Here is a 54461-nt window from a genome sequence, read left to right on the forward strand (position 1 = left end):
ATTCCCGCCTTTGTGAATGTCCGCGTCAATTCCCTCGGCCGCGGCCACCTCGATCACCTCGTCAACGGTCGCCATCATGGCCCGCTGCAACGCCAGCGTCGCCGCCCGCCCGTGACTCGCCGCATACCGACTCGCCGACCCGGCCAGGTTCGCCGTCAACCACCCGCCATTGCGTCCAGATGCGCCGAAACCCGCGAATTCCTTCTCCAGCACCACAATCCGCAGATCCGGCTGCGCCTTCTTCAGGTAGTACGCCGTCCACAACCCGGTATACCCAGCCCCCACAATCGCCACATCCACGGCCGTGTCGCCCGGCAAACCCGGCCGATAGTCCGGCTTTCCCAGCTGGGCGTACCAAAACGACACCCCACCATTAGGCACCGCACGGGTCACTGACCGCCTCCTCTACCGATCTTGGTGACGCTACCCCCGCGCGAGCTACCGGGTCGGGTCTTCGCCGCGGTCGAGGGCGTCCCACGTCTCGGCGTCGTTGGACCCGCCGGCGGCGACCCGGGCCTTGCCGTCCGAACCCAACTCGTACCGCTGCGAAGCCGTCCACCGGCGCGCGTACAACGCCACCCAGACACCGCTGACCAGCACCAGGAAACCGCCGAGCAGAGCCAAAAACACCCACCACACCGTCACTGTCACGGACATCGACGCGGTGGTCGGCCGCAGGTCAGGACCGGCCACCGCGGCGACCGCGTCGGCGAGGATCCCCAGCCCACAGAGCGCCAGGAAAGCGCCCACGATCGTACGGCCGATCCGTTTGAGGGCCAGCAACGCGAGGGTTCCGGCCAGCGCGACCAGGGCCAGCGCGGCGGAGATCGGGGCGACGGCGCCTCCCGCGATGGACTTGGTGACCGGCGGGAGGGGTGCAACCTGGTGGATGAGGGAGGTGCCCCACGGCTGGGTGGTGGCCCAAAGCGCGAGGCCGGCGCCGGCCGCGCAGAGCACGAAGCTAGCCGCCAGGCCCACGGTGCGCCGGGGCGGATTCTCGGTCTTGTGCTGCTGCGCCACACCCCCATCGTCACACGCCAGCCTCCGCGGCCGACCGGCGATGCCGGCCAGCATCAAGTCCAGGCCCAGCCCGACCTGCTCCTCAGGACTGGAGGCTTGTCGCCATCGACTTGGCCGGTCAGGCTCACGAGGTCGAGGTCAGCGACGGCCAGGTCCGGCTGAAGCTGACCGAGAGCCCAGTTTTTGTTCACCCTGGCCAAGACTGACCATCGACTGGCGGAGCTGGTCGGCGGTGAGCGGCGGCTCGTCGATGGGGGTAGCGGCCGCCGTACGCAACCCGTCCAGTAGAAAACCGAGGTGGCGCCGCCAACTGTGCGGCGCCACCGCGCGAGTGGCGTCGATGATCCGCGCGGCCGACCAGAGCACGTACGCGAAGTCCACCAGCGTGAAGTCCGCCCGCAGCGCACCAGCTCGCCGCGCTCTCTCGACGATCGCACCGACCTGCGCGAAGCCCTCCCCGCAGGCGGACTCGGCGAGCGACGCGTCCGGATAGCGGCGCGACAGGATGTCGTTCAGGCTCCGGTCCCCAGCCTGCCGCTCGCACGTACCCAGCACGTACGACTCAAAGCCCTGCCATGGGTCGGCGCAGGCCAGCGCCTGTTCGCCGAGCTCGATCAGCGGAGCCAGCCGGGCCGGCATGACCTCGTCGAGCAGCGCCGCACGCGTCGGGAAATGGTTGTAGAGCGTCCCGATGCTGACGCCTGCCCGCCGGGCGATCTCCTCCAGCGGCACGTCCAGTCCCCGGCCAGCGAACTCCACATGCGCAGCGTCGACCAGCTTGCGGCGGTTCGCGGCCGCGTCGCGGCGTAACACCTTCGCCGGCCGTGCGGTCGAACCGTCGGTGAGTGCCATGACTCCAGTGTACAAAACTTGAGACATCCCTCAACTTCGTGCTACCTTCGATTCAAGTTGAGGGTCACCTCAATTTAGTCACTGGACCCGGAAGGCAACACAGTCATGCCCAAAACCCTTGCCATCTTCGGAGTCGGCCCCGGCATGAGCCGGTCCGTCGCGAATCGCTTCGGGCGCGAAGGTTTCCGCCTCGCGCTGGTCGCCCGCAACCTGGACAAGCTGGAGAAATACGTTCAGGAGCTGGCCGCCAACGGGATCGAGGCAGCGGCCTTCACGGCCGACGTGACCGACCGCGGCGAGCTCGTACGGGTGATCGGCGAGATCAACGAACGGTTCGGGCACATCGACGTGGCCCAGTTCAGCCCGTCCAATCTCGACACGCCGGTGGTGAATGTCCTGGACGTCGACCCAGATGACCTGCCGGCCCAGTTCCAGATGCCGTTGTGGGCTCCCATCGCGCTGGTCAAAGCGCTGTTGCCGGGCATGATCGAACGCCGCGACGGCACCATCCTGCTCGGCTCCGGTGTGTCAGCCGTACGCCCGGTGCCAGCGCTCGGAAACGTCGGCATCGCGCTGGGCGGACTTCGTCAGTACGTACAAAATCTGAACGCAGCGGTCGCGGACAAAGGTGTCTACGTCGGGGTCATCCACGTCGGCGGCCTGATCGACCGCAGCGATGCCAGCAAGATCTTCGAAAAGCACGCACCAGCGGACATTGGCCCGGTCCCCCGCGTCAACCCGGACGAACTCGCCGAGACCGCCTGGGAAATGCACGCCAACCGCGACACCTTTGAGCGAATCGTCGGCTCGTACGCCCAATAAACCCACCGCGAGCTTGACCATTTCGTCGCCGACACACCGGTGTGGACAACGAAAACGTCAGGTTCGCGGAGGTTGATTGTCTAGCAGGACGATGGTCTCGAAGCAGCTGTGCAGGCCGGTGTGGCAGGCCGGGCCGACCTGCTCGACGGTGACCAGCAGCGCGTCGCCGTCGCAGTCCATCGCGACGGAGCGGACTTGCTGGGTGTGCCCCGAGGTCTCGCCTTTGACCCAGTATTCCTGCCGGCTGCGCGACCAGTAGGTGGCACGGCCGGTGGTGAGCGTCCGGTGCAGCGCCTCGTCGTCCATCCAGCCGACCATCAACACCACCCCGGTGCCCTGCTCCTGCACCACCGCGGCCACCAGGCCGGCGTCGTCCCGCTTGAGGCGCGCCGCCACCGCGGGATCCAGTGCGGTGGGGCGTACGGCCGTGTCCATGCCTCCATTGTGACCCCGCGGCCGTCCGAGGTGCGACGATGGGCGGCAGCGACCCGGTGGTCGCGGGCAGCACAAGCGAAGGGTGATCGGTGGCAGCGCGGAACGAACCGGAAGGCGGCGACCAGCCGGCACAGCGGCAGGCGGCCACGGCACCGGCCCGGCGGCGATCTGGGCGGCCGCGCGGCGAGACCCGTACTCGTGAGGACATCCTCGCGGCCGCTCGCGGTGAGTTCCATCAGTACGGGTTCGACCGGACCACCATCCGCGGCATCGCCGCCTCGGCCGGCGTGGACCCTGCGCTGGTGCATCACTACTACGGCTCCAAGCAGGACCTTTTTCTGGCCGCTCTGCAGTTCCCGGCGGAGATCCCGCAACTGGTGCACACCGTGATGGCCGGCGGCCCGGAAGGCGCCGGTGAGCGGCTGGTTCGGTTCTTCCTCAGCATCTGGGATCGCTCCGACACCATCAGCCCGTTCATGGCGCTGCTGCGAAGCGCGATCAGCAACCCGCAGGCCACCGCGATGCTGCGGGAGTTCGTCACCGACATGGTCATCGGCCCGGCGACCAGCCAGCTCGCCGTCGACCAGCGGGCCATCCGGGCGCCGCTGGTCGCCTCCCAGATGATCGGGCTGGCCTTCGCTCGGTACGTGCTGGAGCTTGAGCCCATCAGGTCCGCCTCGCTGGAGACGCTGGTGGGCACCGTCGGCCCGACCGTACAGCGCTATCTCACAGGTCCTCTCCCAGATAGCGCCGAGTGTCCCGATGAAACTGCAGGCAGCCCAACAGGATCACGTTGATCACCACGCCGCCGGCCGCCGCCGGAATGGTGACCCAGCCGGCGATCACGGCGGCCACCAGCGCCAACAACGTCAGCCAGCAGAGCGCCACCGACCAGAACCAGGCGCCGCTGCTGCGCCGCCGGGCGGCCCGGTCGACCAGCCACGCCTGAAGCCAGACCAGCACCAGGCTGCCCGCCACGATCGCGGCCAGCCCGCTGACGAACGAGGTGTGCAGGCCGGCAAGGCTCAGCAGCACGACCTCCGCGCCGGCCCCGCACCCGCCGATGGTGCCGGCGACCGCCAGCCCGAGCGCGATCCAGCGGGCCACCCGCAGCGGCGTCGGCGCGCCCGCCAGCCCGAGCGGCTCCTCGCCGACGACTCGGCCGCGGAACACCGAGACATTGCGCTGACCAGCCAGGTCGTCGTCGGACTCGGCCGCGTCCGGCTCCTCGTCCTTGATCAACGACAAACCGGGGGGCGCCGGCACCACGACGGCTTCGGCGGCCTCCTCCTGCTCCGGTTCGGTCGGCTCATCGTCACGTACGCTGCTCATGCCTCCATGGTGACAGGGTCCCTACCGGCACCCGCCACGCCACACGTTGTGACTCTTTTCGCTACTTAGGGCGACGAAAGTCGGAACTCCGCGCGATCACCAGGCTGGTGCCCAGGTCCCGGGCCTGCCCAGGGTGGGCCGGGTGGAGCGCAGGTAGTCGCGCAGCGTGGCGAGAGTCGGGTGCGGATTGCCCGCATGCCAGATCAATGAGTGCGGATAGACCGGCGTCGGGTCTCGTACGACCACCCGCCGCAGGTCGTAGTTCGCCGGCCAGACGAGCCGGGTCTGCTCGCCGACGAAGGTCGCGAGCGCCGCCGAGTCGGCGAGCATGTCCAGCAGGTGCTCGATGCCGAAGTTGGGCCCGATCACGTCAATCGTGACGCCGAACGCGGTCGCGAACTCCTGGTAGTACGCGGCCCACTCCGTGCCGGGCACGATCCCGGGCATCCAGATCCGCTGCCCGGCCAGCTCGTTCGACGCGATCGTACGAGCGATCGCGAACGCGTGCGCGGGACCGGTCAGCAGGTGAATCGGCTCGTCGAGGACCCGGACCGCTTGGACGCCGTCGGTGAGCTGGCGCGCGGGCAGCGGGACGGCACGGATGGATGCGTCGAGGGCACCGGACCGGATCGCCTCGATGGCCGCGTCCGTGTCCAGGACGTGGGTGACCACGTCGAGTTCGGTCTCGGGATGCGCCCGGTGGAAGTCGCGCAGCAAGCCGGCCGGGGCGATCCGCTGGCCGATCACGTCAACGCGCAGCGCTCGGCGGTCGGGGCGTACTGAGGCAATGGCCCGCTCCTCGACCCGCAGCAGCTCGCGGGCGTGCGGCAGGAACGCCTGCCCGTCGATGGTGACCCGAGCGCCCCGCGCGGTCCGGATGAACAGCCGTACACCGAGATCTTTCTCCAGAGCGGCGATGCGTTTCGAGACCGCCTGCTGGGTGATCGACAGGTCAGTCGCGGCCTCCTGAAACTGCCCCGCATCCACCGCCGCGACGAAGGTCCGTACGGCTTCGATGTCCATGACCTCACAGTAGATAAACAACGCGCGGTTGTGGCTCGCCGACCGAACGGTTGTTTGATCCGCTGGCCGGCCGCTCGCTTAGATCGTGAAGGCCAACGTGAGGTTGTGAGGCAAGGAGGGCGCGATGGTGAGACGGTCGCTTGGCCGACGGTTCGGATGGCTCTGGGGCGCGTACGCGGTCAGTACGTTCGGCACCTGGCTCGCGTTCGACGCGTTCACCCTGATCGCGATCCTGGTGCTGCATTCCAGTCCGGCCGCGGTGTCGGTGCTGGCCGCGGCCGGCCTCGCGGTAGGCGCGGCGGTGGCGGTGCCGCTCGGCCCGTGGGTGGAGTTCCGCCGCAAGCGGCCGGTGCTGGTCGCGACGGACCTGACCCGGTTCGCCGCGGTGCTCAGCATTCCGGCCGCGTTCGCGCTCGGGATGCTCACCTTCGGCCAGCTTCTGGTTGTGTCGGTCATCGTCGCGGCGGCCGACATCGCCTTCAAGTCGGCCAGCGGCGCGTACCTGAAAGGGCTCGTACGCCCGGAGCACCTGCTCGTCGCGAACGGCCGGTTCGAGTCCGTCACCTGGACCGCGAGCGCGGTCGGACCGCCGATCGGGATGGCCGCGGTCGGGATCTTCGGACCGGTCACGACCGTACTGGCGGACGCGGTGAGCTATCTGCTGTCGGCCGCGGCGCTGCGGGCGATCGGCGGGCCGGAACCACACCCCACTCGTACCAACGCGGCCCGGCTGCGGCCCGCCGACCTGCTCGACGGCTGGCGGCACATCCTCACCCACCCGTCGCTGCGTCCGTTGTTCTTCAACGCGATCCTGGTCAACGGCCTGATCATGGCCCCAGCCCCACTGCTCGCCGTCCTCATGCTCGGCCGCCTCGGATTCGCTCCCTGGCAGTACGGCCTGGCGTTCGGGGTCGCCTGCACCGGCGGCCTGCTGGGTTCCCGGCTGGCCCCGCCACTGGTCGCACGCTTCGGTCAGCACCGGATCCTGCGTACGTTCGGGACGCTGCGCGCCTGCTGGCCCCTCGGTCTGGCCTTCGTCAGTCCCGGTGTCCCCGGGCTCCTGGTCGTGATCGCCGTCGAGTTCATCCTGATCGCGTGTTGTGGCGTCTTCAATCCCGTCTACGCCACCTACCGCCTGGAACAAACTCCCACCGACCGCGTCACCCGTACCCTGTCCGCCTGGTCTATCGCCAGCAACGCCAGCATCGCCACCCTGACCGTCCTTTGGGGCTTCCTCGCCACCGTCACCACCCCCCGCCTCGCCATCGCAGCCGCCGGCCTCCTCCTACTGGCCACCCCCCTCCTGCTCCGCAAAGCCGTCAACCACCACCCCAACAACACCCCCGCCAACCCCGCGCAGCCCGCACCGTCCACCCCATAGCCGGCCACTCCAACGCGACCCACCCCACGGTCCCCACCCCGACCGGACCCGTCACTTTTAAACCAAGTCGGCCAACTTCAACGGACCCAACCTCACGGTCCCACCCCGCGCGGAACCGTCACCATTTCCATCAAGTTGGTCGACTTTGTACGGGACCCTCAGTCCCCACCCCGAGCGGAACCGCCACCATTCCCATCAAGTTGGTCAACTTCAACGGGACCCAGCCCCGTTCGGCGCCATCGGCCGCCAGGCCGATGTTGTCGCCCCTCCGGCAGGAGCGTCCGCCTTTGCAGGCCCGCGGTCTTTGCGGGCCTACAAAGGCGGACTCTCGTAGCCGTAGTCGACGGCGCCCGCGCCGAAGGCGCCAGAAACACAGGGCGCATCGGCAGTAACCATCAGAAAATCCCGCCCCGCCACCGGTCTTTGGTGGCGGGGCGGGATTTTCTGATGGCTGGTAGACGAGACGCCGCACCCTCACAAACACCGCTCTTAACCAGGGCGCCCATCTCCCCAGCACACCGCTTTTAACCAGGGCGCTCATCTCCCCAGCACACACCGCTTTTAACCAGGCTGTCGCGTCCCCAGCACACACCACCCCAACCAGGCCGCTCACCTCCCCAACACACCGCTCTCAACCAGGGCTGTCGCGTCCGCAGTGGACCCGAACCAGGCCCGCCATTCCCACCCAGTCCCGACCAAACCAAGGACGGCTCTGGGGAACCTAACTAATCCGAAACAGCCAGGAGGCGACCAGCGTTCGCCAGCAGGAACTCGCGAAACCGCCGGGCCGGCGGATGCAGGTCGTGAACCGCCGACGGGTCGTCCCGATCCGCTGGCCAGATCAAGCAAATCGTACGGGCGGCGACCGGGGAGCTGATCCGGACGGCGACCGCGCCGGGGGTCGTTTCGGCAGACGTGATGGGCAGGATGGAGACGCCGAGACCGGCGGCGACGAGGCCGCGGGCGGTTTCGACTTCCTGGCCGACGAAGGCGATCCGTGGAGTGAATCCGGCCGCGTGGCAGAGGTCGTCGCAGATCCGCCGCAGGCCGTATTGCGGCTCCAGGCAAATGAAAGCCTCGGTCGCGGCCTCGGCCAGCCGAACCTGGCGACGGCTGGCGAAGCGGTGGCCGGCGGGGACCATGAGGACAAGCGGCTGGGTGGCCAGCGGGCGTACGGCGATGCCGGGGCCAGCGGTGCCTGGGGAGACCAGGCCGAGGTCGATCTCGCCGCTGCGAACGCGTTCGCGGATGTCGTCGGTGCTGGCCTGGGTCAGGGTGAACGTGATCAGCGGGTGCTGGGCACGGAAAGTACGCAGCAGCTCCGGGACCGTACGCGGTGCCATGGTGTGCAGGAAAGCGAAGGACACCCGGCCAGCGTCCGGATCGGTTTCGGCGAGCACCGCCTGGCAGCCGGCGGCGAGTTCACGGGCGGCTCGCTCGGCCGCGGGAAGCAGCGCGCGACCGTGTCTGGTCAGTCGTACGCCCCGGCCGCTGCGCGCGAAGAGCGCGACGCCGAGCTCCTCCTCCAGCCGAGCGATCGCCCGGCTGACCGTCGGTTGTGGCACCCCCATCCCGATCGCGGCACGGGTGACGTGCTGTTCGGTGGCCACGGCCAGAAAGGGCAACAGTCGCTGGCTCAGCGCCCGCACCTGATCTGTCCACTCGCCGTTATACAGATCCGTATCAGTCACCCATTAATCATGTATTGGACGTATCGATCTGACCAGCCTTACGTTGCGAACATGACCGCCAACCGCCGCCGGGTCAGCCTCGGACTTTTCCTCTGCGGCCTGGTCACCTTCGGCGCTGTCTACAGTGGACAGTCGTTGCTTCCGGTGCTGGCCACGGCGTGGCGGATCACCCCGGGCGAGGCGAGCCTCACGGTGTCGGTCACCACCGGCGCGCTGGCGGTTTTCGTCATCCCGGCCAGTTTGCTGGCCGACCGGCTGGGCCGCAGCCGCGCGATGGCCGCCTCGGTGCTGGCCGGCAGCGTGCTGACGCTGGCGGGCGCGGCGAGCAAGAGCTATCCGATGCTGCTGGTCCTGCGAGGCCTCGCCGGGGTGGCCTTCGCGGGCGTGGTCGCAGTGGCCATGGGCTATCTGGCCGAGCAAGTGCCGGCGGGGCAGCTGGGGTCCGCGGCCGGCTTGTACGTGGCCGGCAACAGCGTCGGCGGGATGGTCGGTCGGGTGCTCAGTGCGACCTGCGGCGATCTGCTCGGCTGGCGCGCGGCGCTCGCCATCGCCGGCCTGCTGGCGCTGGTCGGCGCCTTCGCGGCAGTACGGATCCTGCCCGCGTCGGCACCGCACGCAGATCGTCCGCCCGCACCACTTTGGCCATTACTGAAGCAAAACCTGTCCGATCTGGTGCTGCTCCGGCTGTGCCTGATCGGCGGGCTCGCGATCAGCGCCTTCGTCACCGCGTACAACTTCCTCGGTTTTCGTTTGCTGGCCGCACCTTTCGCCCTGCCGGCGACCCTGGTCGGGCTGATTTTCCTGACTTACGTGGCTGGTACGGCCGGATCGGCGATCTGCGGACGGCTGACGGATCGCTTCCCGCACCGATACGTGCTGCTGATGACGGCAGCTGTCGCGGCGCTCGCGGCAGTGCTGACGCTGCCGGACTCGCTGCCGCTGATCCTGATCGGCCTGATCGCGCTGACGGCCGGGTTCTTCGCCAGCAACTCGGCCGCCACCGCGGCGGTCAGCCTCCGCTCCCCCGGCGGCGCGGCGCTTGCCGGCGGCCTTTACACCTTCGGTTACTACCTCGGCGCCAGCGTCGGCGGCACGGTCGGCGGGATGGTCTACGGCGCCGCCGGCTGGACCGCGACCGCCTGGTACATCGCCGCGCTCTTCCTGGCCGCCGGGCTGCTCGGCCTGACCATCCGGGTCGGCTCCGCCACATCGAGCCGTCAGCGGGAGCCGGCCGCGGTCACCGGTCGTACGATGCCGGAATGACTTCGCACGCACGGTTGGAACGAACGGCGCTGGTCGAGGCGATGCGCGAGGTCGGTCCGGACGCGCCGACGCTGTGCACCGGGTGGACCACCCGGGACCTCGCCGCGCACCTGGTGATCCGGGAGCGCCGGCCGGACAGCAGCCTCGGTATCCTGCTGCCCCAGCTCGCCGGCTACACCGAGCGGGTCCGCACCCAGGTGATGGAAGCCAAGTCGTACGAGCAGCTGCTCGACCTGATCGACTCCGGCGCCTGGTGGTCGCCGACCGGCAACCCGCTCGCCGACGGCGTGGTCAACCTGGCCGAGTTCTTCATCCACCATGAGGACGTCCGGCGCGCCCAGCCAGAATGGGGCCCGCGGGCCATCCCCGCCGACGTGGAACAGAAGTTCTGGTCGAACCTGCGGATCATGGCTCCGCTCGCGCTGCGCCGGGCGCCGGTCGGCGTGCTGCTGACCGCGAACGGCGGTCGCACCATCCGCCCGAACCGCGGCGAGCCGACCGTACGCCTGGACGGCCAACCCAGCGAGCTGCTCCTTTTCGTCTCCGGCCGGCAAAATTCCGCCCGTCTCCAGATGGACGGCGACGCCGACGCGATAGCCACCCTGATGTCCGCGAGTTTCGCGCTGTAGCTAACCGAGATCAACAAAAACGAGGAGGAGGTGTGCGGCTGATGCGTACGACTGCGGTGAGCGCCACCTCGGTGACGACTCTTTTGGCTTCCTCATCTTGGAGATCTCTTGTCTTTTCGGATAACCACCTGGACTGAGCACGACCACGGCCCGACCAACTACCGGCTGGCCATGCTGGCGACTGATGCCGACGGTATCTGCGCTGGCACCGCGTTTCTTCGCATCTATACCGCGCCTGACCGCGGCCACCTGGTTTTATTGGAAGGAGCAGTACATCCAGCCGCCCGCCGGACCGGTGTCGGCACGCAGTTACTGGAAACGGCCTTGGGGCACGCGCGTACGACTGGCGCCAAAATCGTGCTCAGCGATGTCGAGGCGGACACGTCTGGCGCGACTTTCCTTGTCAACAAGGGGTTCCGACCCGTACTCACGCTGGTGCATACCAGACTTTCCCTGACAGAAGTGGATATCGCCGCGCTCGTGGAGAAGCCGCATCCCGGATATCGGTTGGTCTCCTGGGAAGGTGTCGCGCCGGACGGACTCGCCGAGTCGCTGGCCGGCGCGCACAACGCGATGAACGACATGCCGGTGGGCGACTCAGGACGTAAGGCGATCAGGTGGGACGCCGAACGGGTGCGCACGGTCGCGAAAGCGGTGGCCGACCGCGGCTCGGTTCTGCACACCGTGACAGCGATCGCCGGCGACGGCACGGTCGCCGGATTCACCGATGTGGTGGTGCCAGCCGACGGGACCGGCGACGGCCATGGCTCGGGGACCGCGGTGCTGGCCACACATCGAGGTCACGGCCTCGCGCTCTGGATGAAGGCGGAGTCGATCCGGCTGGTACGAGCGAGGCATCCGGAACTGTCCGGGCTGCTGACCGACACGGTTGACACCAACTTGCCCATGCGGCGTACGAACGAGATTCTGGGCTATCTGCCGACCAGAACCACGGTCGAATACCGACTCGACTTCTAACGCACAATGCCCCGTGGCGCCGGCCACGGGGCATTGCAGCAAACCGGAAAACCTACTTAACGGCTCCGGCCGTCATGCCGGCCTGGACCTGACGCTGGAAAATGATGTAGACGATCAGGACCGGGAGCATCGCGATCATCAGGCCGGCGAACAGCTGTCCCCAGTCGCCCGCATAACCCTGGCTCACCACCAGATCGGCGAGTCCCTGCGTCAACACGAACTTGTCACGATCCGAGTTGAGCACCAGCGGCAGCAAATACTGGTTCCACTGGCCGAGGACGTTGAAGATGCCGATGCTGATCAGGCCAGGTCGGGCCAGCGGCAGCATGATCCGGAAGAAGGTGCCGGCGTGCCCGCAGCCGTCGATCAGCGCCGCCTCGGCGATCGAGGTCGGCAGCGTACGGAAAAACGAGGTCAGGAAGAACACCGTGAACGGCAGCGAGTATCCGATGTAGACCACGATCAGGCCCTGGTATGTGGAGAGCAGGCCCATGTTCTTGAGTACGAAGAAAAGTGGCACCAGGGCGAGAAACACCGGAAAGGTCATTCCCGAGATGAACAGGAAGTAGATGATCCGGTTGCCCTTGAAGTCGAACCTCGCCAGCACGTACGCGGCCATCGAGCCCAGGATCATGGTGCCGATCACGCCACCGCCGACCACGATGAGGCTGTTGAAGAAGAACGCGCCGAAGTTCGCGTTGATCCAGGCACCGGACCAGTTCTCGAAATGCAGTTTGGTCGGGAGCGCCCACGGCGCCTCAAAAATCTCCGCGTTCGTCTTGAACGAGGTCATGAATGCCCACAGCATCGGCAAAATGACCATCGCGGCCCACAAGATCAGAATTCCGTGCGAGAAGACGTTGAGAACGCCGCCCTCGCTGGGAATCTTCTCCGGCTTGGTCGGGGTTTTCGCCACCGAGACTGCGGTTGGTTCCGCTTTCTGGATCTGAGTCGTCATCAACTTCCCCTAGAACTCGATCCGCTCACGGCGTGAGAACCGCAGCGTCAGGACGGCGAACAGCAAGGTCACGATGAGCATGGCCACTCCCATGGAGATGCCGTAGCCGGCCTGCCCGTGGTTGAAAGCGGAATCCCACAGGTAGAACGGCACGACGGTGGTGGCGCCGTCGGGACCGCCCGGTCCGTTCGTCATGATCTGGACGATCGCGAAGCCGTCCATCGCGATGATGCCCAGATAGACCCACCCGGTCTGGATCGTGTCCCAGATCAGCGGGAAGGTGATCTTGAAGAAGGTGGTGAAACGGTTGGCGCCATCCAGCAGGACCGCCTCGTAGATCTCGTCCGGGATGGCGCTCATCCCGGCCGAGAACAGTACGACGTAGAAACCGACCTGCCACCAGACCATCACCGCGATGACGCAACCCAGAGCGAGCTTCGGGTCGGACAGCCAGGAGATGGTCGATGGGATCCCGATTGCCCGCAACCCCGAGTTCAAGGCGCCGTTGTTGGGATTGTAAATAGCGCCCCAGAGCACCGCGATCACGGTGATCGACAGCACCTGCGGGAAAAAATAGACCACCTGATAGAGCTTGCTGCCCCGGACGCCGGCGACCGTCTGGTTCTTTCGTTTGCGGCCGCCGACGTTGATCATGAACGCGAAGAACAGGCCCAGGGTGAGGGTGATCAGCGGCAGCACGATAAGCAGGATCACGTTGTGCCATAACGAGAGCCAGAAGACCGGGTCGTGCGCCAACCTGATGTAGTTCGCGAACCCAGTGAAATCCTGGGTCGGCGTCAGGCCCGACCAGTCCGTCATCGACAGGCCGATGGCTTGCACATATGGCCAGATCACGAAGATCAGATAAATTGCCACCGGTGCCGCCAAGAACGAGACGATGAACCGGTTCCTACCGTGCCGCATCGCTGATTGTTACTCCGTTTCAGGCTGGGTTACCGACTAGGAACTGTGCTTGAACTTCTTGATCGCCGAGTTCGATGCGACCGCGTCGGCCGCGGCCTGCGCCCGGGTGATCCAGTCGGCGGTGGAGAGCTCCTTGTGCATCAGCAGACCGGTGTTCTGACCCAGCGACTTCTTTTCCAGGTCCGGATACCAGTCCGGCAGCCGCGGGTTGCTGACGCCCTGGCCGGCCGCCTTCAGCAGCGCGTTCGCCGAGGTCAGGCCCGGCGGCAGCTGGATGCCGTCAGCGGCACCAGCCACACAGGTCAGCGAGCTGACCAGCTTCGCGAAGTTCTGCGACTGCGCCTTGGAGAGCATGATCCGCAGCAGTTCCTGGCCGCCGAGGGCGTTCTTGCCCTGCTTCGGCACGATGAACGGCTCGCCGGAGGCCGACCAGGTCGACCCGTACGGCAGCTTGTCCGCGGCGGACGCCGACGGGGGGCCGCCGACGGCCATGTTGAAGCCGGCCGGGGTGGTCGGCTTGGACTCGTTCTCCACCCACGAACCGTTCGGGATGAACGCGGCCTTGCCCTGGTTCCACGCGGTCTGCGACTCGATGTGCGTCAGGCCTTCGCTGCCCTGCAGGATGTAGCCCTTGGCGGCCAGTTCGGCGAACGCGTCCACCGCCGTCTTGACCGCCGGGTTCTTCCAGGCGTTCGGTTCCAGGTTGTCGATCGACTTCATCACGTCCAGACCGCCGATCTTGGCGATCATGCCGTACATCGCGAAGTGGACGTAGTAAGGGTATTTACCGGCGTACGTCCAACCGGCGATTCCCTTGCCCTTCAGCGTCTCGCAGGCCGTGATCATGTCGGCCCAGGTCTGCGGGTACTTGATCTGGTACTTGTCCAGCTGCGCCTGCGAATACCAAACGCCGAAGACGTTCTGCGCGTAGTTCATCGCATAGACTTCTTTGCCGCCGTACTGACCCTGCTCAACCGAACCGGGCAGCAGGGTGTCCCGCACCTTCTTGGTCGGGTCGTCGAACGAGGGCGCGTCCAGCAGTGGCGTCAGGTCGGTCAGCTGGCCCTTGCTGATGAGGCTGTTCATGTCCAGCTGCTGCGCACCGGAGTTGTCGATCAGGTCAGGCGGGTTGCCGCCGACGAACCGCGGCGCGAGCTGCTGGGTGATGGTCTGCGTACCGGTGTGCTTGATCGTCGCCTTCGGATACTTCTGCTTGAACGCGGCCTCGGCGTCGGTGGCGTACTTGTCACCGAAGCCGCCCTTGAAGATCACCACGTCCAGCGGCGCGTCGACCTTCACGCCGAGCGGATTGTCCTTGGTGACCGTGCCCTTGTCGGAACTTGCGTTGCCTGAACCGCCACCGGTGGCGCAGGCGTCCAGCAGTGCCGCGCCGGGAACAGCCAGGGCGCCCAGCGCCGCCGCCCGAGTGAGCAGCGTCCGCCGGGACACCTCAGATGGTCCGCCCATTGCCTCTCCTCTTTCTGTTTTTCAGGTGCCACCACCATGGTGGCTTTTGATGCCATTCACCGATCCTGCTGACTACCTCAGCCGAGCCGGAGGTGAAAGATATCCACTCCAAAGCCGTGGGTCGCTGCCCCACGCCGGGCGACGACCAGTTGTCCCCATCGCGGGTCGCCGGGTATGACGACCAACGCGGTGGAGGTGAGTACGTCCCGGCGCTGTTACACCGAGTGACGACGGCTGCGCCGCGGGCGCTGTCCGCCGCCGGCGGGCGCCAACCAGATCCGTGAGCTTGTCTCGCAACTTCCGTTCCCGTGCCGAGCTCCGGCGGTGAACGGTCCGCATCGCCGAAAGTGCCTGCGCAACGGCCGGGTTGGCCGTGGTGTGGCCACCGTACCGGGGATCTTGGAGCCAGCGGTGCCGATTCCCGGCTTTGCCGGCGAGTCCGGACGACCGGCTACGGCCGCCGTTTCGGCCCAGAGGGCCAGCCAGGAGTCCTTTACCCGGACCGAAAGTGGCATCCCGGGCGAATGCCCCGCGACTCCCCTTCGGCTCGGCCGCGAGCGGCCTCCAGAGCACCGCGTCCCAGCCTCCCGCCACACCGCTGGCCACCGCCGATCGCGGTTCGCACGCCACGCGGAGGCGGCGGGGGGCACAGCGGGCAGGCACCGATCGTCTCCCGGATGAGCATGATTCGTAAGTGTCGTTGGGTACGGTGCCCGTCCACTCGCGAACAGTCAACTAACGATTCGGCGGCACCCGTCGATTATCCACCCACAAATCATGGCATAGATGCACAAAGCAGTCAGAAAAATGTTTGCAGTTGATCGATAGCCAGCCACTTGCGACATCAACGCACTGGGTTTCCGACTTCCCGGAGGGCCTGCTTCACGGCCGGAATGGCCACCGTCCCGAAGTGGAAGACGCTCGCCGCGAGCACCGCGTCAGCGCCCGCCGCGACCGCCGGGGCGAAGTCCTGGACGCTGCCGGCACCGCCGCTCGCGATGAGTGGCACGTCCACCACCGCGCGGACGGCACGGATCATCTCCAGGTCGAAACCGGCGGTCGTACCGTCCGCGTCCATCGAGTTCAGCAGGATCTCGCCGACCCCCAGTTCCTGGCCGCGGGCGGCCCACTCGACCGCGTCCAGACCGGTCCCTCGGCGACCACCGTGCGTAGTCACCTCGAAACCGCTGGGCGTCGGTGGACCATCGACAACGCGGCGCGCGTCGACCGACAGCACCAGGACCTGCGCGCCGAACCGCCGGGAGATCTCGCCGAGCAGCTCCGGGCGGGCGATCGCCGCGGTGTTCACGCCGATCTTGTCGGCACCGGCGCGCAGCAACGCGTCGACGTCTTCCACGGCTCGGATCCCACCGCCCACGGTCAGCGGGATAAACACGCACTCCGCGGTCCGGCGTACCACCTCAAGCGTGGTCGCCCGGCCGGCCGAGGACGCGGTGATGTCCAGAAAGGTGAGCTCGTCCGCGCCGGCCGCGTCGTACGCCCGGGCCAGCTCGACCGGGTCACCGGCGTCTCGCAACGCGGTGAAATTGACACCCTTGACGACCCGGCCGCCGTCCACGTCCAGGCACGGAATGACCCTGACCGCGACGGTCATCGGACCGCCGCCAGCGCCTCGGGCAACGTGAAATTGCCTTCGTACAAGGCAGTCCCGACTATCGCGCCCTCGACGCCGTTCGGCACGAGCCGCGAGATCTGTTTCAGGTCCTCGATGGTCGTCACGCCGCCGCTGGCAATGACCGGCTTTTCGGTACGCGCGCAGACATCGATCAGCAGCTGCAGGTTCGGCCCGCGGAGCATGCCGTCCTTGAGCACGTCGGTCACCACGTACCGCTGACAGCCGTCGTTTTCCAGCCGCTGCAACACATCCCAGAGATCGCCACCCTCGCGCGTCCAGCCGCGAGCGGCGAGCCTGTCACCTCTCACGTCCAGGCCGATCGCCACCCGATCGCCGTACTCGGCGATGATTTTCCGGCACCAGTCCGGATTTTCCAGCGCCGCCGTGCCAATGTTCACCCGCCGGCAACCGGTCGCGAGCGCCGCCTTCAGCGAGTCATCGTCACGGATCCCACCGGACATCTCGACCTGCACGTCCAGCTTGCCGACCACCTCGGCGAGCAACTCCCGGTTGTGGCCCCGCCCGAACGCCGCGTCGAGATCGACCAGATGCACCCACTCGGCGCCGCCGCTCTGCCAGTTCACCGCGGCCGCGATCGGGTCCCCGTACACCTTCTCGGAGCCGGCTTCGCCCTGCACGAGCTGCACGGCCCGCCCCTGGGTCACGTCGACAGCCGGCAACAACGTCAAGCGGTTCGTCATGCCACCCATTCTCCCGATCCGGCGCTGCGGCCGCTCAGCTGGGCCGTTGGGCTTGCGAGAGCTGCTCAATGCACCACAGTGCCCAGTCGCGTACGGCCGGCAGGGTGCGTAGGCCGCGCTCGGCGACCAGTCGGCCGACCGCGAAGGGGTTGTCCCGCCACTGTGCCGGTGCCTGGTTGATTTGGGCCTGCATCGTCTCCAGGCGCTGGGTCGTACGGTCGGCGTAGTCCTGCAGGATTTTGATCGCCTCGGCCGGTTCGAGGTTGCCGAGCAGGAACATCCGCAGCGCGGCCTCGCTGCGGACGGCCTCCTCGGTCAGCGGATCCGCCAGCAGCCAGCGCCGCAGCTCCTGCCTGCCCGGGTCGGTGATCCCGTACGTCTTGCGCCCTCGCGACGCGGTCGCGACCACCTCGACCAGCTCGTCCTCGGTCATCCGTCGCAGTTCCGGATAGACGTGGCTGTGAGTCGTGTGCCAGGCCCACTGCATCAGCGAACCCTCGAACTGCTTGGTCAGGTCGTACCCGCTCGCGGGGCCTTCGGCCAGCAGGCCGAGCAGGGCATGGCGAAGTGACATGACGGCAGCATAGCAGCTTTAGTGTCCGTCCGGACATGTACATATTGACACTCGATCTCGTGGCTGTCAGAGTGAGAGCACGCCGCTGATCACGGCATCCCCCCTTCGCCATCTCCCAAAGGAGTGCCCTCATGACTGACCTGCGCGGTGCCCGGAGCTGGTCATGACGGACGTACTCGTGGTCGGCGCCGGCCCAACCGGGCTCACGCTTGCCTGCGTGCTCGCCCGGCAGGGAGTGTCTGTAAGGATCGTCGACCGGTCGCCGTCGGCTCAGCCGGGATCACGCGGTTTTACGGTCAAGCCGCGGACTTTGGAGGTCTTCGACGACCTCGGGATCGCCGACCGGTTCATGGCCGCCGGCTGGGTCGCGGCCCGCACCCGGGTGCATCTCGGCGGGTCACTGCTCGCGGATTTCTCGATCGGGCAGGACAAACCGAGCGCCACCCGGCCCTACCCGAACTCGCTGGCCCTCCCCCAGTTCAAGACCGAGGAGATCCTACGCGACCGGCTCGCCGATTTCGGCGTACGGGTGGAATTCGGCACCGGTGTACGAGACTTCCAGGCCAACGCCGGCGGGGTGGTGGTGGAGCTGGACACCGGCGAAAGCGCCCAGGTGTCCTATCTGGTCGGCTGCGACGGCGGCCGCAGCACCGTCCGCAAGCGGCTGGGGCTTCGGTTTTCCGGTCGTACGGAGGAAGACGTCCAGGTTCTGCTCGCCGACGCGTACGTCGAGGGGCTCGCACATTCCAATGCCACCCAGATCTGGCTCGGGGCCGACACGTTCGTGGCACGCCCGTCCGGCGAGGGCGGCCGGTGGCAGCTCGTCGCCTCGGTGCCCCCGGACCACCCCGAGCCTTCGGCGCGGCTGCTGGAAAAACTGGCCCGCGAACGTACTGGCCTGGACCTGCGTCTGGTCGACCCGAACTGGCTGTCGGTCTGGCGCTACCACCTCCGGATGGTCGACACCTACCGCGTCGGCCCGGTGTTCCTGGCCGGCGACGCCGCCCACGTGCACAGCCCGTTCGGCGCCTTCGGGATGAACACCGGGGTCCAGGATGCTGACAACCTGGGCTGGAAACTCGGGTGGGTGCTGCGCGGTCACGCCGACGACGGGTTGCTCGACACGTACGAGCAGGAGCGGCTGCCGGTCGCCCGGGCCGTGCTGGCCGAGAGCGACCGCACCTTCTCCACTGCCGCCCGACCGCCGGCCTTCCTGCGCCCGCTCCTCCCGCTGCTGGTCAGGCCGTACCTCACTCGCCTGAACAAACGCGGCCGCTACGACCACCCGAGCTATCCGGACAGCTCGTTGAGTGTCGGCCCGGGAGCCGGCGTGAGCGCACCGGACGGCCGCTATGGGACCGGCCGACTTTTCGACCTCTACCGCGGATCCCACCTGACCGTGCTGGCTTTCGGACAGCCGCTGGACCAGTTTGCGCTCTACGGCCCGGCTGTACGCGGCTATTCGGTCGACTCCGCCGACATCCGCCGCGCGTACGGCGTCCGACCCGGCACCTTCGTCGTGATCCGCCCCGACGGGTACATCGGTGCCGTCGTACGCGAGGTCGCCGACCTCACTGCCTACCTCGATCGGACACTGTCCCTGCACCTGGTTGACCGCTAGCGGAGCGAGCGGACCCAGGAGGAGAGGAGGTCGGCGCCGGCGTCGCCGGACTTCTCGGGGTGGAACTGGGTGACGGTCAAGGCTCGCCATTCGACGGCCGAGATGAAGTCGTCCTCGCCGTGGCGGGTGGTGGTGACGAGCGCGTCGGGAGGCAGCACCGAAACGTCGCAAGCCGCGTACGAGTGCACGAAGTAGAACCGCTGGTCCTCGACGCCGGCGAAAACCCGCGATCCGGCTGGTACGGAAACGGTGTTCCAACCCATGTGCGGCACTCGCTCGGCCCGCAGCCGGCGGATCTCGCCGGGCAGCGCGCCAATGCCGTCCGTGCGCACGCCGTGCTCGTCACCGCGCGCGAACATCACTTGCATTCCCACACAAATCCCGAGCACGGGCCGATCGTCAGCGAGCCGCTTGCGGACCATCACATCGGCGCCGCACGCGACGACGCCCTCCATGCAGGCCGCGAAAGCGCCGACCCCGGGCACCACACAGCCGTCGGCGGTCTCGGCAGCGGACACGTCCGGGCTGACGATCACGTCGGCGCCAACCCGGGCGAGCGCGCGCTCAGCGGAGCGCAGGTTGCCCGAGCCGTGGTCGACCACAACCACCCGAGGGGTCACAGCACGCCCTTGGTGCTCGGGATGCCTCGCACCCGCGGGTCGACCTCGACGGCCGCCCGCAGCGCCCGCGCGACGGCCTTGAACTGCGCCTCGGCGATGTGGTGCGGATCGCGGCCGCGGGTCACGTCGATGTGCAGCGCGATCTTGGCGTTGTGCGCGAAGGCCTCCCACACGTGGCGTACGAGCGTGCAGCTGAAGACACCGTTGATCACCGCGGTGTCCATCACGGCCGGCTCGTTGTGGACCAGGAACGGCCGCCCGGACAGGTCGACGACCACCTGGGCGAGTGCCTCGTCCAGCGGCACCGCGGCCTGCCCGAAGCGGCTGATGCCGGTCTTGTCCCCGAGCGCCTCGGCGAACGCCTGGCCGAGCGCGATCGCCGTGTCCTCGACCGTGTGATGCGGGTCGATGTGCAGGTCACCGACGGTGTGTACGGTCAAATCGAACAGCCCGTGCTTGCCCAGCTGGGCGAGCATATGGTCGTAGAAACCGACCCCGGTCTCCACGTCGGTGATGCCACGGCCGTCGAGTTCGATCTCGATCAGCACCTTGGACTCGGCCGTTTTCCGCTCAATCCGGGCGGTCCGGCTCATCGGCGCTCCCCCATCCCGTCTTCCGTGCGTACCCGTCATGCCATCCGGTCCGCGTCCGTCGCCACCTGGTCGAACGCGCCCAGGAACGCGCTGCATTCAGCCGGCGTGCCGGCGGTCACCCGGAGCCACCCGGGCATCCCCACGTCCCGGATGAGAACTCCCGCGCCGAGCAGACGTTGCCATAACGCGGGAGCGTCGGCGAACCGGCCGAACAGCACGAAGTTGGCGTCCGACGGGACCACCTCCCAACCCCGCGCGGTCAGCTCGCTGACCAATCTGTCCCGCTCACCGCGGATGCTGTCCACACCCGCCTGGAGCTCGGTCGCGTGCCGCAACGCGGCTCTCGCGGCGGCCTGGGTCAGCGCGGACAGGTGATATGGCAGGCGTACGAGCTGCAGCGCCTGCACCACCGCCGGCGACGCGGCCAGGTAACCGAGCCGGCCGCCAGCGAAGGCGAAGGCCTTGCTCATCGTCCTGGTGACCACCAGCCGCGGATATTCCGGCAGCAACGTCACCGCGCTTTTCGTCCCTGGCCTGGCGAATTCGCCGTACGCCTCATCGACGACGACCATCGCGGGGGTCGCGTCGGCGACCGCTCTGATCGTGTCGAGATCAATCGCTGTGCCGGTCGGATTGTTCGGCGAGCAAAGGAAAACCAGGTTCGGCCGCACGACTTTTACTTGCTCGACCGCGGAAATCGGGTCGAGCGTGAAGTCCGACGCCCGCCGGCCGTCGACCCACGGCGTACAGGTCGCCTCGGCGATCCGCTGATGCATCGAGTACGAGGGGGTGTAGCCCAGCGCTTTTAGTCCTGGGCCACCAAAAGCCTGTAAAAGCTGCTGCAGGATCTCATTCGAGCCGTTGGCCGCCCACAGCTGGTCGACGGTCAGCGGCTCGCCGGTCTGCTTGGCCAAATATGCCGTGAGCTCCTCGCGCAACGCGACCGCGTCCCGGTCCGGATAGCGGTTTACCTCGGCGACCTCGGTGGCCACCGCGGCCACGATCGCGGCCGCCACCGCCGCCGGCGGCGGGCTGGAGTTTTCGTTGGTGTTCAGCCGAACCGGCACGTCCAGCTGAGGCGCACCATACGGGTGCTGGCCGCGCAGGTCCGCCCGCAGCGGGAGATCCTCAAGGTCGGTCACCGGAACCTCACCTGGACGGCTTCGCCGTGCGCCGGCAGGTCCTCGGCGTTCGCCAGCGCCACCACGTGCCCGGCGACTTCGGCGAGCGCGGGTTTGTCGTACTCGATGATGTGGACGCCACGCAGGAACGTCTGCACGCTCAGCCCGGACGAATGCCGGGCGCAGCCGCCGGTCGGCAACACGTGGTTGGAGCCGGCGCAGTAGTCGCCGAGGCTGACCGGCGCGTACGGCCCGACAAAGATCGCGCCGGCGCTGCGTACCCGCAACGCCATCTCGCGGGCGTCAGCGGTCTGGATCTCCAGGTGCTCGGCCGCGTACGCGTTCACGACCCGCAGCCCGTGCTCGACATCGTCGACCAGGATCGCGCCGGACTGCGGACCGCTCAGCGCCTCGGTGACCCGCTCGGTGTGCTTGGTCGCGCCGACCAGTTTCGGCAGCGTCCGCTGCACCTCGGCGAGCAGCTCCTCGGAGTCCGTGACCAGCACGCTCGCCGCGGCCGGGTCGTGTTCGGCCTGGCTGATCAGGTCCGCGGCCACATGTAGGGGATCGGCCGTACGGTCCGCGAGGATGGCGATCTCGGTCGGACCGGCCTCGGAGTCGATGCCCACCAGGCCGCGCAGCTGCCGCTTGGCGGCCGTCACGTAGATGTTCCCGGGGCCGGTCACCATGTCGACCGCACGGACGTTTTCGATGCCGTACGCGAACATCGCGACCGCCTGGGCGCCGCCGACCGAGTAGACCTCGTCGACCCCGAGCAGCTCGCAGGCAGCCAGGATGGCGGGGTGCACGCGGCCACCGTGGTCCCGCTGCGGCGGCGAGGCGATCGCCAGCGAAGCGACGCCGGCCTCCTGCGCCGGCACCACGTTCATCACCACCGACGACGGATAGACGGCCAGGCCGCCCGGCACATAAAGGCCCACCCGCTCAACCGGCACCCACCGCTCGGTGACCGTGCCGCCGGGCGCCAGCCGGGTCGTCACATCCTGCCGGCGCTGGTCCGCGTGCACCGCGCGGGCCCGCTGGATAGTGGTCTCCAGAGCGGCTCTCACGGCCGGATCCAGGCCCTCCAGTGCCGTCCGCAGATGCTCACGCGGCACCCGTACGTCGGACAGCTCGACACCGTCGAAGCGCTGGGTGGCGGCCAGCACGGCCGGCAACCCACGGTCCCGCACGTCGTCGAGAATCGGCTGGATCCGCTGCGCGGCGGCACCGACGTCCACCGCGGCCCGGGGCAGCACGGTCCGCGGGTCGGTGTCACTTCCACGCAGGTCGGTCGTCGTCAGCACTCCTGCGAGTCTACGGCCCGGCGCGCCCGGTGATCCGGCCGGCGCATCGGGCGTGGCAGGGACCACTTTCGGCGCGCCGGTACGGGCGGATGCGTTGTCTAGACCTGAGATTCACCAGGCGAACCGGCCGGCACCGGCATACGCTCGCCCGAGTGGAGGCAATCCCGTTGTTCCCCTTGGGGACCGTACTGTTCCCGGGTGTCGTGTTGCCGCTACACGTTTTCGAACCCCGTTATCGCGCCCTGACCAGGCTTCTCATGGAAGCTCCGGAAGGCCCTGGCCGAGAGTTCGGCGTGGTCAGCATCAAGCAGGGCTGGGAGGTCGGCGTCGACGGCGTGAAAGCGCTCTACGACGTGGGCTGTACGGCGGAGTTGCGGCAGGTGGCGGCATATCCGGACGGCCGCTACGACATCGTGTCGGTGGGCCGCCGCCGATTTCGGCTGCACGACCTGGACACCACGTCCGCGCCGTACCCGTTCGGCGAGGTCGAGTGGCTGCCGGACGAGCCGTACGAGCTGGCCGAGGCGACCCTGCTGTCGGTGAGCGTCGCCGAGGTGTTCCAGCGCTATGTCGCGTTGATCGCGAGCGTCACCGAGACGCAACGGGACGAGGATCTGCCGCCGCAGCCCGAACACATCGAGCTGCGCTCGGCGGCCGGCGCCACGGCGCTGAAGCTGCCAGCCGAGCCGACCACGCTGTCCCATCTGGTCGCCGCGAGCGCACCGCTGCCGCAGCGGGACCGTCAGGACCTGCTGGCCGAGGTGTCCACCATCGCCCGGCTGCGCCGCGAGCTGCGGCTGCTCAAGCGGGAGGCGACGATGCTTCGGCGGCTTCGGGCTGTTCCGGTGCCGCTGGCCGAGCTGCGGGCGCCGCTAAGTCTGAACTAGTTTCCGCGGGCGCATGCTCGCCCCAAACCTCCGGCGGGATCTCGAAGTCGCCGCGGCGCAGGTCGCCGTACTTCGACCAGCCCGCGGTCACCACGTACACCAGCACCGCGACGAGCGGCTCGATCAGCAGGACGCCGGTCGCCCGTACGCTCACCGGCGCGGTGAACTGGGTGCCGACCGGGCCGCTGGCCACCAACCGGTCGAAGGTCGCGAGGCCGATCTGGTGGCCAACGACCATCGCCAACGCCGAGCCGGCGGCGCCACCGACAGCCAGCCCGATGGCCATCCACGGACCGCGCCGGCTAAGCCACAGGTATCCGCCGACGCCGGCCAGGATGCCCACCACCAGCCCGATCGCACCAAGGACGGCGTCCGCCGCGACGAAGACCTCGTTGTCGAAACCGGTGTAGATCGCACCGCCGGCGGTTTGCGCGGCCATCGCGTGCGGCGCGATCGCCGACCACAGCAGGCCAAGGGGGGCGCCGAGGACGAGCAGCACCGCGGCGGCGATGCCGGCTCGCACCAGGTCCGCGACGGCGAAGGCGCGGCCGATCGACAGAGCCGGCGGTTGCCAGTCGGCGTACGGGTCAGCCTGCTCTGGGTCCTCCTGGGCCTGTGTTGGCTGGCTCTGGTCGGGCTTTCTCAGGTGGACCCGGCTGTTGGGCTCCGGGGCGGCGGCCGGCTGACTGCCGTCCTCGGCCGCTTCGGTGGCGCTCTGCTCGCTCGTCATGACCGTTTGAGCTTGTCATACCCGTTTCTCGTATCACTCTCAAGGACCTCGCTTGCGTACTGAGTCATCGACTGATGAGGTCGAGTTGGCTAACCATCGGCTTCAGCGAGGAGACAGCGCAGTGGAGCAGGGCAACACGCGGCGGCGCAGCGCGACCTGGTTCGGCGGGTCGGACAAGAGCGGCATGATTCACCGTTCCTGGATGCGAAACCAGGGCTACACCGACGAGGTTTTCGACGGCCGGCCGGTGATTGGGATCGCGGTCACCGCCTCCGATCTGGCGCCCTGCAACGCGCACCTGACCCAGGTCGCGGACGCGGTGAAAACCGGGGTTTGGCAGGCCGGCGGATTCCCGCTCGCGTTTCCGGCGATGGCACTGGGCGAAACTTTGTTGCGTCCGACCGCGATGCTTTATCGCAACCTGCTCGCGATGGAAGCCGAAGAGCTGATGCGCGCCAACCCGATGGACGGCGTAGTGCTGCTTTCCGGCTGCGACAAGACAACTCCGGGTCTGTTGATGGCCGCGTCCAGTGTGGACATTCCGGCGCTGATGGTGACCGGCGGGCCGATGCTGAACGGCAAGTTCAAGGGCCAGGACATCGGATCCGGTACGCACGTGTGGAAGTTCGACGAGGAAGTACGCGCCGGTCGGATGACTCAGGAGGAATGTTTCTTCGCGGAAAGCTGCATGTCCCGGTCAAACGGTCACTGCATGACGATGGGCACCGCGTCCACGATGGCCAGCATGGCCGAGGCTTTGGGGATGCAGCTGCCTTATTCGGCCACCTGGCCAGCGGTCGACGCGCGCCGTTACAAGACCGCGACGCAGGCCGGCCAGCGGATCGTGAAAATGGTGGAGGAAGACCTGCGGCCGAGCCAGATCATGACGCGTACCGCTTTCGAGAACGCCATTCGTGTCAATGCCGCCATTGGCGGCTCGACAAACGCGGTGATTCACTTGACCGCGATCGCCGGCCGGCTCGGGGTGCCGCTGGAGCTGGACGATTTCGACCGGCTGGTAAGGGACATTCCGACCCTGGTTGACCTGATGCCGTCCGGACGTTTCCTGATGGAGGATTTCTGTTACGCCGGCGGGATTCCGGCGGTGATGGCCGAGCTCAGTTCACTGATCGACACGTCCGCGATCACAGTGACCGGCGCGACGCTCGCCCAGAACATCGCCGACGCCGAATGCTATAACCGGGAAGTCATTCGTACGCTGGAAAACCCGCTCCAGGAAGCCGGCACCGGCACCGCCGTACTGCGCGGCAACCTGGCACCGGACGGAGCGGTCATCAAACAGTCGGCGGCCTCGGTGAAGCTCATGACACACCGCGGCCCGGCGATGGTTTTCGAGTCTCCAGAGGAATATTACGCGGTCGCCGACGACCCGGAGATGCCGGTCGACGAGAACACCGTGCTGGTCATCAGAAACTGCGGCCCGCGCGGCTATCCGGGGATGCCGGAGGTCAGCAACGTGACCCTGCCGACGAAACTGCTCAAGCGCGGCATCACCGACATGGTACGGATCTGTGACGGCAGGATGTCCGGCACCGCGTACGGCACGGTGGTCCTGCACGTCTCGCCGGAAGCCGCGGTCGGCGGTCCGCTCGCACTCGTACGCACCGGGGACATCGTCTCGCTGGACGTGCCGGCACGGACGATCGCCATGGAGGTCGACGACGAGGAGTTGGCCCGCCGCCGGGCCGACTGGAAGGCGCCCGCACCACACGCCACCCGCGGTTGGGTACGGCTCTACGGCGAGCATGTTCTGCAAGCCGATCAAGGCGTCGACCTCGACTTCCTGGTCGGCGCGAGCGGACACGACGTGCCCCGCGAGTCGCACTAGTGTCCTGACTGTGTCCCACCTAACACGAGCTGACACTCGCCACCAACGGCTGAATGTCAGAGGCTTTAACTTAGTAGTCGACCGAGCAAAGGTGCACTGACATGGGCATTCAAGACATTCCATTGACCACCCTGGACGGCTCGCCGTCCACCCTCGGGGCGCTGGGCGACAAGGCGCTGCTGGTCGTCAACGTGGCGTCCAAATGTGGACTGACCCCGCAGTACGAGGGCCTGGAGCGGCTACAGAAGCGCTACGCCGACCGCGGATTCTCGGTCGTCGGCTTCCCCTGCAACCAGTTCGCCGGCCAGGAACCCGGCTCCGCCGAGGAAATCCAGGAGTTCTGCTCCACCACGTACGGCGTGAGCTTCCCGCTCTTCGAGAAGATCGACGTCAACGGCGAGAGCCGGCACCCGCTCTACGCCGAACTGACCAAGGTCGCCGACGCTGAGGGCGCAGCTGGCGACGTGCAGTGGAACTTCGAGAAATTCCTGGTCACCGCCGACGGCTCGGTCACTCGCTTCCGTCCGCGCACCGAGCCCGAGGACGAGATCGTCACCTCCGCCATCGACGCCGCCCTCGCTTAGGGCGCGCCGAGTCCGCGACACCCCACTGGTGTCGGCCGCCACGTCGACTGCGGGACAAAACCCCGCACTCGACGTCGAGTGCGGCACAATGTCCCGCACTCGACGAAAAACATACCCAAAGGTCGCTGTCATGATCGTCGAGATCGATCCGCGGTCGGCGACACCGCCGTACGAGCAGCTGCGCGTTCAGGTCACCGAGCAGGCCCGCTCGGGCGTGCTGCCGGCCGGCACCCGACTGCCGCCGGTCCGCCAACTCGCCACCGATCTGGGCATCGCCGCGAACACCGTCGCCCGTACGTACCGTGAGCTGGAGCAGGACGGCGTCGTCGTCACCCGCGGCCGACATGGCACTTTTGTGGCCGCCAGTCCAGACGCCGGTCTGCAAGCCGCTCACGAAGCGGCGCTCGCGTACGCGGCTCGTGTCCGGCAACTCGGCATCGACGCCGACAAGGCGCTCTCTCTCGTGAAGCAGGCACTGCGTTTGTAAGACTGAACCTATGAGTGTTTCGCCGATGCCGGGTGCGAGGGATGGCTGTGCGTACGGGAAATCGACGGCCCCGGCGAGGTGGCCGTCGGCGCCGATGATCTGGTGGTTTCCGCCTCGGTGGCCAAGACCCCAGTGGCGTTAGAGGTCTTTAGGCAGATCTCCGGCGGAAAACTCGACCCGACTGAGCGCGTCCGCCTCTCCCCCACCAGCAACACCGCCGGGCCAACCGGATTCTCGAACTTCGCCGACGACGTTGAGGTGTCCGTACGGGACCTGGCTCGGATGATGATGGTGATCAGTGACAACGCGGCCACCGACGTACTGATCGACAAGGTCGGTCTGGACAGCATCCACGCCACCCTGACCTCGCTCGGGCTCACGCGTACGATCATCCCGACGACATTGCGGGACATGCTCGACTCCGTCGGCACGGACGCTGGCTTCGCCGACTGGAAAGAGCTGGTCAACGCCTCCGCCGACCCGCATGTCGACGAACTGGTTTCCCGGTCTCGCGCTATGCGGCCGGCGACGGCGATGCGTACGACCGCAAGCGAAGCAGCCACTCTGGTGAGCCTGATCTGGCGCGACGAAGCCGGCCCGCCGCAAGCCTGCGCGCAGGTCAGACAGTTGATGGCGACCCAACTCACCCGGCACCGGCTGGCCATGGGTTTTCCGCGCCCGGTCAGGGTTTCCGCTAAGAGCGGCGGGCTGCTCGGCGTCGTACGCAACGAGGCCGGCGTGATCCAGTTTCCGGACGGCTCGCGTTACGCCGCCGCGGTTTTCACCCGAGCACTGACCCATCCCGCCAACGACAGCCACATCAACACCGCCATTGGCCTGGCCGCCGCCAACGCCGTCGCCACCCTCCGAACGTAGCCACAGCCCTTTAGGACACGAACCAGACGACGAGTCGTACGTTTTCGTCGCCGTGCACCGAAGCCAGCAACGCGCAGGCGTCCCACAAAGGCTGCCAATCGCCTCCCGAGTCAAGGGACAGGGCATCCCGGCGGCGAAGCCGCTCGGCCCGAAAGACAGTGGTGCCGTCCACCCATTCGGTACCGTCCGGCCAGTTCCGCTCGCCATAGCCGCCGACCGGACCGGTGATCCCGGCGACTTCAGTGAACTTTCGGCTCCAGACCGCCTTTTCCACCATCCGTAACTCACCGGCGGCGCCTCGCTCGTACTGATGGATCCGGCTGTCCGGCGCCTCCGCGAACTCGTCCCAGTCAACCGCTTTCAGCTCGTCCCAGCCGATCCAGGTGTCCCCGAAACCCATGTCCTCCAGCGACTCGGCGTGATCCTGTCTCACTACGTCGGACACATCCACGGGCAGGCCACGATCGGCAGCAATCGGACCGAACTTCGCGTAGTTCCGGACTCCGAAAAGACAGCCGAAGGCGTCGTAGTCCCGTGCTGTGGTCAAAAGCGACAGGTTGATCGCCGCCGACCATGAGGTCTCATCCAAATTGCCCGGCCACGCCCGACACTCCAGCCATCCGTAAATATCCGTTCCCATACCCACCATGCTCCTGGTACGGGCGCCCGCGCGTCGACCTTTTCTCAACCGGCTGCGCTATCGGACCTCAGGACAGCTGGCGCAGCCGCAGGGTGCCGTGGAAAGGCTCGGGCAGGTCCAACTCACCAGCCGGCGCGGTCGCCGAGTGACGTACGTATTTGTTCGACGTGGTTTCGAGCTCGTAAAGCTCGGCAAAATACCCAGCTGGGGTTTCCTGCACGATCAGATACCACGCGATGCCAGCCTCGGCATAGACGATCATCTTCTGGTCGTACTCGTCGCCTCCACCAGGCGACACGATTTCGGCCACGAGTTGGACGTTCTGCGGATCAGCCGGTCGACCGCGGTAACGGCTTCGCAGGACTACCAGATCGGGTGACCTGTAGCGATGACCGTCAGCCATCCGTACGTCTACCGGTCCTACCACGAGGTGCGGATCCCCGATCGCTTCGGATAGATCGTTGGCAAGAACTCTTGCCGCGTACTGATGTTCATACGTCGGCTCGGGCACCAGGATCAGCCTTCCGTCGTGCAGCTCGACATGGACGCCCTCTGGGAGTGCGTTGTAGTCGGCCTCTGTCCATTCCCCCCGGTGGAAGACAATCAGCTGCCCTAGAGTGACACGAGGATCCTCGCCGCCCGGCCCATCACCGTCAGACACGTGTGCTGAAATACTCATGACACCCTCCTCTCACCAACCGCTGACGACATCCTAGCCGAGGCATGCGCCGGCACATCTAGGCGACGATGCAGCCGGAGCCCAGGAGGGCTTTGAGGTCGCCCATCAGCGCCGGAGAAGGTGTCACACGCAGGCCGTCCTGGAGGCGGAGCATGGTGGCTTGACCGCCGTTGGTGACTTTCAGTCGGACCTCGGTGGTGCCGGGGTGGGTGACCAGCACCTCGCGGAGCTGGTTCACCAGCGGCGGGGTGCAGCGGTTGGCGGCCAGCGACAGGGTCACCGGGGCCTTGGAGATGTCGGTCAGGTTCGGGATCGACAGGTCCGAGACGATCAGTCGCGGCACGTCGTCACGTTTGTCGACGCGGGCCTTCAACACGACGATCGCGTCCTCGGCAATGTGCATGCTGACCAGCTCGTACGTGGCTGGGAAGAACAGCGCCTCGACCGAGCCCGACAAGTCCTCCAGCTGGGCCATCGCCCACGACTTGCCGGCCTTGGTGACCTTGCGGGTCACGCCGCCGAGGATGCCGGCGACGGTGACGAGTTTGCCGTCTGGCACAGCGTCTTCGTTCAACGCCACCAAAGAAGTGTCCGCGGCCGCCGAAAGGACGTGTTCCACCCCGGAAAGTGGGTGGTCCGAAACGTAGAGGCCGAGCATTTCCCGCTCGAACGCGAGCAGATCGGCCTTCTCCCACTCGCCTGCCGGGATCGCCGGCGTGACGACGACCGCTTCCTCGTCGGCGCCGACATCGCCGAACAGGTCGAACTGGCCGATCGCCTCATTTCGTTTGGTGGCGCTGAAAGCGTCGACCGCATCGGCGTGGATCGCCAGCAGGCCACGGCGCGGGTGGTTGAGCGAGTCGAAGGCCCCGGCCTTGACCAGGGCTTCCATCGTCTTCTTGTTGCAGGCCACCGCATCGACTTTGCGGAGGAAATCGTAAAAGTCTGTATAGGCGCCTTTTTCCTTGCGGCAGCGCTCGATCGCGGCAACCACGTTGGCGCCGACGTTGCGCACGGCCGCCAGGCCGAAGCGGATGTCGGTGCCGACCGGGGTGTAGTCGGCGCTGGAGGAGTTCACGTCCGGCGGCAGCACCTGGATGCCCATCCGGCGGCATTCGTTCAGGTAGACCGCCGACTTGTCCTTGTCATCCCGTACCGAAGTCAGCAGCGCGGCCATGTATTCGGCCGGATAGTTGGCTTTCAGAAATGCCGTCCAGTACGAGACGACACCGTACGCGGCGCTGTGCGCTTTGTTGAACGCGTAGTCGGAGAACGGCACCAGGATGTCCCACAGCGCCTTCACCGCGGCCATCGAGAAGCCGTTGGATTTCATGCCCTCACTGAATGGCACGAATTCCTTGTCCAGGACTTCTTTTTTCTTCTTGCCCATCGCACGCCTGAGCAGGTCCGCTTGACCGAGCGTGTAGTTGCCGACCTTCTGCGCGATTTCCATGACCTGCTCCTGATAAACGATCAGGCCGTAGGTCTTGGACAGGATGTCCTTGAGAGCGTCCTCGAGCTCGGGATGAATCGGCGTGATGTCCTGCTGCTTGTTCTTGCGCAGCGCGTAGTTGATGTGCGAGTTCGCGCCCATCGGTCCGGGTCGGTAAAGCGCGCCGACCGCGGAGATGTCCTCGAAGTTGTCCGGCTGCATCAACCGCAGCAGCGACCGCATCGGACCGCCGTCGAACTGGAAGACGCCGAGCGTGTCACCGCGGCCGAGCAGCTCGTACGTCTTCGGGTCGTCCAGGGCCAGGTGGTCCAGGTCGATGTCGACGTCGTGGTTGAGTTTTACGTTGCGCAGCGCGTCTTCGATGATGGTCAGGTTGCGCAGGCCCAGGAAGTCCATCTTCAGCAGGCCGAGCGACTCGCACGTCGGGTAGTCGAACTGGGTGATGATCACGCCGTCGGAGTCCCGCCGCATCACCGGGATGTAGTCGGTGATCGTCTCCGAACTCATGATCACCCCGGCCGCGTGCACGCCGGTCTGCCGGATCAGGCCCTCGATTCCCTTGGCACGGTCGAAAACCTGCCGGACGTCGACCTCGTCGTTGTAGAGCCGGCGAAGCTCGCCGGCCTCGTTGTAGCGCGGGTGTTTCTCGTCGAACACCCCGGACAGCGGGATGTCCTTGCCCATCACCGCCGGTGGGAACGCCTTGGTGATCCGGTCGCCCAGCGCGTACGGGAAACCCTGGATCCGGCCGGCGTCCTTGATGGCCGCCTTCGCTTTGATCGTGCCGTACGTGGCGATCTGGGCGATCTTGTCCTCGCCCCATTTTTCCGTCACATACTTGATAACCTCGCCGCGGCCACGCTCGTCGAAGTCGATGTCGATATCGGGCATCGACTCGCGCTCGGGATTCAGGAAGCGCTCGAAGAACAGGCCGTGCAGCAACGGGTCCAGGTCGGTGATGCCCATCGCGTACGCGACGATGGCACCGGCGGCCGAGCCTCGGCCGGGGCCGACCCGCACGCCGTTGTTCTTGGACCACACGATGAAGTCGGCCACGACCAGGAAATACGATGCGTATCCCTTGTCCAGGATGACCTTCATCTCGTAGTCGGCCTGCTCCTGGTGCTTGGGCGGAATGCCGTCCGGGAAGCGCCGGCGCATCCCGCGCTCGACCTCGATCCGGAACCAGGACTCCTCGGTCTCCCCTTCCGGCACGGGGTAACGCGGCGACAGGTCCTTGAACTGGAACATCCCGGTGGTGTCCACCCGCTCGGCGATCAGCAGGGTGTTCCGGCAGCCTTCCTGCCAGGCGTCGGACGAGTCGATGCCGCGCATCTCGTCCGCGGTCTTGATGTAGTAGCCGCTGCCGGAGAACTTGAACCGATCCGGGTCGGCGAGCGTCTTGCCAGTCTGGATGCACAGCAACGCGTCGTGCGAGTCCGCGTCCGCCTCGTGCGTGTAGTGCGAGTCGTTGGTCACCACGAACGGCAGGCCGAGCTCCTTGCCGATCCGCAGCAGCCCGTCCCGCACCTTCAGTTCGATGTCCAGCCCGTGGTCCATCAACTCGATGAAGTAGTTGTCCGCGCCGAAGATGTCGCGGTATTTGGCCGCCGAGGCGAGCGCCTGGTCGTACTGACCGAGCCGCAGGCGGGTCTGCACCTCGCCGGACGGGCAGCCGGTGGTCGCCATCACCCCGGCCGCGTGCTCGGCCAGCGTCTCGTCGTCCATCCGGGCCCACTTGCGTACGAAACCCTCTGTATACGCCCGGGAGGTCAGCTTGAAGAGGTTGTGCAGGCCCTGCGCGTTGCGCGCCCACAGCGTCTTGTGGGTGTAGTGGCCGCCACCGGAGACGTCGTCGCGCTTCTGGTGCGGATCGCCCCACTTCACCGGCTGCTTGTGATAGCGCGAGGCCGGCGCCACATACGCCTCAATGCCGATCACCGGCGTGACGCCGGCCTTCATCGCCTGCTTGTAGAAGTCGTTCGCGCCGTGCATGTTGCCGTGGTCGGTCATCGCGACCGCCGGCATCTCCTGGCGCGCCACCTCGGCGAACAGATCCTTCAGGCGCGCCGCGCCGTCCAGCATCGAGTATTCCGTATGCACGTGCAGGTGTACGAACGAATCACTGGACGAGCCGGGCGACGACATCCTCGGCTTGACCCCCCTCTTTTTTTCAAAACCAACGACCCAAAGTGGTGTGGGTCCGTCAGCGATCCTCGCACGCCGGTATGACAACTTTGGCGTTGGCCAAGGCGCGTGTCGGACCGGTTCGGTCCGATGGAACCCGGACCGCTTTACGCCAGCAACACACTGTAAGCAGCAGAATGGCGGCGGGTGGGTTTCACCAGCCGAAGGGGAATGAGATGTCAGCGCTGGTCGGCACGGCAGCGACCGCTGCCCGTCTGCAGCGGACAGCGCTGTGGCCATGGGCCATCCGGGTGTGGGCGACCGAGCTGGGCCCGCGGGAGATCGACGGGCGCGCCGGCGGGCCCGTGCCCGTCTCAGACGGTTGGTACGGGTCCGTAGGGACCGTGCCGGTCGAGCTCTTCGAGTGGCGACAGCCGGTGTTGGCTGGCCGCGACGACTGGGCCGCCGCGATCGGGCCGCGGCCGGCCGACTGGTTGTCGATGATGAGCGTGGTCGCGCACCTCGCAAGGCCCGCCGGACAGTTCCGGCTGGGCATCCGGTACGTCGGCCCCGAGCTCGTCGACCAAGGCCTGCCGAGCAACCAGCACTTCAAGCTGGCCGAGGCGGACCAGGACGGCGCCCGGCTGCTGGCGCTGCCGGCTGTACGGTCCGCCCTCGCGCCGGTGAGCACCGACTTCGTCACGCTCGCCGACCGTGCGGTGCTCGTACACATCCCGCTCCGGGACCGGACCGCCGACCAGCTCGCCGCCAAGATCGGCCAGGTCGCCGCGCTCGCAGCCGCCCTGGAGACCGCGGCCCACCCGGACGCCCAGATCGCGCCCGCCGTCTGATCTTGCGGAGTTCGCTGAACAGGCCAGCGGGCAGGCAGAATGCAACGCGTGCCTGACTCCCTCGACCTCATCACCGTCGGCGAGCCGATGGTCCTGTTCCAGCCGCCGGCCGACCAGCGCCTGCTGACGGCCCCCAGGCTGGACGTACACGTCGCCGGCGCCGAACTGAACGTGGCGGCCGGCACCGCCCGGTTCGGCGTCCGGACAGCCCTCTGTACGGCGGTGGGCGCCGACCCGCTGGGCGCCCGGCTGATCGCCGCCGCCGCCGATCTCGGCATTGACACCACCCTGATCGCCACCGACCCGGAGCGCCCCACCGGGCTGTTCCTCAAGGACGTGACCGACGACGGCGCCCGCCGGGTCTACTACTACCGGGCCGGGTCGGCGGCCGCCCGGCTGTCCGCCGCCGACGCGGACCGGGTGCTGGCGGCGCGGCCGACCGCGATCCTCACGTCCGGCCTCACCGCGGCCCTGGGCGAGGGCCCGTACGCGCTGGTCGCCCGGCTCTGCCGGGAGGCGCCGGCGGCCGGCATCGAGGTCGCCTTCGACGTGAACATCCGCCCGCAGTTGGGCGATGTGAGGGGCCAGGGCAAGCGCTCTCGGGAGCTGCTGGAGGGCTGCGGCCGACTGTTCATCGGTACGGACGAGGCGCTGCCGGTCTTCGGCGTCGACGCCCCGGACGCGATCATCGCCGCCGCCCGCTCGGCCGGCGTCGCCGAGACCGTCGTCAAGGCCGGCGCCGACGGCCTGTGGGTCGACGCCGGCGCTGACACGTACCACCTGCCATCCGCGGCCTCCTCGGTGGTGGATCCGGTCGGCGCCGGCGACGCGGTCGCCGCCGGCTATCTGGTCGGTCGGCTCCGCGGGCTGGCCGAGCTGCCGTCCGCGTGGCTCGGCAACCAGCTGGCCGCCGGCATCGTCTCCACGCTCGGTGATGTCACCGGCTTACCCACCCACGTCGAGGCCGCCGAGCTGCTCGTACGCGCCGCCGAAAACAAACCCGCCTAACCGGCGGTGTCTGGGGGCGGTGCGACGGTGGTGAGTTGTTCGGGGAGCAGCGGGGTGAAGACCGCGGAGTAAGGGTCGGTAATCTGCGGGGTGGGGTCGACGGCGCGTACGGCCGACCGGCTGGCGAAGGTGCGAAGGGCCGCCGGCGCGCCGGAGATGACGGCGGCGTAGAGGCAGCCGCAGCCGGAGCGGTAGGCGGTGGCCTCGCGACGAGCGATGTCGGCGCCGATGAGGTCTTGGGTTCGGCCGGCGGGGTCGGTGGCCGCGGACTGCCGCAACTGGGTGGATTCGGTGGAGCGTTCGGTGGCCAGCCGGGCCATTCCCGCTGCCAGGTCGGTGCCGGCATGGGTGACCGGAAAAGACGAAAGGCGCGTCTGTACGCCTGGCAGCGGCACTCTCGCGAAGGCCAGTTTTACCGTCGTACCGGACAAAACCGAAGCGGCCGAAGAAGCCGTCTGATAGTCCCGAAATGACACGAGAGCGAGCACCGGTTCGGTTCCGGACAACGCGGCCAGCGATTGCCGGGTCGACGCGAGGTACGCCGCGATGTTGGCGCCTTGGGAAGGACCGGCTCGTACGACGTCAATGTCGTCCACATTGGACGGCGGTGGCGCCGACGCGGCACCGAAAACTACTGTTCCGCCGATCAGGACCGCGACGACCGCCAAACCCAGCAAAACCTGCGAGAAAACCGCGAGCCGGCGAAATCCCGCGACCAACCGGGCTGCGCCGCGCCGCAGCCGCCGGAGCGGGTTCATACCGAGGCGTCACGCAGCAGGTCGAGGGCGTGCTGCAGATCCGCCGGATACGGCGAGGTGAATTCGACCCACTGGCCGTGCGCCGGATGCTCGAAACCAAGCCGGGCGGCATGCAGCCACTGCCGGGTCAGGCCCACCCGCTGGGCGAGCGTGGGATCGGCCCCGTACGTCAGATCGCCGACACATGGGTGCCGCATCGCCGCCATGTGCACGCGGATTTGGTGCGTACGACCGGTTTCCAGCTTCACGTCGACCAAACTGGCCGCCCGAAAAGCCTCCGCCGTCTCGTAGTGCGTGACGCTCGGCCGGCCGCCGGCCACCACCGCGAACTTCCAGTCCGACGACGGGTGTCGGTCGATCGGGGCGTCGATGGTGCCGCGCAGCGGATCCAGATGTCCTTGCACGACAGCCGCATAACCCTTGTCGACCGTACGTTCCTTGAAAGCCCGCTTCAGCAACGTGTAGGCGCGCTCGCTTTTCGCGACGACCATCAGCCCGGTGGTGCCCGCGTCCAGCCGGTGCACCACGCCCTGTCGCTCGGCCGCGCCACTGGTGGAGACGCGGTGCCCCATCGCGGCCAGGCCGCCGATCACCGTCGGCCCGGTCCAGCCGGGGCTCGGATGTGCGGCGACGCCAACGGGCTTGTCGACGATGGCGATGTCGTCGTCCGCATAGACGACACTCAGCCCCTCGACGGTGGCGATCTCGAGTTTCGGCGCGCCTGGCGGCGGCGGCAACGTCACTTCCAGCCACGCGCCGCCGGTCACCCGGTCGGACTTGCCCTGCGCCACCCCATCGACGCTGACGTCACCGGCGGCGGCCAGCGCGGCGGCCGTCGTACGCGACAGGCCGAACATTCGGGCCAGCGCGGCATCGACCCGCATGCCGTCCAACCCGTCGGGCACCGGCATGGACCGGCGGTCGCCAGTCAGGGAGTCACTCACGAGGACGAGTCTGACACCGGTCCGTCAGACTTCGCCGACTGGTCACCCATTCGTTGCCCGTCGACGCCGATGCCGCGGAAAACCAGCAACACCACCAGCCCCACTCCAACGCACAGACACGAGTCGGCGACATTGAAGATCGGCCACCAGCCGATGCTGACGAAGTCGACCACTCCGCCCTGCAATGGTGCCGGCGCACGGAAAATCCGGTCGGTCAGGTTGCCGGCCGCGCCGCCCAGGATCAGCCCGAGCGCGATCGCCCAGCCCAGCGACTTCAGTTTCCGGGCGATCCGGATGATGTAGCCGATCACGCCAATGGCGAACAGCGACAACACCACTGTGTACGTCTGCCCCAACGAAAACGCGGCACCGGTGTTGCGCGTCGGCTGCAGCGACACCAGGTTGCCGATCAGCCAGATCGGCGGCCGGCCCTCCAGGTAGGCGACCACAAGTGCCTTGGTCAGCTGGTCCAAACCGATGACGACCACGGCGATCACCGCGAACGGCAGGATGCGCCCTAGCAGTGGGCGGGGGCGAACAGCGGCCGGCTCATCGTCCCCGGTGGTGGACATCGCGCTCAGTGTCGCTCCTCAAGCTGTTTGCAGGTCACGCACAGCGTAACGAACGGGAAAGCCTCCAGCCGGGCGGTCGGGATTTTGTTGCCGCACTGCTCGCAGATGCCGTACGTGCCGGAGTCCAACCGGGACAGCGCACGCTCGACCTGGTCCAGCCGGGCCTGGATGCCACGCGCCAGCGACAGCTCCTGCTCCCGCTCGAAGGCCTTGCTGCCGGCGTCTGCCTGGTCGTCGCCGGCGCCGTCGGAGACCCGGTCCCGCTGCAGTTCGGAGATCTCTTCGACGGCACGGGCGTGTTCCCCGCGCAGGTCGTCGGCGCGGGCGGCCAGATCGGCTCTGATGTCCGCATATTCCGTGCTGGCGCCGGCCAGCGGCGCTGATGAGGTGTTGGGGCTCACGGGCCTGGTCCATTCTGCTCGCCGCCGCGGCGCACCTGGCGGGATCCGGTCCGACAGTGGATGTCCTGTCTTGCGCTCTTGCATGCCGGCGAGCGCGGCCCCGCTGTCGCCCACGACCCCGGTATCACCGGTCGCGAGGTCTCGCCGAGACGCCTTCCCCGAGGCAGACACGATACGTAACGTCCGTGTTCGCCACAACGTGACATGCGCCAATGCATGTGGCTGTCAGACCAGGGTAGGCGGGGATTCTGGATCCGCTAGCGGGAAACCGCGGCAGCCGGAAGTTATGCGTACCGCTATTGCCGTACGGCCATCAAGGCGGCCACCGGACGGCATCCGCCACAGGGGGTGAAACCCAGCTCGAATGCCTCCCACACCGGCACCGGCTCGGACTCCTTGTCCGCCAGGTGTGCACAAGTGGGCAGATGAAACCGCGGTCGTCCATCTACCACGAAGACCTCGTCATCGCGGGCGGAGAACTCGTCGGCCACCCCGGTGCCGATCGGCTCGATGCCGGGCTCGTCCGCCGGGTCGTCCGGATCGCGCAGCACGTCCCGCCGCTCGACCGGCTCCTTGCCGGCGGTCTCGGCCGCATTCGACTTCTCCGCCGGGCCCTTGCCAACCGGGATCTTGCCAACCGGGACCTTCACCGGCGGGATTTTCAGCGGCGGAACCTTGACCGGCGGCGCCTTGACCGGCGGCTTGACCTGGGAAGTCTTGGCCGACTCAGTCTTGGCGGGCTCAGCTTTGAGAGGCTCAGCTTTGAGAGGCTCAGCTTTGAGAGGCTCGGCTTTGAGGGCGGGTGGTGGTGGCGTGACCGGCAGTTGGGTCGTCGGGCTGTCGAGCGCTGGATCCACCGATCCGACCGGCCCGCTGCGCTCCGCGGACTTCCCGGCCGGCTGGGCCGGAATGCCGCTGGTGGAAGACCGGTCGGCGGCCGGCGGCGGGGCGAAGGGCAGGTCCTCTGGCGGTACGGGCTTGCGCCGGCCCCGTTCGGCCACCACCGGTGGCCTCTTCGCGGACGGTACGACAGCAGGCGGCACGACAGCAGGCGGGACGACAGCGGGCGGGACGGCCGACGATGGGTGGGCCGCGGGTGGAGCGGCGGCTGGGACCCGCGGCAGCACCGCGGTCTCGGTCTTGCTCTCAGAACTGCGAGAGGCGGGGGTCTTCGCCGCCTTCTTGACCGGTTCGGCGACGGATCGGGCCGGCAGTCGACGGACCTGGCGGGCTCCCAGGTACAGCAAAACGGCGGCCACCACGCTGATGCCAATGGCACCGGTGATCAGCAGGACATTGCTGGTCACCGCTCCATAGATCAGCACCGCGGCGGCCGCCACGATGAGCAGCAGGCTCCCGACGAGCACCCGCTCAGCTCCCGTTCAGTGCTTCGTACGCGATCAGTAGCGGCTGTCGTGGCCGCTGTCCAGGCCCAGGCCCCGGACACCGCCACCGAACGAGCCGGACACACCGGTCGAGTTGTTGATCCCGGTCGAGCTGGTGCTGGCCGACGAACGGTCGCTCCGGCTCTCGGTCTCGATGGCCTGGCCACGGTCGGTCAGGTCGCGCAACTGGGTCTCCAGGAACGCCTTCAGGCGGGTCCTGTACTCCCGCTCGAAGGACTTGAGCTCCTCGATGTGCTTCTGCAGGGCGGAGCGCTTCGCGTCCAGGCTGCCCATGGCCTCCTGGTGCCGCTGGCGGGCCTCCTGCTCCAGGGCCTCGGCCTTGGCCCGCGCGTTGCGGGTCAGCTCGTCAGCCTTGGCGCGCGCGTCGGTGAGCAGCTTCTCAGCCTCCCGACGGGCCTCCCCGACGTGATCGTCGGCGGTGCGCTGTGCCAACATGAGCACCCGCAACGCCTGCTCACCGCCGGGTTCTCCGGAAGTGAGACCCCCCATCGCGCCGGCCATCTGAGGCTGGCTGCCACGCTGGGCGTCCTGGGCACGAGATGCCGCCTGCTGGGCCTGCTGAGCGGCCTGCTGGGCTGCTTGGGCCTCCTGCCGGAGCCGGTCCATCTGGCCCTTGAGCTCGGAGTTCTCCTGGGCGAGCCGACGACTGTCGGCGTCGTCGCGTACGGGCGTACTCGCGGCACCGGCGCGACCGCCGGCTTGGGCTCGGAGGTCGTTGTTCTCCTCGATGAGCCTGGCGAGTTCGCGCTCCACCTCGTCGAGGAAGGCGTCGACCTCCTCCTCGTCGTAGCCTCGCTTGCCGATCGGAGGCTTCTTGAACGCCACGTTGTGCACGTCGGCGGGTGTCAGCGGCATAACGTCTCCTCGGTCCAATGGGCTCCGCATGAGCAGGTCATATCAACCGTCCCAGCAGGCTCATGAGGACATACACAATTAACAAGAGCAAGATAAAGCCTAAGTCCAGACTAATTCCACCGACACGAAGGGGTGGAATAAACCGCCGAAGCAGCCTCAGCGGCGGGTCCGTCACGCTGAAAACCAGCTCCAAGGTGACCGCCGACGCCCGGCTGGGGTGCCATCGGCGGGCCAGTGACTGAACCCATTCGAACACCAGTCTGGCCAACAGGAACAGGAACAGGAAGTAGACGACGAGATAGGCCACCTGCCAGAACAGCGACACGGTCCCTACCCACTCCTTCAACTCTGGTTGAAAAACCCGCCCTCGGCGATCTTCGCCTTGTCCTCAGCGGTGACTTCGACATCGGCCGGCGAGAGCAGGAACACCCTGTTGGTGACGCGGTCGATGCTACCCCGAAGACCGAAGGTAAGTCCCGCACAGAAGTCAACGAGCCGCCGAGCGTCCGCTTCGGTCATCTCTGTCAGGTTCATGATCACTGGGATGTGATCGCGGAAATGCTCCCCAATCGTTCGTGCCTCGTTGTAAGTAGTCGGATGCATAGTGGTTATGCGGTACGGAGGTTCCTCCGGCTGAGCCACCACTGGAGGCGCTATCACCGGTGCGTGCACCACCTGCGGCGCCAGCGCGAGGTTGTCCTCGGACGCATAAGCCGGCTCCGTTCGGGCGAAAGGGCGCACCGAGGAGCGATCGGTCACACTGTGCGTCGTACCACTGCGCCCGGAAGCGCTGTGCCCCGAAGTGCTGTGCCCAGACGAGCTGTGGCCCGAAGAGCTGCTGTGCCCTGAACCGCTGTGCGCGAGTCGCTCGGAAGGGCGTTCCGTACGCTCCGCGTAACGGTCTGCGACACGCTCGGAACGCGCCGAGGACTGCACGGTGGCACGCCCCCGTGGTCGAGCTGGTGGCTCGAAGTCCTCGTCGAAGGCGTCGAGGTCGTCGTCGATGTAGTCCGGCTCCTCGTCATCCTCAACGAGACCGAGCCATACACCCGCCTTGCGCCACGTCCCCATCGGGTCCCGCCCCCTTCGAGTCGGTCCATTCCGCACGTGGCACTCAACCCTTGAACACCACCGCACCCGAAACAACTGACTACTAATGACACTGTTGTTATTCGAGTGACAGCAGACTACATAAGTCGGGCTGATCTTCCGCCAAGCAACGCCGTACCAATGCGTACGTGTGTCGCGCCGTACGCTATTGCCGCGTCGGCGTCCCCACTCATTCCGGCCGAAATGATCCGCGCCTGGGGGAATTCGCCCCTCAGTCGCTCAGCCAGATCGGCGAGTCGAGCAAACGCCTCGGCCGGGTTCGCACCCAGCGGTGCCACCGCCATCAGCCCGCCCAGCTGCAGGTTGTCGCTCCTGGTGACGGTCCCGGCGAGGGCGAGCAGGTCGTCAGGCAACACCCCGCCGCGCTCGCCAATGCTCGGCGCCGGGCCGGTGACGGCTACCAATGGACGAAGATCGACCTGCAGGAGAACTTCCAGTGGTCGGTCCCGGTGCCGGGCAGCGGCCGTGTCCAGGGCCGTCACCAGCCGGGCGCGGTCGACGCTGTGGACGACATCGGCGTACTGGACGACCGAGGCGACCTTGTTCCGCTGGAGCTGGCCGACGAAATGCCATCGCAGTCCCGCGACGGCGGGGTGGTCCGGCGCGGCGGCGGCGACCGCGGCGGCCTTGCCGGCCGCCTCCTGGTCGCGGTTCTCCGCCACATCGCGCTGGCCGAGGTCGGCGAGAGTGACCACGTCGTCGGCCGGGAAGGTCTTGGTGACCGCGATCAGCGTCACGTCCGCCGGCTCGCGTCCAGCCAGGCGGGCGGCCGCGGCGATCCGTTCGAGCACCGCGACCCGGTTCGCGGCCAGTTCGGCCCGCCGGGCGGTCACGCCCCGTTCTTGAGGAAGTCCGGTACGTCCACGTCATCCAGTGGCATCCGGGCCGGCTGCGGCGGGGCCGATGGCTCGACCGGCTGGACGACCGGCGGAGGCGTCCGTGGCGCCGGGGTACCGCTCGGCGTACCCGAGTGCGGGTTACCGGTCATCCAGTCGCGGTTGTCTGACGAGTCCCGGCGCGGCGGCCGCTCACTGCGGTGATACTGCGGGTGGCCGCCGTCGAAGCCGGCCGCGATCACGGTGACCCGCACCTCGTCGCCGAGCGCGTCGTCGATCACCGCGCCGAAGATGATGTTCGCGTCCGGGTGGGCGGCATCGGACACCAGCGACGCGGCCTCGTTGATCTCGAAAAGCCCGAGGTCGGATCCGCCGGACACCGACAGCAGGACACCGTGCGCGCCCTCCATGCTGGCCTCCAGCAACGGGCTCGCGATGGCCAGCTCGGCGGCCTCCAGCGCCCGGTTGTCCCCGCGCGCCGAGCCGATGCCCATAAGTGCGGAACCGGCGCCGCTCATCACGGACTTCACGTCGGCGAAGTCCAGGTTGATCAGACCGGGCGTGGTGATCAGGTCGGTGATGCCCTGCACACCGGACAACAGCACCTGGTCAGCCGTACGGAACGCGTCCATCATGCTGATCGTCCGGTCGCCCAGCGACAACAGCCGGTCGTTCGGGATCACGATGAGCGTGTCGCACTCGTTGCGCAGCTCCTCGATGCCGGCGTCGGCCTGGGTCTGCCGGCGCTTGCCCTCGAACGAGAACGGCCGGGTCACCACACCGATGGTCAGCGCGCCGAGCTTGCGGGCGATGCTCGCCACCACCGGCGCGCCGCCGGTACCCGTACCGCCGCCCTCGCCGGCCGTCACGAAGACCATGTCGGCGCCCTTGAGCACCTCTTCGATCTCGTCCCGGTGGTCCTCGGCGGCCTTGCGGCCGACATCCGGGCTCGCGCCGGCGCCAAGGCCCCGGGTCAGCTCGCGGCCGACATCCAGCTTCACGTCGGCGTCGCTCATCAGCAGCGCCTGCGCGTCGGTGTTGATCGCGACGAACTCGACGCCCTTGAGGCCGACCTCGATCATCCGGTTGACCGCGTTCACGCCGCCGCCGCCGATGCCGACGACCTTGATGACCGCGAGATAGTTGTGCGGAGGTGTCATCAGGCTGCCTTCCCTAACGGTGGTGGTGCTCTGTGGTCGTACGCGCTGCGATCTTGCTCCGTTTCGCCGATTCGCCGGCGTCAGCGTTTCGCTGACCCTCACGTTCAACTAGACGGTTATAGTTATGTCAACTGTTTCTTCTTGTCCCGGACGGTAAGCGGGCCACCTTCCACGTTCAAGGAGGTGGCTCGGCGTGTCCGAGGGCAATATTCCAGATCTGCCCTCCGGCTTTGCCCCGCACCACCCCACCGAAGTACCAATACGGCGCGAAACCGTCGTACCCGTCGGCGAAATCGGCCCCACTCGAATCGAGTCGAGGTGAGTTTGAGGCCGCGCGCTGAACTCTCGTCGAGTGCGGGACTTTATCCCCCACTCAACGTCGAGTGCGGGATTTTGTCCCACAGTCGACGCTGAACCCGTCGCCAGTGCCCGCTTTTTGGGCGCCCCGGCGACGCGAACCACACGCGCCGCCGCAGGAACTGCGGCCAACAACCCAGCCCCGCCCGCGCGACGGCCGTAGGCCGTCCTGGTTCGAGGCGGTGGGGTGCCCGCTTTTTGGGCGCCCCGGCGACGCGAACCACACGCGCCGCCGCAGGCACTGCGGCAATAAACTCAGCGGACGGTGACCACGGACGGGGCGCTCACGTCATATTTCTTCCCTGGGCGCTTCAACAAAACTGCCAAGACGGCCGCCTTTTCCTCGCTCTGGCTGGCGTCTCCCCACACCACCGTTCGGCCGCCGGTCAGGTTCAGGGTGACCTGGGACGGCGAAGGCGCGGTGATGCTCGCCACCTGTGACTTGAGCGCGGGCGAGAGCGCCTGGCTGACCGTCAAAGCGGCGGCGGTGGACGGGTCTTTAGGACCGGGGTTCGCCAACGACAACACCGGCAGCCCCGCCGGACGGCTGGGCATCGTACGAAAAACCACGCCGGTGCTGTCGATCTCCCGGTAGCCGGGGGAAACCACCGCCACCGCGACCCGCTCCCGTACGGAGATCACCACCGTGTGCGGCCAGCTGCGGGAAATCGCCGCCGACGCCAGCGGCGGCAGCGCGGTCAGCAGGCGGCGCTGCGCGGCGGCGAGATCGACGTGCGAAAGCGCGGCACCGCGCTGGATGCCGGCGGCGTCGACGATCGCGCCGGTGTCGACCGTCTGCGCACCGACCACACTGATCGTTTGTACGTCCAAGACCTTCGTGCCGTAGATCAGCCAAGCCCCGCCGCCGGCCAGCAGCAACACCGCGAGGACCGAGGTCCAGGCGATCAGCCGGTGCCAGCGGCCGAGCCGGCCGTGGCCGGCCCGGATCCGGTCGGCCACGGACTGCAGGTCGTCGGTACGCCGGGTCTGGTCCTGTTCGTGGACCACCCGCCAGGACTCCCGGCGCGGCGTACCGGCGGTCTTCACTACTCGCGTCCCGCCGGGATGTCGGCCTCCAGGGCGACCAGGATCTCGTCCGCCATCATCGCGATCGGCGGCGCGCCCATGGTGATCACCACATCGCCCGGCCGGGCCCGTTTGGCCACCTCGGCCGGCACGTCCGACCAGCCCGGTACGAAGACCTTGCGGTGCTCGGCCATCGGGATCGCGGCGTGCAGGGCGACGCCTCCCTCGCCTGGGGCGCGCTGCTCCCCCGGCCCGTACACCTCCATCACGATCACCTCGTCGGCCAGCGCCAACGCGGCCGCGATGCCCTCCTGGAAGACCGAGGTCCGACTGAACCGGTACGGCTGGAAAACCACCACGACCTGACCGCTGCCGGCGACCTCGCGCACCGTCCGCAGTTGCGCCGACATCGAGGTCGGGTGGTACGCGTAGTCGTCGAAGATCCGGATCCCGCCCACGGTCCCGCGCAGCTCGAACCGCCGCCGGACCCCGCCGTACGCGGCCAGCGCGGCGATCGCGGTCTCGGCCGGGATCTCCAGTTTCACCGCGACCAGCAGGGCGGCGGCCGAGTTCAGCGCGATGTGCCGGCCAGGCACTGGCATTCGCACGACACCCAGCTCGGCACCGTCCAAAGTGGCCAGGTAATGCCCACCACCGGCACCGGACTCCAGGTCGTGCATCCGCAGGTCGGCGTCGTTCGCCTCGCCGTACGTGTAAACCGTCACGCCGCCGGCCCTGGCCCGCTCGGCCAGCCGCCGGGCACCGGGATCATCGGCGCAGCAGACCAAAAACCCGCCCGGCACGATCCGCTCGGAGAACGCGACAAACGCCTCCTCGATCGCGTCCAGCGTCCCGTACGTGTCGAGATGGTCCGCCTCGACGTTGGTGACCACCGCGACTTCTGGTGCGTACAGAAGGAAGGAGCGGTCGCTCTCGTCCGCCTCGGCGACGAAGTACTCGCCGGTGCCGTGGTGCGCGTTGGACCCGGCCTCGGACAGGTCGCCGCCGATCGCGAACGACGGATCCTTGCCAGCGTGTTGAAACACGGTCGTGATCATCGACGTGGTGGTGGTTTTCCCGTTGGTGCCGGAAATCGCGATCACCCGCCGGCCGCCCATCAGCGCCACCAGCGCCTCGGACCGGTGCAGCAGCCGCAGCCCGCGCTCCTTCGCCGCGTCCAGCTCGGGATTTCCCGGCTTGATCGCGGACGAGTAGACAACTGTTTGCGCTGAGCCCAAATTCTCCACGTCGTGTCCAACGTGGACAGTCGCGCCGAGAGCGCGCAACGCGTCCAGCGCCGGCCATTCCCGCGCGTCGCTGCCGGAAACCCGGGCGCCGCGGGCCAGCAGGATCCGGGCGATGCCGCTCATGCCCACCCCGCCAATGGCGATCAGGTGGACGGCCCGCAGCTCGTCCGGCGAGATCGTGGTCGGGTCGACCCCGGACAGCACCGTCATTTCGCTCCCGCCTGCGCCACGGCTTTTTCCACCAACGTCAGCAATGCCTCGTCCCCGTCCCGCCGGCCGTAGCGACCGGCCGCCGCGGACATCTTCGCCAGCTCGGCGGAATTGCTCAGCAGCGGCAAAATAATGTTCTCCACATAGGACACGGTGAGCTCGGAATCCTCCACCAACATCCCGCCACCGGCTCTCACGACCGGCAGGGCGTTGCGCCGCTGCTCGCCGTTTCCGTGCGGATAGGGCACATAAACCGCCGGCAGCCCGACCGCGAAAATCTCCGCGCACGTCATCGCGCCACCGCGGCACAACAGCAGGTCGGCGGCCGCGTACGCGAGTTCCATCCGCTCGACGAACGGCACCGACACGTACGGCGCGCCGGTGTCTTTCGGCGCCACCACCTCGTCGTTGCGGGCACCATAAATGTGCAGCACCTGGATGCCGGCCGCACCCAACGCGGCGGCCGCACCAAAAGTCGCCTCGTTCAACGTACGAGCGCCTTGCGACCCACCGGTCACCACCAGCGTCGGGCGGTCCGGATCCAGGTCGAAGAACTTGCGGGCCTCGTCCCGGGTCGCCTCCCGGTCCAGTTGGGCGATCGCCGGCCGCAGCGGCACGCCGACCACCTCGCCGGACTGGCCTGCTTCCTGCTGGTGCTCGAAGCCCAGCGCGATCCACTTGGTCAGCCGCGCGCCCATCCGGTTCGCGACACCCGGTGGGGTGTCCTTCTCGTGAATCACCAACGGGGTGTGCCGCCGCCAGGCCGCCAGATAGGCCGGGACCGACACGTAACCACCGAAACCCACGACCACATCGGCCGACACCGAGTCCAGCACCTTGCGGGTCGCTTTGGTGGCCCGCGCCATCCGGACCGGCGTACGCACCAGGTCCAGATTCGCCTTGCGGGGCAACGGATACGCCGGGACCAGCTCCAGATCCCAGCCGCGGGCCGGGATGATCTGCGTCTCCAGCCCCTTCGGCGTACCGAGGCAGGTCACTCGCACATCCGGGTAGTGCCGCCGCAGGCACTGCGCGAACGCCAGCGCCGGCTCGATATGCCCACCGGTTCCGCCACCGGCCAGCACCACTGATCGCAGTGTCTCAGGCAAACCCGTCATCTCCGCTCTGGACGGCTCCCGGCCGGTGCCGCTCCTGGCTTACTTTTCCTCCGGCCGCCGGGCCGGGCCGGCTGCTGCCGTGCCCTGGCCGATCCGCCAGCGGCCGCCGGTTTGGCGACCACCGGCACCGGCGGCATGCCGAACAACCGTGTGCCTAGCGTAGGGCCGCGCTCGTGCAGCATCGCGGCCGCCTCCGGCTCGGCCCGGGCGAAACCGGCCAACATGCCGAGCGCGAACAGCGTGAGCACCAGCGACGAGCCGCCGTACGAGATCAGCGGCAGCGGGATGCCGGTGATCGGCAGCAGCCCCACCACCGCGCCCATGTTGATGAACGCCTGCCCCACCAGCCACACCGTGCAGGTGGCGGCGGCCAGCCGGGTGTACGGGTCGGCCGTCCGACGGGCGATCCGGAAGCCGGTGTACGCGAGCACCCCGAACAGCCCGATCACCACCACGCACCCGATCAGGCCGAGTTCCTCGCCGATGATCGCGAAGATGAAGTCGTTGTACGCCTCCGGCAGATAACCCCAGGCCTGCCGGCTGGAGCCCAAGCCCACCCCGAACAGGCCGCCGGTGGCCAACGCCTGCAGCCCGTGCACGGCCTGGTAGCCGTCCAGCGCCTCGGCCGGGAACGGGTTCAGGAAGGACGTGAGCCGGGCGACCCGGTACGGCTCAACCGCGATCAGACCGAACACGCCGGCCGTCGCGGCGGTGAGCATCAACCCGAAGACCCGCAGCCGTACACCAGACACCCACAGCAGTGCCATCAGGATAAGCAACAGGCAGAGCCCGGTGCCCAGGTCGTGGGTGCCGACCAGCCCGAGCAGCGCCGCGGCCACTGGGAACAGCGGCACGGCCAGGTGCTTGAAGCTGGTCATCAGCTTGCGCTTGCGGACCATGATCTCGGCGCCCCACAGCGCCAGCCCGAGCTTGGCACTCTCGGACGGCTGCCACAGCACCGGTCCGACGTCGATCCACCGGTACGAGCCGTTCCGTGCCACGCCGTGCACCAGGCCGGGCGCCACCACCAGCGCGAACAGGCCGACCGCGGAGACGATCAGGACCGGATACGACACCATCCGGAAGAACCGCACCGGGAACCGCATCACCAGCACGAAGACCACCACGCCAAGCAACGCGTAAGACGCCTGGCTGACGAAGATCGAGTACGGGTTGTGGCCGGCCGACTGGGAGGCGGTGACGTTGGAGGCGGACAGCACCATCATCAGGCCGATGGCCAGCAGCAGCCCGGTGGTCGCCACGATCAGGTAGTACGACGCCATCGGCCGGCCGAGCAGGCCCTGCAGCGGCGCCAACGGGTTGATCGCGGCCCGGTCCTCCGGGCTGACCGTGCGCGGCGGATCGCTCTGCTGAGCGGCCGTCACGGCGTGAGCGCACGCACCGCGGCAGCGAAGGAGTCACCGCGGGCGCCGTATGAGGGGAACATGTCGAGCGAGGCGGCAGCCGGTGCGAGCAGCACCGTGTCGCCGGGCTGAGCCAGCCGGCGCGCGCTTTCCACCACTTCGATCATGACCCCATCATCGGTGCTCGGTACGTCGACGACCGGCACATCCGGCGCGTGTCGCCGGATCGCCGCGGCGATCCGGGCTCGGTCCACGCCCAGCAGCACGGCCGCCCGCAGCCGCGGTGCGACGGTTCGTACGAGATCGTCCACGTCCACGCCTTTGAGCTGGCCACCGGCCACCCAGACGATCTGTTCGTACGCCATCAGGGAAGCCAGCGCCGCGTGCGGGTTCGTCGCCTTGCTGTCGTCCACATAGGACACCCCAGCGACCGAACCGACCAGCGCGTTGCGATGCGGCTCCGGGACGTAGCCGCGCAGCCCGTCGCGGACCGCCTCGGCGGACACCCCGTGGCCGCGGGCGAGCGTGGCGGCGGCGAGCGCGTTGGCCACGTTGTGCTGGCCCGGCGGGCGTACGTCCGCCGCCTCCGCCAGCGCCACACCAGCGCCGAACGCGCGGTCCACCAGGACGCCGTCGACGATGCCGAGCTGACCCTCGTCCGGCGCACCGAGCGTGAACGACGCCAGCGGGCCACCCCGCTCGGCCAGCAGCTTGGACACCATCGGGTCGTCCGCGTTGCCCACCGCGAGGCTGTCGCGGCCGCGCCAGATCCGCGTCTTGGCCTGCGCGTACGCGTCGAAGCCGCCGTGCCAGTCGAGGTGGTCGTCGGCGAGGTTGAGCAACGCGGCGCCGGCCGGGGCGAGCGTGGACGACCAGTGCAGCTGGAAGCTGGACAGCTCGACCGCGAGCACGTCGTACTCGGCCTTCAAGACCGCGGAAAGCAGCGGGTCGCCGATGTTGCCGACCGCGACCGCCCGCAAGCCGGCGGCTCGCAGGATCGCGGCCAGCATGGTGACCGTGGTGGTCTTGCCGTTGGTGCCGGTGATCGCGAGCCAGGGTGCCGCGTCGGCCGGCCGCAGCCGCCAGGCCAGCTCCGGCTCGGAGTAGACCTCGATGCCGTTGGCCACCGCCGCCGACAGCAGCGGGTGGTCCGGCCGCCAGCCCGGCGACGTGACGACCGCGTCCGTACCCGCTGGCGGCTCGTTGACGCCTATAAGGACCGTCGCCCCAGCCGCTGCCAGCTGGTCCGTACGCTCGCTGGCCGCTCGGTCGACGACCGTTACCAGCGCGCCGCGCGCCAGCAAGGCCATCGCGACCGGTACCCCGGAGACGCCGGCACCGGCGACGACGAGCCGCTGGCCCTCGTACGACCCGGTCATGGCAGCAGGCGCAGGAAGTCCGCGTAGAAGATGCCGACACCGACCGCCACGCCGACCGCCGCGATCATCCAGAACCGGATCACGATGTTGATCTCCGGCCAGCCGGCCAGCTCGAAGTGGTGATGCAGCGGCACCATCCGGAACACCCGCCGGCCGAACGTCCGGAAGGACACGATCTGGATGATCTCGGTGACCACGATCAACACGAACAGTGCGCCGATCACGATCAGCAGCAGCTCGGTTTTGGTGGCGACCGCGAGACCGGCGATCAGGCCGCCGAGCCCGAGCGCGCCGGTGTCACCCATAAAGACCTTCGCCGGGGACGCGTTCCACCAGAGGAAGCCAAAACACGCGCCGGCCACGATCGCGGCCACCAGCGCGACCTCGAGCGGGTTGCTCACGTCCGGGTAGACGTGCGGGTGCCGGAACTCCCAGTAGCCGATGAGCGAGTACGCCATCAGGACCATCACCGAGCTGCCGGTCGCCAGCCCGTCGAGGCCGTCGACCAGGTTCACCGCGTTCGCGGTCGAGATGACCACGAAGGCGATGAACAGCACGGCGCCGAACTTGGTGATGTTCAGCCAGCCGATGTCATGGATGAACGAGATGTACTCACTGGCGACCGTGTGGTTCTTCTGGTCGGGCAGCATCACCGCGAGCGCGCCGAAGATGACGCCGACCAGCAGCTGACCGACGATCTTGCCGCGCTTGTTCAGCCCGAGGCTGCGGCGCTTGCGGACCTTGATGTAGTCGTCCGCGAAGCCAACCAGGCCCATGCCCACGAACAGGCCGAGCAGCAGCAGCCCGCCGGCGGTGACGCTGCGGTCGTCAGAGCACTGCGTGTCGCCGAATCCCGGGGCACCCGTACAGGGCGCGATCGCCAGGTAGACGTGGATCCCGGCGTACGCCACGACCGACGCCAGGATGAAGACGATGCCACCCATGGTGGGCGTGCCGCGCTTGGAAGCGTGCGCCTGCGGCCCGTCGGTGCGGATCTCCTGACCCACCCGGAGCTTGCGCAGGTAGCGGATCGCCAGCGGCGTACCAAACAGCGTCAGCAGGAAGGCGAGGGCCGCCCCGACGAGCACTGACCTCACGCGGAAGCCTCCGCCCGGTCGTGCTCTCCCACCGGTGCCAGCAACGCTGCTGTGACCTGTTCCATGTGTGCGACCTTCGATCCTTTCACCAACACAACGTCCCCGGGAGCCAGCTGCGCGACCAGTAGTGCGGCCGCCGCCTGAGTGTCGGCCACGGCCGTCATCGCGGCGGCCCGCTCTGTGCCGGCGTGTTCGGTGCCGGCCGCTTCGCGCGCGCCGTCGAGGATGCCAGTCGCCGCCGGACCGGTCGCCACCACCCGGGCGGTGCCGAGCTCGACGGCGTACCGGCCAATCGCCACGTGCTCGGCCACACTGCCCGGACCAAGCTCGGCCATCTCGCCGAGCACCGCCCACCGGCGCCGGTCACCGGCGATCTCGGCGAGGTTGCGCAGCGCCACCCGGACCGAGTCCGGGTTGGCGTTGAAAGTGTCGTCGACGATCGTCACGCCGTCCGCGCGGGTCGTCACTTCCATCCGGCGTTTGCTGACCAGACCGGCGCCGGACAGCGTCGCGGCGACCTCGTCCAGCGAGATGCCCAGCTCCAGCGCGACGGCGGCCGCGGCGAGCGCGTTGCCCACGTGGTGTTCGCCGTAGAGCTGCATCGCGACCGGCGCTTTCGCGTTTTTGACCACGATGTCGAACACTGGCCGGCCCTGCTCGACACGGACGTTTTCGGCCCGTACGTCGGCATCTTCGGCCCGTCCTACCAGCACGACCCGCGCCTTGGTTCTGGCGGCCATCGCCCGTACTCGCTCGTCGTCGGCGTTCAGGACCGCGACTCCGCCGTCGGCGGCCGGCGGCAATGCCTCGACCAGCTCGCCCTTGGCGGTCGCGATCGCTTCCACCGAGCCGAATTCACCGACATGGGCCGTACCCACGTTCAGCTCGACCCCGATCCTGGGCGGCGCGATCCGGGCCAACTGGGCGATGTGCCCGATCTTGCGCGCACTCTTCTCCAGCACCAGGTAACGGGTGTCCTCGGTGGCCCGCAGGACCGTGTACGGGTGGCCGATCTCGTTGTTGAACGACTCCGGCGGCGCGACCGTCTCTCCCAGCCTCACGAGCAGCTGGGCCAGCAGGTCCTTGGTGGAGGTCTTGCCGGACGAGCCGGTCACTCCAACGACGGTGATGTCCTTCAACCGAGCCAAAACTCCGTGGGCCAGGTCGGCGAGCGCGGTCAGCTGGTCGCTGACCAGGATCGCCGGCACGTCCACCTCGCGGGCCACCATCGACGCGACGGCACCGGCTTTCGCGGCGGTGCCGACATAGTCGTGGCCGTCCACTCTTTCGCCTGGAAGGGCAACGAAAAGGCCGCCGGCGGTGACTTTCCGGGAATCGAACTCGACGGTGCCGGTCACCGTCGCGGTCGGGTCAGCGCCGCCGGTCAGCCGGCCGCCGACCAGCTCGGCCACCTCGGCCAGCGTCAGCGCGATCACGCGTGCACCTGCCCGTTGGTGGCGCGCAGCGCGCGATCCAGTTCTTCTCTGTCGTCGAACGCAAACACCTGACCGCCGATCTCCTGGTATGGCTCGTGGCCCTTGCCCAGGATCGCCACCGTGTCGCCGGGCCCGGCCAACCGGACGGCCCGCTCAATCGCCTCGGCCCGGTCGCCGATCTCCAGCACCTCGGCCCGCTGGCGGGCCGGCACCGCGGCGGCGCCAGCGAGCGCGGCGGCCCGGATCGCCGCCGGGTCCTCGGACCGCGGGTTGTCGTCGGTGATGATCAAGACGTCGGCGCCGCGGGCGCCGGCCTCACCCATCAGCGGCCGCTTGCCGGTGTCCCGGTCGCCGCCGCAGCCGAGCACCGCGATCAACCGACCGCGAGTCACCGGCCGGAGCGCGTCCAGCACCGCGGCCACCGCCCCCGGCTTGTGCGCGTAGTCCACGACCGACAGCAGGTCCGGCCGAGTGTCCGCGCCCACCCGCTGCAACCGGCCCGGCACGCCCGCGCAGCTCGCGACACCGTCCACCGCGGTCCGCGCGTCGATGCCGGCGGCGGTCAGCACCGCGATCGCCAGCAGCGCGTTGTCGACGTTGAACGGCCCGGGCAGCTGCACCGAGCCTTGCAGCCGTACGTCGTGCGGCCCCATCACCATGAAGGTCTGCGGGACCGCCGAGGTGTCGATATCGACGGCCCGCCAGTCAGCCTCCAGGCCCCCAGTCGAGACCGTCACGGTTTCGTCCGTGACCAGGCGTCGGCCGTACGCGTCGTCGACGTTCACCACCTCGCGCCGGCAGCGGCCGTCGAACAACATCGCCTTCGCGGCGAAGTAGTCCTCCATGTCGGCGTGGAAGTCCAGATGGTCCGCGCCCAGGTTCGCGAACGCGCCAACGGCGAAGCGGATGCCGTCCGCCCGGCCCTGTGCGAGCGCGTGGCTGGACACCTCGATGGCCACCGCGGTGACGCCCTGCTCGACCATCACCGCGAAAAGGGCCTGCAGATCCGGCGCCTCCGGCGTGGTCCGCGCGCTCGGCAGCCGTACGCCCGCATACCGCGTCTCGACCGTGCCGATCACCCCGGTCACGTGGCCGGCCGCGAGCAGTCCGGCTTCCAGCAGGTAGGCGGTGGTGGTCTTGCCGCTCGTACCGGTCACACCCAGCACGGTCAGCTGGCTGGTGGGGTCGCCGTACACCTGCGCGGCGACCTTGCCGAGCACGTTCCTCGGCCGGTCAACCACCACGATCGGCAGCCGCGCGTCCTCGATCATCGCGGCGCCGGCCGGGTCAGTCAGAATGGCCGCCGCGCCGGAACTGATCGCGTCGGCGGCGAACTCGGCACCATGTCGTACGGACCCAGACAAAGCCGCATAGAGATCACCCGGCCGGACCGCCCGACTGTCATGCGTGACGCCGGTCACCGCGACCTCCGCGGCCCCCCGCAGGTCAGCTCCACCCAGGCTGGCAAGCATGCCCATAAGAGCCGCCACCGGAGTCGGCGACACCGATGTCGGCCGCGGGAGTAGCTGCGCTGGCACGAGTCCGAACCCTACCCGTACGCCCCATGCACCCGCGTACAGGCACAGCCGTGGCGGTCCGGTTTCTTTCCACCACTGCGGTCTGGGTGGATGTTCGTTGGTGAGTACGAGTCAGCGGGCTGGTTTGACGAGGTCCGGGACTCGGGTCAGCAGGACTGTAGGGGAACTGCCGCCGGTTGAGGTTCTGGGCTGCACCATGCCCGACTTAACCCCCGCCCCACCGCCGCTCCCCCACCCAAACTCAGACCGAGTTCTCTAAAAACCCAGCCCCGCGCCTACCTCCCAGCGCAACCCAACCCCCGCTCCACCGCCGCTCTCCCACTCAAAATCAGACCGAGTTTCTCTAGAACCAGCCCCGCGCCTACCTCCCGACGCAACCCAACCCCCGCTCCACCGCCGCTCTCCCACTCAATGTCAGACCGAGTTCTTTAGAACCCAGCCCCGTCCGGCGCCATCGGCCGCCAGGCCGATGTTGTCGCCCCTCCGGCAGGAGCGTCGTTCTGTCCGGCCCCGCGGTCTTTGCGGGGC

Annotated in this window: 53 protein-coding genes (1 of these 53 only partly in view); 14 read left to right on the forward strand and 39 right to left on the reverse strand. The window is 68.0% G+C overall.

All coding sequences use genetic code 11. The features are described from left to right. The 3 genes from ABD301_RS23210 to ABD301_RS23220 form a co-directional block, all read right to left on the reverse strand. Window positions 1–393, reverse strand: the 5' end (the start) of a protein-coding gene (locus tag ABD301_RS23210; protein WP_163571566.1) for an NAD(P)/FAD-dependent oxidoreductase. Its footprint begins 996 nt before the window's first position; only the first 393 of its 1389 coding nucleotides appear in the window; it begins with the start codon at window positions 391–393; the stop codon falls past the left edge of the window. Window positions 394–438: 45 nt separating this feature from the next. Beyond that, window positions 439–1020 (reverse strand): Trp biosynthesis-associated membrane protein, encoded by a 582-nt coding sequence (locus ABD301_RS23215; RefSeq protein ID WP_163571565.1) that lies wholly within the window; start codon window positions 1018–1020, stop codon window positions 439–441. Window positions 1021–1158: 138 nt separating this feature from the next. After that, entirely contained in the window at window positions 1159–1872 is a 714-nt protein-coding gene (locus ABD301_RS23220) for a TetR/AcrR family transcriptional regulator (protein ID WP_344312541.1), read from the reverse strand. 105 nt (window positions 1873–1977) lie between these two features. Between ABD301_RS23220 and ABD301_RS23225 the strand changes: the two genes are divergently transcribed. Further along, window positions 1978–2694 (forward strand): SDR family NAD(P)-dependent oxidoreductase, encoded by a 717-nt coding sequence (locus tag ABD301_RS23225; protein ID WP_344312543.1) that lies wholly within the window; start codon window positions 1978–1980, stop codon window positions 2692–2694. A gap of 57 nt (window positions 2695–2751) precedes the next feature. Here the strand turns inward: ABD301_RS23225 and hisI are convergent, their stop codons facing one another. Further along, window positions 2752–3129, reverse strand: a complete 378-nt coding sequence (gene hisI, locus ABD301_RS23230) for a phosphoribosyl-AMP cyclohydrolase (RefSeq protein ID WP_163571561.1) — start codon at window positions 3127–3129, stop codon at window positions 2752–2754. Window positions 3130–3218: 89 nt separating this feature from the next. Between hisI and ABD301_RS23235 the strand changes: the two genes are divergently transcribed. After that, window positions 3219–3926 (forward strand): TetR/AcrR family transcriptional regulator, encoded by a 708-nt coding sequence (locus ABD301_RS23235; RefSeq protein ID WP_344312545.1) that lies wholly within the window; start codon window positions 3219–3221, stop codon window positions 3924–3926. On the opposite strand, the gene ABD301_RS23240 is transcribed toward ABD301_RS23235, so the two are convergent. Both ABD301_RS23240 and ABD301_RS23245 read right to left on the reverse strand, forming a co-directional pair. Beyond that, window positions 3856–4461: a hypothetical protein gene (locus ABD301_RS23240; RefSeq protein WP_163571559.1), complete on the reverse strand. Its 606-nt coding sequence runs from the start codon at window positions 4459–4461 to the stop codon at window positions 3856–3858. The two genes, ABD301_RS23235 and ABD301_RS23240, sit on opposite strands and share 71 nt — an antisense overlap. A gap of 96 nt (window positions 4462–4557) precedes the next feature. After that, on the reverse strand, window positions 4558–5484 hold the full coding sequence (locus tag ABD301_RS23245) for a LysR family transcriptional regulator (protein WP_344312547.1): 927 nt from the start codon (window positions 5482–5484) through the stop codon (window positions 4558–4560). 124 nt (window positions 5485–5608) lie between these two features. Here ABD301_RS23245 and ABD301_RS23250 point away from each other — a divergent pair, with 124 nt between their 5' ends. Next, window positions 5609–6865: an MFS transporter gene (locus tag ABD301_RS23250; protein ID WP_344312549.1), complete on the forward strand. Its 1257-nt coding sequence runs from the start codon at window positions 5609–5611 to the stop codon at window positions 6863–6865. Between the two features lie 725 nt (window positions 6866–7590). On the opposite strand, the gene ABD301_RS23255 is transcribed toward ABD301_RS23250, so the two are convergent. After that, window positions 7591–8556 carry a LysR family transcriptional regulator gene (locus tag ABD301_RS23255; protein ID WP_279581962.1) on the reverse strand — a complete coding sequence of 322 codons (966 nt, stop codon included), beginning with the start codon at window positions 8554–8556 and terminating at the stop codon, window positions 7591–7593. A 51-nt stretch (window positions 8557–8607) separates the two neighbouring features. Here ABD301_RS23255 and ABD301_RS23260 point away from each other — a divergent pair, with 51 nt between their 5' ends. The 3 genes from ABD301_RS23260 to ABD301_RS23270 all read left to right on the forward strand — a co-directional run bounded on the left by ABD301_RS23260 (window position 8608) and on the right by ABD301_RS23270 (window position 11426). Further along, window positions 8608–9819 carry an MFS transporter gene (locus ABD301_RS23260; RefSeq protein ID WP_344312552.1) on the forward strand — a complete coding sequence of 404 codons (1212 nt, stop codon included), beginning with the start codon at window positions 8608–8610 and terminating at the stop codon, window positions 9817–9819. Then, entirely contained in the window at window positions 9816–10448 is a 633-nt protein-coding gene (locus ABD301_RS23265; RefSeq protein WP_344312553.1) for a TIGR03085 family metal-binding protein, read from the forward strand. Before ABD301_RS23260 ends, ABD301_RS23265 begins: the two co-directional genes overlap by 4 nt. A 108-nt stretch (window positions 10449–10556) precedes the next feature. Beyond that, window positions 10557–11426 carry a GNAT family N-acetyltransferase gene (locus tag ABD301_RS23270; protein WP_344312554.1) on the forward strand — a complete coding sequence of 290 codons (870 nt, stop codon included), beginning with the start codon at window positions 10557–10559 and terminating at the stop codon, window positions 11424–11426. Between the two features lie 52 nt (window positions 11427–11478). On the opposite strand, the gene ABD301_RS23275 is transcribed toward ABD301_RS23270, so the two are convergent. The 6 genes from ABD301_RS23275 to ABD301_RS23300 all read right to left on the reverse strand — a co-directional run bounded on the left by ABD301_RS23275 (window position 11479) and on the right by ABD301_RS23300 (window position 17686). Then, the gene (locus ABD301_RS23275; RefSeq protein WP_344312555.1) at window positions 11479–12384 is read right to left on the reverse strand and encodes a carbohydrate ABC transporter permease; all 906 of its coding nucleotides are present in this window, start codon (window positions 12382–12384) and stop codon (window positions 11479–11481) included. A 9-nt stretch (window positions 12385–12393) separates the two neighbouring features. Then, complete coding sequence (locus ABD301_RS23280) at window positions 12394–13260, reverse strand: carbohydrate ABC transporter permease (protein ID WP_279581959.1); 867 nt, start codon at window positions 13258–13260, stop codon at window positions 12394–12396. Between the two features lie 84 nt (window positions 13261–13344). Beyond that, the gene (gene ngcE, locus ABD301_RS23285) at window positions 13345–14775 is read right to left on the reverse strand and encodes an N-acetylglucosamine/diacetylchitobiose ABC transporter substrate-binding protein (RefSeq protein WP_344312556.1); all 1431 of its coding nucleotides are present in this window, start codon (window positions 14773–14775) and stop codon (window positions 13345–13347) included. An 844-nt stretch (window positions 14776–15619) separates the two neighbouring features. Continuing rightward, window positions 15620–16390 carry an imidazole glycerol phosphate synthase subunit HisF gene (hisF, locus tag ABD301_RS23290; protein ID WP_344312558.1) on the reverse strand — a complete coding sequence of 257 codons (771 nt, stop codon included), beginning with the start codon at window positions 16388–16390 and terminating at the stop codon, window positions 15620–15622. Further along, window positions 16387–17112, reverse strand: a complete 726-nt coding sequence (gene priA, locus ABD301_RS23295) for a bifunctional 1-(5-phosphoribosyl)-5-((5-phosphoribosylamino)methylideneamino)imidazole-4-carboxamide isomerase/phosphoribosylanthranilate isomerase PriA (protein WP_163571550.1) — start codon at window positions 17110–17112, stop codon at window positions 16387–16389. The genes hisF and priA overlap by 4 nt, the downstream gene beginning before the upstream one ends. Before the next feature lie 34 nt (window positions 17113–17146). After that, complete coding sequence (locus ABD301_RS23300; RefSeq protein ID WP_163571549.1) at window positions 17147–17686, reverse strand: PadR family transcriptional regulator; 540 nt, start codon at window positions 17684–17686, stop codon at window positions 17147–17149. Between the two features lie 163 nt (window positions 17687–17849). Between ABD301_RS23300 and ABD301_RS23305 the strand changes: the two genes are divergently transcribed. Then, window positions 17850–19307, forward strand: a complete 1458-nt coding sequence (locus ABD301_RS23305) for an FAD-dependent monooxygenase (protein WP_344312561.1) — start codon at window positions 17850–17852, stop codon at window positions 19305–19307. Here the strand turns inward: ABD301_RS23305 and hisH are convergent. From hisH to hisD, 4 genes are read right to left on the reverse strand one after another with little or no spacing between them, the layout of a single operon-like run. After that, window positions 19304–19927, reverse strand: a complete 624-nt coding sequence (gene hisH, locus ABD301_RS23310; protein WP_344312563.1) for an imidazole glycerol phosphate synthase subunit HisH — start codon at window positions 19925–19927, stop codon at window positions 19304–19306. The genes ABD301_RS23305 and hisH overlap by 4 nt on opposite strands. Further along, complete coding sequence (hisB, locus tag ABD301_RS23315) at window positions 19924–20520, reverse strand: imidazoleglycerol-phosphate dehydratase HisB (protein ID WP_163571543.1); 597 nt, start codon at window positions 20518–20520, stop codon at window positions 19924–19926. Before hisB ends, hisH begins: the two co-directional genes overlap by 4 nt. A 35-nt stretch (window positions 20521–20555) precedes the next feature. After that, complete coding sequence (locus ABD301_RS23320; RefSeq protein WP_163571541.1) at window positions 20556–21662, reverse strand: histidinol-phosphate transaminase; 1107 nt, start codon at window positions 21660–21662, stop codon at window positions 20556–20558. Continuing rightward, a complete protein-coding gene (gene hisD / locus ABD301_RS23325; RefSeq protein ID WP_163571540.1) occupies window positions 21659–22948 on the reverse strand; it encodes a histidinol dehydrogenase in 1290 nt (429 codons plus the stop codon). Before hisD ends, ABD301_RS23320 begins: the two co-directional genes overlap by 4 nt. Before the next feature lie 89 nt (window positions 22949–23037). On the opposite strand from hisD, the gene ABD301_RS23330 reads away from it, so the two are divergent. Beyond that, window positions 23038–23835 carry an LON peptidase substrate-binding domain-containing protein gene (locus ABD301_RS23330; RefSeq protein WP_344312565.1) on the forward strand — a complete coding sequence of 266 codons (798 nt, stop codon included), beginning with the start codon at window positions 23038–23040 and terminating at the stop codon, window positions 23833–23835. Here the strand turns inward: ABD301_RS23330 and ABD301_RS23335 are convergent. After that, a complete protein-coding gene (locus ABD301_RS23335) occupies window positions 23750–24565 on the reverse strand; it encodes a DUF2567 domain-containing protein (RefSeq protein ID WP_344312567.1) in 816 nt (271 codons plus the stop codon). The genes ABD301_RS23330 and ABD301_RS23335 overlap by 86 nt on opposite strands. Before the next feature lie 121 nt (window positions 24566–24686). Between ABD301_RS23335 and ABD301_RS23340 the strand changes: the two genes are divergently transcribed. From ABD301_RS23340 to ABD301_RS23355, 4 genes are all read left to right on the forward strand, one after another. Continuing rightward, the gene (locus ABD301_RS23340; RefSeq protein WP_163571537.1) at window positions 24687–26414 is read left to right on the forward strand and encodes an IlvD/Edd family dehydratase; all 1728 of its coding nucleotides are present in this window, start codon (window positions 24687–24689) and stop codon (window positions 26412–26414) included. A 101-nt stretch (window positions 26415–26515) separates the two neighbouring features. Continuing rightward, a complete protein-coding gene (locus ABD301_RS23345; RefSeq protein WP_344312568.1) occupies window positions 26516–26998 on the forward strand; it encodes a glutathione peroxidase in 483 nt (160 codons plus the stop codon). 130 nt (window positions 26999–27128) lie between these two features. Beyond that, on the forward strand, window positions 27129–27485 hold the full coding sequence (locus ABD301_RS23350; RefSeq protein WP_163571536.1) for a GntR family transcriptional regulator: 357 nt from the start codon (window positions 27129–27131) through the stop codon (window positions 27483–27485). Window positions 27486–27545: 60 nt separating this feature from the next. Next, window positions 27546–28361: a serine hydrolase gene (locus tag ABD301_RS23355; RefSeq protein ID WP_344312737.1), complete on the forward strand. Its 816-nt coding sequence runs from the start codon at window positions 27546–27548 to the stop codon at window positions 28359–28361. 10 nt (window positions 28362–28371) lie between these two features. Here ABD301_RS23355 and ABD301_RS23360 read toward each other — a convergent pair whose 3' ends face one another. The 3 genes from ABD301_RS23360 to dnaE all read right to left on the reverse strand — a co-directional run bounded on the left by ABD301_RS23360 (window position 28372) and on the right by dnaE (window position 33281). Then, a complete protein-coding gene (locus ABD301_RS23360; RefSeq protein ID WP_163571533.1) occupies window positions 28372–29001 on the reverse strand; it encodes a hypothetical protein in 630 nt (209 codons plus the stop codon). 67 nt (window positions 29002–29068) lie between these two features. Next, window positions 29069–29680 carry a Uma2 family endonuclease gene (locus tag ABD301_RS23365; protein ID WP_344312569.1) on the reverse strand — a complete coding sequence of 204 codons (612 nt, stop codon included), beginning with the start codon at window positions 29678–29680 and terminating at the stop codon, window positions 29069–29071. A 58-nt stretch (window positions 29681–29738) separates the two neighbouring features. Beyond that, window positions 29739–33281 carry a DNA polymerase III subunit alpha gene (gene dnaE, locus ABD301_RS23370; protein WP_344312570.1) on the reverse strand — a complete coding sequence of 1181 codons (3543 nt, stop codon included), beginning with the start codon at window positions 33279–33281 and terminating at the stop codon, window positions 29739–29741. Window positions 33282–33496: 215 nt separating this feature from the next. Here dnaE and ABD301_RS23375 point away from each other — a divergent pair, with 215 nt between their 5' ends. Next, the gene (locus ABD301_RS23375; protein WP_344312572.1) at window positions 33497–34111 is read left to right on the forward strand and encodes a hypothetical protein; all 615 of its coding nucleotides are present in this window, start codon (window positions 33497–33499) and stop codon (window positions 34109–34111) included. 48 nt (window positions 34112–34159) lie between these two features. Beyond that, entirely contained in the window at window positions 34160–35119 is a 960-nt protein-coding gene (locus ABD301_RS23380; protein WP_344312574.1) for a sugar kinase, read from the forward strand. Here ABD301_RS23380 and ABD301_RS23385 read toward each other — a convergent pair. The 18 genes from ABD301_RS23385 to ABD301_RS23470 all read right to left on the reverse strand — a co-directional run bounded on the left by ABD301_RS23385 (window position 35116) and on the right by ABD301_RS23470 (window position 53873). Beyond that, entirely contained in the window at window positions 35116–35877 is a 762-nt protein-coding gene (locus tag ABD301_RS23385) for a hypothetical protein (RefSeq protein WP_163571525.1), read from the reverse strand. The two genes, ABD301_RS23380 and ABD301_RS23385, sit on opposite strands and share 4 nt — an antisense overlap. Next, window positions 35874–36788: an RluA family pseudouridine synthase gene (locus ABD301_RS23390; RefSeq protein ID WP_163571604.1), complete on the reverse strand. Its 915-nt coding sequence runs from the start codon at window positions 36786–36788 to the stop codon at window positions 35874–35876. Before ABD301_RS23390 ends, ABD301_RS23385 begins: the two co-directional genes overlap by 4 nt. A gap of 29 nt (window positions 36789–36817) precedes the next feature. Next, window positions 36818–37393 carry a signal peptidase II gene (gene lspA, locus ABD301_RS23395; RefSeq protein WP_163571523.1) on the reverse strand — a complete coding sequence of 192 codons (576 nt, stop codon included), beginning with the start codon at window positions 37391–37393 and terminating at the stop codon, window positions 36818–36820. Between the two features lie 5 nt (window positions 37394–37398). Then, window positions 37399–37965, reverse strand: coding sequence for a TraR/DksA family transcriptional regulator (locus tag ABD301_RS23400; protein ID WP_344312576.1), 567 nt, complete (start codon window positions 37963–37965; stop codon window positions 37399–37401). A gap of 125 nt (window positions 37966–38090) precedes the next feature. Continuing rightward, the gene (locus ABD301_RS23405; RefSeq protein WP_344312578.1) at window positions 38091–39161 is read right to left on the reverse strand and encodes a hypothetical protein; all 1071 of its coding nucleotides are present in this window, start codon (window positions 39159–39161) and stop codon (window positions 38091–38093) included. A 33-nt stretch (window positions 39162–39194) separates the two neighbouring features. Continuing rightward, window positions 39195–40055: a DivIVA domain-containing protein gene (locus ABD301_RS23410; protein ID WP_344312580.1), complete on the reverse strand. Its 861-nt coding sequence runs from the start codon at window positions 40053–40055 to the stop codon at window positions 39195–39197. Window positions 40056–40092: 37 nt separating this feature from the next. Continuing rightward, window positions 40093–40380, reverse strand: coding sequence for a YggT family protein (locus tag ABD301_RS23415; protein ID WP_344312583.1), 288 nt, complete (start codon window positions 40378–40380; stop codon window positions 40093–40095). A 17-nt stretch (window positions 40381–40397) separates the two neighbouring features. After that, complete coding sequence (locus tag ABD301_RS23420; RefSeq protein WP_344312584.1) at window positions 40398–41126, reverse strand: cell division protein SepF; 729 nt, start codon at window positions 41124–41126, stop codon at window positions 40398–40400. A gap of 116 nt (window positions 41127–41242) precedes the next feature. After that, window positions 41243–41998, reverse strand: a complete 756-nt coding sequence (locus tag ABD301_RS23425) for a YggS family pyridoxal phosphate-dependent enzyme (protein WP_344312589.1) — start codon at window positions 41996–41998, stop codon at window positions 41243–41245. Continuing rightward, window positions 41995–43161, reverse strand: coding sequence for a cell division protein FtsZ (gene ftsZ, locus ABD301_RS23430; RefSeq protein WP_344312590.1), 1167 nt, complete (start codon window positions 43159–43161; stop codon window positions 41995–41997). The genes ABD301_RS23425 and ftsZ overlap by 4 nt, the downstream gene beginning before the upstream one ends. A gap of 612 nt (window positions 43162–43773) precedes the next feature. Next, a complete protein-coding gene (locus ABD301_RS23435) occupies window positions 43774–44565 on the reverse strand; it encodes a cell division protein FtsQ/DivIB (protein WP_344312594.1) in 792 nt (263 codons plus the stop codon). Beyond that, window positions 44565–46001: a UDP-N-acetylmuramate--L-alanine ligase gene (gene murC / locus ABD301_RS23440; protein ID WP_344312595.1), complete on the reverse strand. Its 1437-nt coding sequence runs from the start codon at window positions 45999–46001 to the stop codon at window positions 44565–44567. Before murC ends, ABD301_RS23435 begins: the two co-directional genes overlap by 1 nt. Next, window positions 45998–47119: an undecaprenyldiphospho-muramoylpentapeptide beta-N-acetylglucosaminyltransferase gene (gene murG, locus ABD301_RS23445; protein ID WP_344312596.1), complete on the reverse strand. Its 1122-nt coding sequence runs from the start codon at window positions 47117–47119 to the stop codon at window positions 45998–46000. The genes murC and murG overlap by 4 nt, the downstream gene beginning before the upstream one ends. Then, entirely contained in the window at window positions 47116–48504 is a 1389-nt protein-coding gene (gene ftsW / locus ABD301_RS23450; RefSeq protein ID WP_344312597.1) for a putative lipid II flippase FtsW, read from the reverse strand. The genes murG and ftsW overlap by 4 nt, the downstream gene beginning before the upstream one ends. After that, the gene (gene murD, locus ABD301_RS23455) at window positions 48501–49862 is read right to left on the reverse strand and encodes a UDP-N-acetylmuramoyl-L-alanine--D-glutamate ligase (protein ID WP_344312600.1); all 1362 of its coding nucleotides are present in this window, start codon (window positions 49860–49862) and stop codon (window positions 48501–48503) included. The genes ftsW and murD overlap by 4 nt, the downstream gene beginning before the upstream one ends. Beyond that, window positions 49859–50959, reverse strand: a complete 1101-nt coding sequence (gene mraY, locus ABD301_RS23460; protein WP_344312601.1) for a phospho-N-acetylmuramoyl-pentapeptide-transferase — start codon at window positions 50957–50959, stop codon at window positions 49859–49861. The genes murD and mraY overlap by 4 nt, the downstream gene beginning before the upstream one ends. After that, window positions 50956–52395 (reverse strand): UDP-N-acetylmuramoyl-tripeptide--D-alanyl-D-alanine ligase, encoded by a 1440-nt coding sequence (locus tag ABD301_RS23465; RefSeq protein ID WP_344312602.1) that lies wholly within the window; start codon window positions 52393–52395, stop codon window positions 50956–50958. Before ABD301_RS23465 ends, mraY begins: the two co-directional genes overlap by 4 nt. After that, window positions 52392–53873: a UDP-N-acetylmuramoyl-L-alanyl-D-glutamate--2,6-diaminopimelate ligase gene (locus ABD301_RS23470; RefSeq protein ID WP_425551973.1), complete on the reverse strand. Its 1482-nt coding sequence runs from the start codon at window positions 53871–53873 to the stop codon at window positions 52392–52394. Before ABD301_RS23470 ends, ABD301_RS23465 begins: the two co-directional genes overlap by 4 nt. Window positions 53874–54461: the final 588 nt, after the last annotated feature.

It is taken from the genome of Fodinicola feengrottensis, assembly GCF_039530045.1.
GTDB classification, from domain to species: domain Bacteria; phylum Actinomycetota; class Actinomycetes; order Mycobacteriales; family HKI-0501; genus Fodinicola; species Fodinicola feengrottensis.

Bases quoted from the DNA above. Each gene is read 5' to 3' on its own strand.
- ABD301_RS23220 (WP_344312541.1), bottom strand. From the start codon at position 1,872: ATGGCACTCACCGACGGTTCGACCGCACGGCCGGCGAAGGTGTTACGC.
- ABD301_RS23225 (WP_344312543.1), top strand. From the start codon at position 1,978: ATGCCCAAAACCCTTGCCATCTTCGGAGTCGGCCCCGGCATGAGCCGG.
- hisI (WP_163571561.1), bottom strand. From the start codon at position 3,129: ATGGACACGGCCGTACGCCCCACCGCACTGGATCCCGCGGTGGCGGCG.
- ABD301_RS23240 (WP_163571559.1), bottom strand. From the start codon at position 4,461: ATGAGCAGCGTACGTGACGATGAGCCGACCGAACCGGAGCAGGAGGAG.
- ABD301_RS23245 (WP_344312547.1), bottom strand. From the start codon at position 5,484: ATGGACATCGAAGCCGTACGGACCTTCGTCGCGGCGGTGGATGCGGGG.
- ABD301_RS23250 (WP_344312549.1), top strand. From the start codon at position 5,609: ATGGTGAGACGGTCGCTTGGCCGACGGTTCGGATGGCTCTGGGGCGCG.
- ABD301_RS23260 (WP_344312552.1), top strand. From the start codon at position 8,608: ATGACCGCCAACCGCCGCCGGGTCAGCCTCGGACTTTTCCTCTGCGGC.
- ABD301_RS23265 (WP_344312553.1), top strand. From the start codon at position 9,816: ATGACTTCGCACGCACGGTTGGAACGAACGGCGCTGGTCGAGGCGATG.
- ABD301_RS23275 (WP_344312555.1), bottom strand. From the start codon at position 12,384: ATGACGACTCAGATCCAGAAAGCGGAACCAACCGCAGTCTCGGTGGCG.
- ngcE (WP_344312556.1), bottom strand. From the start codon at position 14,775: ATGGGCGGACCATCTGAGGTGTCCCGGCGGACGCTGCTCACTCGGGCG.
- hisF (WP_344312558.1), bottom strand. From the start codon at position 16,390: ATGACCGTCGCGGTCAGGGTCATTCCGTGCCTGGACGTGGACGGCGGC.
- priA (WP_163571550.1), bottom strand. From the start codon at position 17,112: ATGACGAACCGCTTGACGTTGTTGCCGGCTGTCGACGTGACCCAGGGG.
- ABD301_RS23300 (WP_163571549.1), bottom strand. From the start codon at position 17,686: ATGTCACTTCGCCATGCCCTGCTCGGCCTGCTGGCCGAAGGCCCCGCG.
- ABD301_RS23305 (WP_344312561.1), top strand. From the start codon at position 17,850: ATGACGGACGTACTCGTGGTCGGCGCCGGCCCAACCGGGCTCACGCTT.
- hisB (WP_163571543.1), bottom strand. From the start codon at position 20,520: ATGAGCCGGACCGCCCGGATTGAGCGGAAAACGGCCGAGTCCAAGGTG.
- ABD301_RS23330 (WP_344312565.1), top strand. From the start codon at position 23,038: ATGCGTTGTCTAGACCTGAGATTCACCAGGCGAACCGGCCGGCACCGG.
- ABD301_RS23335 (WP_344312567.1), bottom strand. From the start codon at position 24,565: ATGACGAGCGAGCAGAGCGCCACCGAAGCGGCCGAGGACGGCAGTCAG.
- ABD301_RS23345 (WP_344312568.1), top strand. From the start codon at position 26,516: ATGGGCATTCAAGACATTCCATTGACCACCCTGGACGGCTCGCCGTCC.
- ABD301_RS23350 (WP_163571536.1), top strand. From the start codon at position 27,129: ATGATCGTCGAGATCGATCCGCGGTCGGCGACACCGCCGTACGAGCAG.
- ABD301_RS23360 (WP_163571533.1), bottom strand. From the start codon at position 29,001: ATGGGAACGGATATTTACGGATGGCTGGAGTGTCGGGCGTGGCCGGGC.
- ABD301_RS23365 (WP_344312569.1), bottom strand. From the start codon at position 29,680: ATGAGTATTTCAGCACACGTGTCTGACGGTGATGGGCCGGGCGGCGAG.
- dnaE (WP_344312570.1), bottom strand. From the start codon at position 33,281: ATGTCGTCGCCCGGCTCGTCCAGTGATTCGTTCGTACACCTGCACGTG.
- ABD301_RS23375 (WP_344312572.1), top strand. From the start codon at position 33,497: ATGTCAGCGCTGGTCGGCACGGCAGCGACCGCTGCCCGTCTGCAGCGG.
- ABD301_RS23385 (WP_163571525.1), bottom strand. From the start codon at position 35,877: ATGAACCCGCTCCGGCGGCTGCGGCGCGGCGCAGCCCGGTTGGTCGCG.
- ABD301_RS23390 (WP_163571604.1), bottom strand. From the start codon at position 36,788: ATGCCGGTGCCCGACGGGTTGGACGGCATGCGGGTCGATGCCGCGCTG.
- lspA (WP_163571523.1), bottom strand. From the start codon at position 37,393: ATGTCCACCACCGGGGACGATGAGCCGGCCGCTGTTCGCCCCCGCCCA.
- ABD301_RS23410 (WP_344312580.1), bottom strand. From the start codon at position 40,055: ATGCCGCTGACACCCGCCGACGTGCACAACGTGGCGTTCAAGAAGCCT.
- ABD301_RS23420 (WP_344312584.1), bottom strand. From the start codon at position 41,126: ATGGGGACGTGGCGCAAGGCGGGTGTATGGCTCGGTCTCGTTGAGGAT.
- ftsZ (WP_344312590.1), bottom strand. From the start codon at position 43,161: ATGACACCTCCGCACAACTATCTCGCGGTCATCAAGGTCGTCGGCATC.
- murC (WP_344312595.1), bottom strand. From the start codon at position 46,001: ATGACGGTGCTGTCCGGGGTCGACCCGACCACGATCTCGCCGGACGAG.
- murG (WP_344312596.1), bottom strand. From the start codon at position 47,119: ATGACGGGTTTGCCTGAGACACTGCGATCAGTGGTGCTGGCCGGTGGC.
- murD (WP_344312600.1), bottom strand. From the start codon at position 49,862: ATGACCGGGTCGTACGAGGGCCAGCGGCTCGTCGTCGCCGGTGCCGGC.
- ABD301_RS23470 (WP_425551973.1), bottom strand. From the start codon at position 53,873: ATGGGCATGCTTGCCAGCCTGGGTGGAGCTGACCTGCGGGGGGCCGCG.